At 72.9% G+C, this 56,537-nt stretch carries 51 protein-coding genes; 28 read left to right on the forward strand and 23 right to left on the reverse strand.

What is annotated here, in order from left to right:
* Positions 1-299 (forward strand): T-complex 10 C-terminal domain-containing protein (locus CCL05_RS26895; RefSeq protein ID WP_244204432.1); only part of this gene is annotated, 299 nt, incomplete at its 5' end.
* 55 nt (positions 300-354) lie between these two features.
* Here the strand turns inward: CCL05_RS26895 and CCL05_RS26900 are convergent.
* Genes CCL05_RS26900 through CCL05_RS26910 form a run of 3 tightly spaced genes read right to left on the reverse strand, consistent with a single transcriptional unit; the run spans position 355 to position 3,367 of the window.
* Positions 355-1,848, reverse strand: coding sequence for a tripartite tricarboxylate transporter permease (locus tag CCL05_RS26900; RefSeq protein ID WP_086563077.1), 1,494 nt, complete (start codon positions 1,846-1,848; stop codon positions 355-357).
* The gene (locus CCL05_RS26905) at positions 1,848-2,387 is read right to left on the reverse strand and encodes a tripartite tricarboxylate transporter TctB family protein (protein ID WP_086563078.1); all 540 of its coding nucleotides are present in this window, start codon (positions 2,385-2,387) and stop codon (positions 1,848-1,850) included. The genes CCL05_RS26900 and CCL05_RS26905 overlap by 1 nt, the downstream gene beginning before the upstream one ends.
* A complete protein-coding gene (locus CCL05_RS26910; RefSeq protein WP_167409623.1) occupies positions 2,384-3,367 on the reverse strand; it encodes a Bug family tripartite tricarboxylate transporter substrate binding protein in 984 nt (327 codons plus the stop codon). The genes CCL05_RS26905 and CCL05_RS26910 overlap by 4 nt, the downstream gene beginning before the upstream one ends.
* 372 nt (positions 3,368-3,739) lie before the next feature.
* On the opposite strand from CCL05_RS26910, the gene CCL05_RS26915 reads away from it, so the two are divergent.
* On the forward strand, positions 3,740-4,231 hold the full coding sequence (locus CCL05_RS26915; RefSeq protein ID WP_086563080.1) for a hemerythrin domain-containing protein: 492 nt from the start codon (positions 3,740-3,742) through the stop codon (positions 4,229-4,231).
* 72 nt (positions 4,232-4,303) lie between these two features.
* Here CCL05_RS26915 and CCL05_RS26920 read toward each other — a convergent pair whose 3' ends face one another.
* A complete protein-coding gene (locus CCL05_RS26920; RefSeq protein ID WP_086563081.1) occupies positions 4,304-5,848 on the reverse strand; it encodes an alpha/beta hydrolase in 1,545 nt (514 codons plus the stop codon).
* 352 nt (positions 5,849-6,200) lie between these two features.
* On the opposite strand from CCL05_RS26920, the gene CCL05_RS26925 reads away from it, so the two are divergent.
* The 7 genes from CCL05_RS26925 (at position 6,201) to CCL05_RS26955 (ending at position 12,731) form a co-directional block, all read left to right on the forward strand.
* Positions 6,201-7,316, forward strand: coding sequence for a Gfo/Idh/MocA family protein (locus CCL05_RS26925; protein ID WP_086563082.1), 1,116 nt, complete (start codon positions 6,201-6,203; stop codon positions 7,314-7,316).
* Entirely contained in the window at positions 7,313-8,239 is a 927-nt protein-coding gene (locus CCL05_RS26930) for a DUF6807 domain-containing protein (protein WP_086563083.1), read from the forward strand. The genes CCL05_RS26925 and CCL05_RS26930 overlap by 4 nt, the downstream gene beginning before the upstream one ends.
* Positions 8,233-8,994 (forward strand): cupin domain-containing protein, encoded by a 762-nt coding sequence (locus CCL05_RS26935; protein WP_086563084.1) that lies wholly within the window; start codon positions 8,233-8,235, stop codon positions 8,992-8,994. The genes CCL05_RS26930 and CCL05_RS26935 overlap by 7 nt, the downstream gene beginning before the upstream one ends.
* Before the next feature lie 62 nt (positions 8,995-9,056).
* Positions 9,057-10,340: an ABC transporter substrate-binding protein gene (locus tag CCL05_RS26940; RefSeq protein ID WP_086563085.1), complete on the forward strand. Its 1,284-nt coding sequence runs from the start codon at positions 9,057-9,059 to the stop codon at positions 10,338-10,340.
* A complete protein-coding gene (locus CCL05_RS26945) occupies positions 10,337-11,275 on the forward strand; it encodes a carbohydrate ABC transporter permease (protein ID WP_086563086.1) in 939 nt (312 codons plus the stop codon). The genes CCL05_RS26940 and CCL05_RS26945 overlap by 4 nt, the downstream gene beginning before the upstream one ends.
* On the forward strand, positions 11,272-12,132 hold the full coding sequence (locus CCL05_RS26950) for a carbohydrate ABC transporter permease (protein ID WP_086563087.1): 861 nt from the start codon (positions 11,272-11,274) through the stop codon (positions 12,130-12,132). Before CCL05_RS26945 ends, CCL05_RS26950 begins: the two co-directional genes overlap by 4 nt.
* Before the next feature lie 5 nt (positions 12,133-12,137).
* On the forward strand, positions 12,138-12,731 hold the full coding sequence (locus CCL05_RS26955; RefSeq protein ID WP_086563088.1) for a hypothetical protein: 594 nt from the start codon (positions 12,138-12,140) through the stop codon (positions 12,729-12,731).
* 561 nt (positions 12,732-13,292) lie between these two features.
* On the opposite strand, the gene CCL05_RS26960 is transcribed toward CCL05_RS26955, so the two are convergent.
* Positions 13,293-13,994 carry a phosphatase PAP2 family protein gene (locus CCL05_RS26960; RefSeq protein ID WP_086563089.1) on the reverse strand — a complete coding sequence of 234 codons (702 nt, stop codon included), beginning with the start codon at positions 13,992-13,994 and terminating at the stop codon, positions 13,293-13,295.
* A gap of 131 nt (positions 13,995-14,125) precedes the next feature.
* On the opposite strand from CCL05_RS26960, the gene CCL05_RS26965 reads away from it, so the two are divergent.
* Entirely contained in the window at positions 14,126-14,782 is a 657-nt protein-coding gene (locus CCL05_RS26965) for a class I SAM-dependent methyltransferase (protein ID WP_086563090.1), read from the forward strand.
* A 12-nt stretch (positions 14,783-14,794) separates the two neighbouring features.
* Here CCL05_RS26965 and CCL05_RS26970 read toward each other — a convergent pair whose 3' ends face one another.
* Both CCL05_RS26970 and CCL05_RS26975 read right to left on the reverse strand, forming a co-directional pair.
* Complete coding sequence (locus CCL05_RS26970; RefSeq protein ID WP_086563091.1) at positions 14,795-17,047, reverse strand: heavy metal translocating P-type ATPase; 2,253 nt, start codon at positions 17,045-17,047, stop codon at positions 14,795-14,797.
* Between the two features lie 3 nt (positions 17,048-17,050).
* Positions 17,051-17,263: a heavy-metal-associated domain-containing protein gene (locus CCL05_RS26975; protein WP_086563092.1), complete on the reverse strand. Its 213-nt coding sequence runs from the start codon at positions 17,261-17,263 to the stop codon at positions 17,051-17,053.
* Positions 17,264-17,458: 195 nt separating this feature from the next.
* Here CCL05_RS26975 and CCL05_RS26980 point away from each other — a divergent pair, with 195 nt between their 5' ends.
* Positions 17,459-18,418 (forward strand): hypothetical protein, encoded by a 960-nt coding sequence (locus tag CCL05_RS26980; protein ID WP_086563093.1) that lies wholly within the window; start codon positions 17,459-17,461, stop codon positions 18,416-18,418.
* Positions 18,419-18,454: 36 nt separating this feature from the next.
* On the opposite strand, the gene CCL05_RS26985 is transcribed toward CCL05_RS26980, so the two are convergent.
* Together CCL05_RS26985 and CCL05_RS26990 are read right to left on the reverse strand one after the other, a co-directional pair.
* Positions 18,455-22,447: an aKG-HExxH-type peptide beta-hydroxylase gene (locus CCL05_RS26985; protein ID WP_158102498.1), complete on the reverse strand. Its 3,993-nt coding sequence runs from the start codon at positions 22,445-22,447 to the stop codon at positions 18,455-18,457.
* A 133-nt stretch (positions 22,448-22,580) separates the two neighbouring features.
* A complete protein-coding gene (locus CCL05_RS26990; RefSeq protein ID WP_086563095.1) occupies positions 22,581-24,416 on the reverse strand; it encodes a glycoside hydrolase family 15 protein in 1,836 nt (611 codons plus the stop codon).
* A gap of 173 nt (positions 24,417-24,589) precedes the next feature.
* Between CCL05_RS26990 and CCL05_RS26995 the strand changes: the two genes are divergently transcribed.
* Both CCL05_RS26995 and CCL05_RS27000 read left to right on the forward strand, forming a co-directional pair.
* On the forward strand, positions 24,590-25,471 hold the full coding sequence (locus CCL05_RS26995; RefSeq protein ID WP_086563096.1) for an SIS domain-containing protein: 882 nt from the start codon (positions 24,590-24,592) through the stop codon (positions 25,469-25,471).
* 13 nt (positions 25,472-25,484) lie between these two features.
* Complete coding sequence (locus tag CCL05_RS27000) at positions 25,485-26,345, forward strand: class II fructose-bisphosphate aldolase (RefSeq protein ID WP_086563097.1); 861 nt, start codon at positions 25,485-25,487, stop codon at positions 26,343-26,345.
* Here CCL05_RS27000 and CCL05_RS27005 read toward each other — a convergent pair.
* Complete coding sequence (locus CCL05_RS27005; protein WP_086563098.1) at positions 26,335-27,468, reverse strand: methyltransferase; 1,134 nt, start codon at positions 27,466-27,468, stop codon at positions 26,335-26,337. The genes CCL05_RS27000 and CCL05_RS27005 overlap by 11 nt on opposite strands.
* Positions 27,469-27,536: 68 nt before the next feature.
* Between CCL05_RS27005 and CCL05_RS27010 the strand changes: the two genes are divergently transcribed.
* From CCL05_RS27010 to CCL05_RS27040, 7 genes are all read left to right on the forward strand, one after another.
* Positions 27,537-28,178 (forward strand): alpha-ketoglutarate-dependent dioxygenase AlkB family protein, encoded by a 642-nt coding sequence (locus CCL05_RS27010; protein ID WP_086563099.1) that lies wholly within the window; start codon positions 27,537-27,539, stop codon positions 28,176-28,178.
* A gap of 39 nt (positions 28,179-28,217) precedes the next feature.
* On the forward strand, positions 28,218-29,456 hold the full coding sequence (locus CCL05_RS27015; RefSeq protein WP_086563100.1) for an ROK family protein: 1,239 nt from the start codon (positions 28,218-28,220) through the stop codon (positions 29,454-29,456).
* A gap of 63 nt (positions 29,457-29,519) precedes the next feature.
* Complete coding sequence (locus tag CCL05_RS27020) at positions 29,520-30,104, forward strand: TetR/AcrR family transcriptional regulator (protein WP_086563121.1); 585 nt, start codon at positions 29,520-29,522, stop codon at positions 30,102-30,104.
* A 78-nt stretch (positions 30,105-30,182) separates the two neighbouring features.
* Positions 30,183-31,529, forward strand: coding sequence for an MFS transporter (locus CCL05_RS27025; RefSeq protein ID WP_086563101.1), 1,347 nt, complete (start codon positions 30,183-30,185; stop codon positions 31,527-31,529).
* A 25-nt stretch (positions 31,530-31,554) separates the two neighbouring features.
* Positions 31,555-32,313 carry an SDR family NAD(P)-dependent oxidoreductase gene (locus CCL05_RS27030; protein ID WP_086563102.1) on the forward strand — a complete coding sequence of 253 codons (759 nt, stop codon included), beginning with the start codon at positions 31,555-31,557 and terminating at the stop codon, positions 32,311-32,313.
* Positions 32,314-32,483: 170 nt separating this feature from the next.
* Positions 32,484-33,374: an NAD(P)-dependent oxidoreductase gene (locus tag CCL05_RS27035; protein WP_086563103.1), complete on the forward strand. Its 891-nt coding sequence runs from the start codon at positions 32,484-32,486 to the stop codon at positions 33,372-33,374.
* A gap of 18 nt (positions 33,375-33,392) precedes the next feature.
* Complete coding sequence (locus CCL05_RS27040; protein ID WP_086563104.1) at positions 33,393-33,815, forward strand: PPOX class F420-dependent oxidoreductase; 423 nt, start codon at positions 33,393-33,395, stop codon at positions 33,813-33,815.
* 18 nt (positions 33,816-33,833) lie between these two features.
* Here the strand turns inward: CCL05_RS27040 and CCL05_RS27045 are convergent, their stop codons facing one another.
* The 3 genes from CCL05_RS27045 to CCL05_RS27055 are packed head-to-tail and all read right to left on the reverse strand — an operon-like array spanning position 33,834 to position 35,907.
* On the reverse strand, positions 33,834-34,742 hold the full coding sequence (locus CCL05_RS27045) for a phosphotriesterase family protein (protein ID WP_086563122.1): 909 nt from the start codon (positions 34,740-34,742) through the stop codon (positions 33,834-33,836).
* Positions 34,739-35,317, reverse strand: a complete 579-nt coding sequence (locus tag CCL05_RS27050) for a DUF4865 family protein (protein WP_086563105.1) — start codon at positions 35,315-35,317, stop codon at positions 34,739-34,741. Before CCL05_RS27050 ends, CCL05_RS27045 begins: the two co-directional genes overlap by 4 nt.
* Positions 35,318-35,328: 11 nt before the next feature.
* A complete protein-coding gene (locus CCL05_RS27055) occupies positions 35,329-35,907 on the reverse strand; it encodes a TetR/AcrR family transcriptional regulator (protein ID WP_167409622.1) in 579 nt (192 codons plus the stop codon).
* Between the two features lie 172 nt (positions 35,908-36,079).
* Here CCL05_RS27055 and CCL05_RS27060 point away from each other — a divergent pair, with 172 nt between their 5' ends.
* From CCL05_RS27060 to CCL05_RS27070, 3 genes are read left to right on the forward strand one after another with little or no spacing between them, the layout of a single operon-like run.
* A complete protein-coding gene (locus CCL05_RS27060) occupies positions 36,080-36,361 on the forward strand; it encodes an SHOCT domain-containing protein (protein ID WP_086563107.1) in 282 nt (93 codons plus the stop codon).
* Positions 36,358-37,116 (forward strand): ABC transporter ATP-binding protein, encoded by a 759-nt coding sequence (locus tag CCL05_RS27065; protein WP_086563108.1) that lies wholly within the window; start codon positions 36,358-36,360, stop codon positions 37,114-37,116. The genes CCL05_RS27060 and CCL05_RS27065 overlap by 4 nt, the downstream gene beginning before the upstream one ends.
* Positions 37,113-39,674 carry an ABC transporter permease gene (locus CCL05_RS27070; RefSeq protein WP_086563109.1) on the forward strand — a complete coding sequence of 854 codons (2,562 nt, stop codon included), beginning with the start codon at positions 37,113-37,115 and terminating at the stop codon, positions 39,672-39,674. Before CCL05_RS27065 ends, CCL05_RS27070 begins: the two co-directional genes overlap by 4 nt.
* 50 nt (positions 39,675-39,724) lie before the next feature.
* Here CCL05_RS27070 and CCL05_RS27075 read toward each other — a convergent pair whose 3' ends face one another.
* Both CCL05_RS27075 and CCL05_RS27080 read right to left on the reverse strand, forming a co-directional pair.
* Entirely contained in the window at positions 39,725-40,267 is a 543-nt protein-coding gene (locus CCL05_RS27075; RefSeq protein WP_086563110.1) for an ATP-binding protein, read from the reverse strand.
* A gap of 183 nt (positions 40,268-40,450) precedes the next feature.
* The gene (locus tag CCL05_RS27080; RefSeq protein WP_086563123.1) at positions 40,451-40,774 is read right to left on the reverse strand and encodes a hypothetical protein; all 324 of its coding nucleotides are present in this window, start codon (positions 40,772-40,774) and stop codon (positions 40,451-40,453) included.
* A gap of 401 nt (positions 40,775-41,175) precedes the next feature.
* Here CCL05_RS27080 and cds1 point away from each other — a divergent pair, with 401 nt between their 5' ends.
* Positions 41,176-42,300 carry an L-cysteine desulfhydrase Cds1 gene (gene cds1, locus CCL05_RS27085; protein WP_086563111.1) on the forward strand — a complete coding sequence of 375 codons (1,125 nt, stop codon included), beginning with the start codon at positions 41,176-41,178 and terminating at the stop codon, positions 42,298-42,300.
* A 30-nt stretch (positions 42,301-42,330) separates the two neighbouring features.
* Here the strand turns inward: cds1 and CCL05_RS27090 are convergent, their stop codons facing one another.
* Complete coding sequence (locus CCL05_RS27090) at positions 42,331-42,798, reverse strand: SRPBCC family protein (protein WP_086563112.1); 468 nt, start codon at positions 42,796-42,798, stop codon at positions 42,331-42,333.
* A gap of 63 nt (positions 42,799-42,861) precedes the next feature.
* On the reverse strand, positions 42,862-43,695 hold the full coding sequence (locus CCL05_RS27095; RefSeq protein ID WP_086563113.1) for a DeoR/GlpR family DNA-binding transcription regulator: 834 nt from the start codon (positions 43,693-43,695) through the stop codon (positions 42,862-42,864).
* Positions 43,696-43,977: 282 nt separating this feature from the next.
* Between CCL05_RS27095 and CCL05_RS27100 the strand changes: the two genes are divergently transcribed.
* A complete protein-coding gene (locus CCL05_RS27100) occupies positions 43,978-46,395 on the forward strand; it encodes a hypothetical protein (RefSeq protein ID WP_086563114.1) in 2,418 nt (805 codons plus the stop codon).
* On the opposite strand, the gene CCL05_RS27105 is transcribed toward CCL05_RS27100, so the two are convergent.
* From CCL05_RS27105 to CCL05_RS27120, 4 genes are all read right to left on the reverse strand, one after another.
* On the reverse strand, positions 46,365-48,806 hold the full coding sequence (locus CCL05_RS27105) for a right-handed parallel beta-helix repeat-containing protein (RefSeq protein WP_086563115.1): 2,442 nt from the start codon (positions 48,804-48,806) through the stop codon (positions 46,365-46,367). The genes CCL05_RS27100 and CCL05_RS27105 overlap by 31 nt on opposite strands.
* A 228-nt stretch (positions 48,807-49,034) precedes the next feature.
* On the reverse strand, positions 49,035-49,640 hold the full coding sequence (locus tag CCL05_RS27110; protein WP_086563124.1) for an Rv1733c family protein: 606 nt from the start codon (positions 49,638-49,640) through the stop codon (positions 49,035-49,037).
* A gap of 109 nt (positions 49,641-49,749) precedes the next feature.
* Positions 49,750-50,643, reverse strand: coding sequence for an MOSC domain-containing protein (locus tag CCL05_RS27115; protein WP_244204433.1), 894 nt, complete (start codon positions 50,641-50,643; stop codon positions 49,750-49,752).
* Between the two features lie 45 nt (positions 50,644-50,688).
* Positions 50,689-51,120 carry a DUF6643 family protein gene (locus CCL05_RS27120; protein ID WP_086563116.1) on the reverse strand — a complete coding sequence of 144 codons (432 nt, stop codon included), beginning with the start codon at positions 51,118-51,120 and terminating at the stop codon, positions 50,689-50,691.
* A gap of 296 nt (positions 51,121-51,416) precedes the next feature.
* Here CCL05_RS27120 and CCL05_RS27125 point away from each other — a divergent pair, with 296 nt between their 5' ends.
* Positions 51,417-52,694: a TerD family protein gene (locus CCL05_RS27125; protein WP_086563117.1), complete on the forward strand. Its 1,278-nt coding sequence runs from the start codon at positions 51,417-51,419 to the stop codon at positions 52,692-52,694.
* Positions 52,695-52,722: 28 nt separating this feature from the next.
* Here the strand turns inward: CCL05_RS27125 and CCL05_RS27130 are convergent, their stop codons facing one another.
* Positions 52,723-53,916 carry a glycosyltransferase gene (locus CCL05_RS27130; RefSeq protein WP_086563118.1) on the reverse strand — a complete coding sequence of 398 codons (1,194 nt, stop codon included), beginning with the start codon at positions 53,914-53,916 and terminating at the stop codon, positions 52,723-52,725.
* Between the two features lie 39 nt (positions 53,917-53,955).
* Between CCL05_RS27130 and CCL05_RS27135 the strand changes: the two genes are divergently transcribed.
* Both CCL05_RS27135 and CCL05_RS27140 read left to right on the forward strand, forming a co-directional pair.
* A complete protein-coding gene (locus tag CCL05_RS27135) occupies positions 53,956-54,741 on the forward strand; it encodes a glutamate racemase (protein ID WP_086563119.1) in 786 nt (261 codons plus the stop codon).
* A 139-nt stretch (positions 54,742-54,880) separates the two neighbouring features.
* Positions 54,881-55,435, forward strand: a complete 555-nt coding sequence (locus CCL05_RS27140) for a hypothetical protein (RefSeq protein ID WP_086563120.1) — start codon at positions 54,881-54,883, stop codon at positions 55,433-55,435.
* Positions 55,436-55,447: 12 nt separating this feature from the next.
* Here CCL05_RS27140 and CCL05_RS27145 read toward each other — a convergent pair whose 3' ends face one another.
* The gene (locus CCL05_RS27145; RefSeq protein ID WP_086563125.1) at positions 55,448-56,410 is read right to left on the reverse strand and encodes an O-antigen ligase family protein; all 963 of its coding nucleotides are present in this window, start codon (positions 56,408-56,410) and stop codon (positions 55,448-55,450) included.
* Positions 56,411-56,537: the final 127 nt, after the last annotated feature.

The following is a 56,537-nucleotide window of genomic DNA, read 5'->3' on the forward strand; positions in this document are numbered from 1 at the left end:
TGCAGCCCGATGAGCGCGCTGACGGCCTGACCAGCGCGCTCATCGGGCTGCACGGCTGGGGCGAGGACGAGGGGGAGGTCGTAGCGGCGGTGGGCAGCAATGCGTACGGGCACCACTCGGCGACGCCGTTCCTGACGCTGCGCTCCCACCCCGGTGGCACGCGGCTGATGGTGACGCTGGTCGTGCTCACTGCCGACCCGGTGGTGAACGCGTCGGCCGAGGGGGCCGGGGCCCGGGTCGAGGCCGACGGGAGCGTGGAGATCCGATTCCCCGACGGCACGCGGGAGTTCGTCTCGTGATCACAGCCGTGGGGGCGCGGCCCGGTTGAGCCACGCCCCCACGGTCAGGCTTGCGTCAGGCCTCCACGCGCCTGCGCGTCACCGCCTTCCGCACCAGCGGCCAGGCCAGCAGCAGCACGATCACCGCGTACACCGTCACCGCGAACGGCGTGTTGAACAGCCCCGTCACGCTGCCGTCGCTGATCTGGAGCGCGCGCCGCAACTGCTGCTCGGCGTTCGGGCCGAGGATCACGCCGATGACGGCGGGCAGCACCGGCAGTCCGTAGCGGCGCATGCCGAAGCCGATCAGGCCGATGATCAGCAGGATCACCAGGTCGATCACCTCACCGCCGACCGCGTACGCGCCGACCGCCGCGAAGAACATGATCCCGGCGTACAGGTACGGGCGCGGAATGCGCAGCAGCTTCGCCCACACCGGCGCCAGCGGCAGGTTGAGCGCGAGCAGCAGCACCATGCCGACGAAGAGCGAGGCGATCAGGCCCCAGACCAGGTCGGGTTCGCGCTCGAAGAGCAGCGGGCCGGGCTGGATGCCGTACTGCTGGAAGGCGGCCAGCATCACGGCCGCGACCGCCGTGGTCGGCAGGCCCAGGGTCAGCATCGACACCAGCGTGCCCGCCGCCGAGGCCGACGCCGCCGACTCCGGCCCGGCCACGCCCTCGATCGCGCCCTTGCCCCACTCGTCCTTGTGCTTGGACAGGCGCTTCTCCGTCACGTACGACAGGAACGTCGGGATCTCCGCGCCACCGGCCGGGATCGCGCCGAACGGGAAGCCGATGAACGGGCCGCGCAGCCACGACTTCCAGGTCCGGTTCACATCGCCGCGCCCCAGCCACGGACGCCCCACCGGGATCGGCTCCGGCGGCCTGCGCCGCAGGTGCGCCGCCACCCACAGGGCCTCGCCGATCGCGAACAGACCGACCGCGACGATCACCACGTCGATGCCGTCGGCCAGTTGCAGCGAGCCGAAGGTCAGGCGCTGCTGGCCGGTCATCTGGTCCAGGCCCACCAGGCCCAGCGTGAGGCCGATGAGCAGGGAGGCGAGGCCCCGGATACGGGACGAGCCCAGCACCGACGTCACCGCGATGAACGCCAGCACCATGATGGCGAAGTAGTCCGGCGCGCCGATGTCCACGGCCAGTTCGGCGACCGTCGGGGCGAGCGCCACCAGCAGGATCGTGCCGATCAGGCCACCCGCGAAGTGCCCGACGGCGGCCGCCGCGAGGGCCTGCGCGCCGCGCCCGGACTTGGCCATGGGGTTGCCCTCCATGGCCGCCACCACCGCCGCGCTCTCGCCTGGCGTGTTGAGCAGGATGGAAGTGGTCGAGCCGCCGAACATCGCGCCGTAGTAGATACCGGCGAACATGATGAACGCGCCGATCGGGTCGAGCCCGTACGTCACCGGCAGCAGCAGCGCCACCGCCATGGCCGGGCCGATGCCGGGCAGCACGCCGATCGCCGTGCCGAGCAGCACACCGATCGCGGCCCAGAGCAGGTTGACCGGGGTGAGGGCCGTACCGAAGCCGTCCAGAAGGGAGTTGAAGGCATCCATCACAGCACTCCCATCAGCGGACCGCCGGGCAGGGGCACTCCGAGCAGGTTGTTGAAGACGACGTAGGTGACGAGGGACAGCCCGGCCGCGATGAGCGGATCGCGGTCGGTCCTGCGGCTGCCGAGCGCGAACGCCGCACCCCAGAACAGCAGCGCGCCCGCGACGGGGAAGCCGAGCGGCTCGATCAGGACGGCCGAGCCGAGGAAGACCCCGGCGAGCAGCAGCACCGTGCGCCCGTCGGCGGGCTCGGACAGGTCGATGTCCTCACCGCCCTCGGCCTGGCCCCGGCCGCCGCGCAGCACGTCCACGGCGAGCAGCGCGGCGATCACCAGCAGGCCGGCGCCGACCACGACCGGCACGGTCTTCGGGCCGACGGGTCCGCGCTGGGCGATGTCGACGTCCATGGTGAGCGCGTCGGTCAGGACGAGCACGCCCAGTACCAGCAGCAGCGCGCACACGCCGAGTTCGGAGTGCTCCCGCAGCCACGAGCGCCGCTCGCCCTGCTCCGCGGGGGGAATGTCGGTGGTCTGCGTCGTCACAGTCCCAGCTCCTTCAGCACCGAAACCACGCGCTTGTCCTCGGCGTCGAGGAACGCGCCGAACTCCTCACCGGTGAGGAAGGCGTCGTCCCAGCCGTTCTGCCGCAGGGACGTACGCCACTCGTCCGAGCCGTGCAGTTCCTCGATCAGCCGCACGAGCTTGCCGCGCTCCCCGTCGGTCAGCCCGGGCGGGGCGACGATGCCGCGCCAGTTGGTGAAGTTCACGTCGTACCCGGCCTCCTTCAGCGTGGGCGCGTCCAGCCCCTCGACGCGCTCGGGGCCGGTGACCGCGAGGAGACGCAGCTCGCCCGCCTTGATCTGGTCCTGGTACTCGCCGACACCGGACACCCCGAAAGCGACCTTGTTGCCGAGGATCGACGCGAGCAGCTCGCCGCCGCCGTCGAACGGGATGTAGTTGACCTGCTTCGGGGGAATCCCGGCGGCCCGTGCCATCAGCATCGGCGCGAGGTGGTCGGGCCCGCCGGGCGACGAGCCGCCGCCCACCGGGAGCTTGCCCGGGTTCTCCTTCCAGGCACTGACGAGATCGTCGATCGTCTTGTACGGGGAGTCCTTGGCGACCACGACGACGTCCTGCTCCTCGGTGAGCCGGGCGATGGGCGTGGTGTCGCCGAGCGTCTTCGGCGCGTCGTTGGAGCGGACGGCGCCCACGACCCCGAGGCCCATGGACATGGCGAGCTTGCCGTTGCCGTGCTCGCTCACGAGCCGGCTCAGGCCGACCGTGCCGCCGGCGCCGGGCAGGTTGAACACCTCGATGTTGTGGGTCAGTCCGGCGTCCTCGGCGTTCTTCGCGGCCGTACGGGCCGTGATGTCGTAGCCGCCGCCGGGCGTGTTGGGGACCATGAAACGCAGGCCCGGGATCTGTGTGCCGGTCTCGGAGCCGCTGCCGGTGGTCAGCAGCGGCGGTCCGACGAGCACGAGCACGGCGGCCCCGAGCAGGGCGAGGGGGGTGCGCAGGCGCACGAGTGCCACCACCTGTCGGTACGTCGTTGCGGGTAGGTAAGGGCCCTGTGGGGGAGGGTGACGTGGGCCACATGGTGCACCGGCGCCGACGGGCTGTCTCTCTTGCGGAACCAACGGAGGTTTTGGTCTTTGCGGTCACCGGAGCGACCCCGGCGACGCGAGTTCCCGGGGCCGCCCGGCACGCGGCCTGTGCTCCGGGGCCTTCGAGCCGGACGCGTCTCGCCGTGCTGCCCAGGAGGGCGACTTCAACTGTGTGTCCGCCCGTCGGCCGGGCGCCTGAGGGAGCGGAGGTTGATGTCCATTCGTACTCCGCAGCGCGGACAGCAGCGGCCGCAAGGGCCGGTTCTCTCGTATGAAAGGCGTTCCTGTTCCATGGCCGATACACAAGACGTCGTCGAGCTCATCCTCCGGGACCACCGGCGGATGGAGGACCTCTTCCGCCGGATGCGGAGCGTCGAAGCCGACCGGCCGGGCGCGCTGCGGGAATTCGCGGATCTGCTGATCGCGCACGCGCTGGCCGAGGAGGCCAGGGTCTACCCGGCGCTCAAGCGGTACAAGAACATCGACGACGAAGAGGTCGAGCACGGCGAGCACGAACACGACGAAGGCAACAAGGCCCTCCTGGAACTCCTCGAAGTGGAGGAGGTCGGCTCCGACGCGTGGGACGAGAAGCTCGAGGAGCTGGTGCAGGCCGTCACCCACCACGCCGACGAGGAGGAGCGCACCATCCTCAACGGCGCGCGCGAGAACGTGGCGATGGAACGGCGCGAGGAGCTGGGCCGGGCGTTCCGGCAGGAGCGTGAGCGGCAACTGAAGGCCGGCTGCGGGTCCGTCGGCAACGTGCGCAAGATCGTCGAGTCGTGAGCAGAGCGGGCCGGCCCCGCCCACGCACGGAGCCCGGACCGGCACCGGTCCGGGCTCCCGCGTGCGCCAGCCCTACGAGGGTGCCGGGCAGTCGAGGTCCCGTCCCGGCAGGCGCCCCGTGGCCAGGTACGCGTTGACCGTGTCGTCGACGCACGGTACGCCGTAGACGCCGTACACCGCGTGCTGGTCGGCGCCGGTCAGGGTGATCAGGCGCGAGGAGGGCCACCTGCCGCGGACCGCTCGGGCGCCGTCGTAGCCGGTGCGCGGATCCCCGGTGGCGTTGACCAGCAGGGCCGGCAGGTCGTCCCGGACCGTCGTCGGTCGCTCGCGCGGCCGGTCCCAGAAGGCGCACGGGTTGAGGTTGTTGGTCACGGGCGCGAAGAGCGGGTCCTGCGCGCGGGTGCGCTGGACGTCGCGCCAGTAGATCTCGGGGTCCCGCGGAGCGGCTCCGTCACCGCACACGATCGCCGTCTGCACACTGCCGTAGGGGGAGTCGGTGCCCGTGAGCACGAATGCGAGCACCCCTGCGAGCCACGGGGACGGCGTCACCGTCCGCCCCTCCGAGGCCCGGAGCATGTCCCGCATTCCCTGGGCGAAGTCCCCGTAGGCGGCGTCGTTGTCCTGCGAGAGGCCGTTGAGGGCGACGATCGGCATGACGTGCTCGTCCAGGCGGTGCTCGCCGAGCCGCAGCGGAGTGCGGGCGGCGGCGCGCCGGACGCGTTCCACGGTGGCCAGCACCTCGCTCCGCGTACGGCCCAGACCGTAGGTCGCGTCGCGGGCGGCCGCCCAGGAGGCCCAGCCCTTCAGGGCCTGGCGGTTGGCCCGCTCGACACCCAGCCACAGCCGGGCACCGTAGCGGTCCGGGTCGATCACACCGTCGAGGACGACCCGGTCGGTCCGGCCGGGGAACAGCGTGGCGTACACCTCGCCGAGGTAGCTGCCGTACGAGTAGCCCAGGTAGGAGATCCGCCGCTCGCCGAGCGCGGCCCGGACGACGTCCAGGTCGCGCGCGGTGTTGCGGGTGGTGGCGTGGGGCAGGACGTCACCCGCGTGGGTGCGGCAGCGCTCGGCGAGGTCCTTCGAGAACGCGGCCATGCGGTCGAAGCCGGCCCGGTCCTCACCCGCCCCGCGCCACGCCGAGCCGGTCGGCCAGTGGCAGTCCAGCGGCGTACTGCGGCCGACGAAGCGGGGATCCACGCCGACCACGTCGTACCGGGCGGCGACGTCCTTCATCGCCTTGCGCACCCACGGCGGATCGCCGAGGGTCTGCCCGCCGGGGCCGCCGCCGTTGAGCAGCAGCGGGCCGACGCGGCGGTCGGTGTCGGTGGCGCGGATCCGGGATATCGCGACGGTGATCGTACGGCCGCCGGGGTCCGAGTAGTCCAGCGGGACGGTCACGTCGGTGCAGCGGGCGCCCGCCTGCTCCAGTTCCTTGCCGGTCGTGTCGTCCGGTCCGACGACGCAGCTCTTCCAGGTGAGGCGCTGGTGGTGGTAGCGGGCGAGGGGGTCGGAGGCGGGACTCGCCCCGGCCGTGGCGGGCAGTGCGGTGAGGGCGAGGGCGGCGGCCGTCAGGGCCAGGGCGGCTCGTCTCGCGGTTCCCGGGCTGCGGGATAACACGTGGTGTCCCTTCTGTCGCGACGGTCCCCTCGTCGGGTGGTCGTGGACAAGCCGAGGAGGGGTGCTGTGCGACAGAACGGTAGGGGCGGGCCACGTGCTGATCACTCCGGCTGGCAGCCCGGTCGTGGTGGGGTCAACGCCACCGTCGAGACGGGGGCTACGCGGCTTTCCATGGTGGTGGCAACAACCCGGATCTCACCCCCGAGCTGGGAGAACGCTCGGGCAGACCTTGTGCAGGTCGCTGCAGGGGGGTTGTCCAGACATTCGCTCACGCCTAGGGTCGGCTTCCGGGTGCAAGCGCTTTCCAAGTGCTGTCCCAGCGTGTGTCCGCCGGCCGTCCGAGGAGCGCCGCATGTCCTTGTCCCCCGCCCGCCGCCGCGTGGCCGTCGTCGGCACCGGAGCGATCGTCAGCGGCAGTCATCTGCCCGCGCTGCGGGCCCACTCCGACCGGGTGGAACTGGTCGCCGCCGTCGACGTCGACCAGGAGCGCCTCGACGCCTTCCGCGAACTGGCCGGCGGCCGGGTCGCCGGGTACACCTCGGTGGAGGCGATGCTGGACGCCGTCCGTCCCGACCTGGTCCTCATCGGGACGCCGCCCGCCCTGCACCGCGACCAGACGGTGGCCTCGCTCAAGGCCGGTGCCTGGGTGCTGTGCGAGAAGCCGCTCACCCTCTCGCTCGCCGAGTACGACGAGATCGCCGCCGCCGAGGAGGCCTCCGGGGCGTACGCGGCGGTCGTCTTCCAGCACCGCTACGGATCCGGCGCGGTCCACGCCCGCGAGCTGATCACCGGCGGCGAGCTGGGCGCCCCGCTGGTCGCGCACTGCCAGACCACGTGGCACCGGGACGCCGCGTACTACGCGGTGCCGTGGCGCGGGAAGTGGGCCAGCGAAGGTGGCGGGCCGACCATGGGCCACGGCATCCACCAGTACGACCTCATGCTCCACCTGCTCGGCGAGTGGGAGGAGATCCGCGCCATGGCCGCGCGGCTCGTCCACGACACGGAGAGCGAGGACGTCTCCACCGCGCTGGTGCGGTTCAGGAGCGGCGCCCTCGCCACCGTCGTCAACAGCGTGCTCTCCCCGGACGAGGTGAGCCGTATCCGCATCGACTGCGCGGACGCCACGGTCGAACTCACCCACCTGTACGGCCACACCAACGACAGCTGGGTCTACACCCCGGCCCCGCACGTCGCCTCCGACCGCGCCATCGCCTGGCGGACCCCCTCGAGCGACGTGCCCAGTTCGCACACCGCCCAGCTGGGTGCGCTCCTCGACGCCTACGACGACGGCACCCGGCCACCGGGCAGCGGCCAGGACGCCCGCGCCACCCTGGAGTTCGCCGCCGCCCTGTACAAGGCGGCGTTCACCGGCCGCTCCGTACACGCGGGAGAGATCGGCCCCGGCGACCCCTTCTACGAGGCCATGCACGGCGAGTACCCCGACTGGGCCCCCAAGGAGCGCGCATGAGCATCCGAGTCACCCACACCCACGGCGAGGACATCGCCGTCACGGCGGCGAACGGCACGGAGATCCTCCGCTACGTCTACCGCCCGGACCCCAACCCCTTCGAGTCCCGCAAGCCGTACGCCCACCCGGTGCGCACCCTGTCCGGCCGCACGGTCACCGGCTACCGCCCGAACGACCACCGCTGGCACAAGGGCCTGCAGATGACCGCGAGCCATCTGTCCGGCCAGAACTTCTGGGGCGGCAACTGCTACGTCCACGGCCAGGGCTATCTGCCCCTGCCCGAGCGCGTCGGCTCCATGCGGCACGACGGCTTCCCGGAGTTCACGGTCGAGGACGACCGCCTCGCCTTCACCGAAGAGCTCACCTGGGTCGAGAACGGCGGCGAGGAATGGGCGCGCGAGGTGCGGGGGCTGACCGTCCACTCGGTGGACGAGGAGGCCGGCGCCTGGGCCCTGGACTGGTCGATCCGCCTCACCAACGTCCGTTCCGAGCCCCTGGCCTTCGGTTCCCCGACCACCGCGGGCCGTGAGATGGCCGGCTACACCGGACTCCAGTGGCGCGGCCCGCGCGACTTCACCGGCGGCACGGTCTTCGCCCCGGACACCGACGCCGACGCCGGCAAGCTGATGGGCACCCAGGGCCCCTGGCTCGCCTTCACCACCGAGCACGACGACGTCGACGGCCACTCCACCCTCGTGTTCGCGCACGCGCCCGAGAACCTCGACGAGACGTCCGCGATCCACGAGTCCCACTGGTTCGTCCGCTCCGAACCCTTCCCGACAGTCGCCTTCTCCTGGGCGTTCTTCGAGGAGTTCGAACTCCCGCCGGGCGAGTCCTTCGCCTACCGCTACCGGCTCGTCGTCGCCGACGGCGCCTGGGACCGCGACCGGGTCGGCACCCACCTGGAGGGCCTGCCGTGGTGAACGACGCCAAGCCCGCCCTGCCGCACCCGCTGCCCGGCGCGATCGGCCTGTCCCATCTGAGCGCCTACGACTGGGAGGCCGCCGACGGCGTCTGCGGCGGCAGTCCGCACCTGCACCTGGTGTGCACCGAGGCGTACGTCGTCACCGGCGGCCGGGGAGCGGTCCAGACGCTCAGCCCCGACGGCTACCGGGACATCCCCCTCGAAGCCGGCTCCATCGCCTGGTTCACACCGGGCACCGTGCACCGCATGGTGCAGGGCGGCGATCTGCGCATCACCGTGCTGATGCAGAACAGCGGCCTGCCCGAGGCCGGGGACGCCGTGTTCACCTTCCCGCCCGACGTGCTCGCCGACCCGGAGAAGTACGCCGCCGCGGCGACCCTGCCGCCCGGCACCGGGCCGGAGACGGCGGCGGCAGCCCAGCGCCGCCGGGACCTCGCCGTGGAGGGCTACCTCGCCCTGCGCGAGGCGCTCGTCGCCGGTGACAACGGCCCGTACCAGGAGTTCCAGCGGGCTGCCGCCCGGATCGTGCGCGACAAGGTGCCCACCTGGCGCGCCCTGTGGCGCGCGGGCGCCCTGGCCACCGCCGAACGCACCGGCGCCCAGCTCGACGCCCTGGCCGACGGTGAACCCGCCTACCTCGACGAAGCCACCGCGTACGAGGCCGCGCCCACCCGGCTGGGCGGCTTCGGCATGTGCGGCCGGCGGGACGAGTACAACCTGCCCGGGACGACGCTGCCGTACCGGAGCGAGTAACGCAGCAGGGGGGGTGAGGGGGGCCGACAGAAAGTCCGAGGAAAGGAAGAGGTGACCTCGGCATGCCGCGACACAGGACAAAGGGGTTCTGCGCGTCGGCCGCCGCACTGGCACTGTGTGCCGTGCTGGCGGGCTGCGGAGGATCCGGTGAATCGGCCGGCGGCGGCAAGATCGTGCTGCGCTACACGTGGTGGGGCAACCCCGACCGCGCGGAACGCACCGAGCAGGCCGTCGCGCTGTTCGAGAAACAGCATCCGAACGTCGACGTGACGACGTCGTTCTCCGGCTACGACGCCTACAAACAGAAGCTCGCCACCCAGGCCGCCGGCGGTGACGCGCCGGACGTGATGCAACTGGACTACCGCCAGATCGACCAGTACGCCTCCGGCGGTGTCCTGCTCGACCTGGCGAAGCAGAAAGCCGTCCTGCGCACCTCCGAGATCGACCAGGGCCTGCTCGCCACCGGCCGCGTGGACGACGTCCAGTACGCGATCCCGCAGGGCCGCGGCACCGAGACCGTCGCCTACGACGTCGGGACCTGGAAGAAGTCGGGCGTGCCCCTCCCCGGCAAGAGCTGGACCTGGAGCCAGTGGGCCGACACCATGCGCGCCCTGGCGAAGAAGACCGGCAAGCCCGGGGCGACCGACCCCGGCCAGAGCGAGGACGCCTTCGAGGTCTGGCTGCGCGGGCAGGGCAAGGCCCTCTACACCGAGGACGGCCGGCTCGGCTTCACCGCCGACGACCTCACCCGCTGGTGGACCTTCACCGACAAGCTGCGCCGCGAGGGCGCCGTCTCGCCGGCCGAGCAGACCACCCAGCTCGACGGCTCCGTCGAGAACACCCCGCTGGGGCGCGGCACCTCCGTCACCGACGCCAACTGGGACGCCCCGGCCAGCGGCTTCCTCGCCCTCGTCAAGGGCGGCGTCGCCCTCGCCCCCATGCCGTCCGCCGAGGACGGCACCCCCGGCCAGTACTTCAAGCCGTCCATGTTCGTCGGAGTCTCCGCGAACACCGCCCATCCGAAGGAGGCCGCGCAGCTCGTCGACTTCCTGGTCAACGACCGGCAGGCCGCGAAGATCCTCGGCGCGAGCCGCGGCATCCCCGTCAACGAGACCGTCCGAGACGAGATCGGCCCGCAGCTCAAGGACTTCGACAAGACCATCGCCGACTTCCAGGCCTCCCTGGAGGGCAAGCTCAAGGACCCGCCCCAGGCACCGCCCTCGGGTGACAACGCCCTCCAGAGCACCTTCCAGCGCGACTACGACCAGGTGTCCTACGCGCGCATGTCGCCCCGCGAGGCGGCCGAGAACTACGTCACCGAGGCGAAGGCGGAGCTGAGGTCATGACCACCACCGCGATCCCCACGGAGACAGACCGCGTCCCCGCCACCGCCCCGAAGCGCCGCCCCAAGCGCGAACGCGAGGGCGCCGCCTGGGTGTTCCTCTCGCCCTGGGTCCTCGGCGCGACCGTCCTGACGCTGCTGCCGATGGCCGTGTCGCTGTACCTCTCGTTCACCGACTACGACCTGTTCAACCCGCCGCAGTGGGTGGGCCTGCGCAACTACGTGCAGATGTTCACGGAGGACCCGCGCTACTGGCGCTCGGTCGTGACGACGGTGACGTACGTCGTCATCGCCGTGCCCCTGCAGTTGGCCCTCGCCCTGGTCGTCGCGCTCGCCCTGAAGGGCATGAAACGCGGCAAGGCCTTCTACCGCTCCGCCTTCTACGCGCCCTCCCTGCTCGGCGCGTCGATGTCCATCGCCCTGGTCTGGCGGGCCGTCTTCAACGACGGCGGCACGGTGGACAATCTGCTCGGCACCGGCGGCTGGGTCAACAAGCCCGGCTGGTCGCTGCTCGCCGTGGCCCTGCTGACGGTGTGGCAGTTCGGCGCGCCGATGGTCATCTTCCTCGCCGGTCTCCAGCAGATACCCGCCGAGCTGTACGAGGCGGCGGCGGTCGACGGGGCCGGGAATTGGCGGCAGTTCGTGTCCGTCACCGTGCCGATGCTGTCCCCGGTGCTCTTCTTCAACCTGGTCCTCCAGACCATCCAGGCCTTCCAGGTGTTCACGCCCGCCTTCGCGGTCAGCGCGGGCAAGGGCGGACCGGCCGACTCGACCCTCGTCTACACCATGTACCTCTACGACCGCGGCTTCGTCGCCTCCCACATGGGCTACGCCTCCGCCATGGCCTGGGTGCTGCTCCTCGTGATCGGAGTGGTCACGGCGGTGCTGTTCCGCACCTCGCGCTCCTGGGTCTTCTACGCCTCCGAGGGGGACCGATGACCTCGACCGCCGTTTCCCACAAGCCCGTCCGCTGGGGGCGTCTCGCCGTCCACCTGGGCTGCCTGGCCGCGCTGCTGGTCATGCTGTACCCGCTGGCGTGGCTGCTGGCCACCTCGCTCAAGCCCGCCGACGAGGTCATCGCGAGCCTGAACCTGCTGCCCAGCCACCTGGAGTGGTCGAACTACTCCACCGCCATGGAGGGCGTCAACGAGGTCTCCATCTGGCGGCTGCTCGGCAACTCCCTGCTGATCGCGGGCGGCGCGGTCCTCGGCAACGTCATCAGCTGCTCGCTCGCCGCCTACGCCTTCGCACGTCTCAGGTTCCGGCTGCGCGGGCCGCTGTTCGCCTTCATGATCGCCACGATCATGCTGCCGCACCACGCGGTGCTGATCCCGCAGTACATCATCTTCAACCAGCTGGGTCTGGTGAACACCTACTGGCCGCTGATCCTGCCGAAGTTCCTCGCCACCGAGGCGTTCTTCGTCTTCCTCATCGTGCAGTTCATGCGCGGACTGCCGCGCGAACTGGAGGAGGCGGCCCGGATCGACGGCTGCGGGCCCTTCCGCAGCTTCTTCCAGGTCGTGCTGCCGCTCACCCGGCCGGCCCTGATCACCACCGCCATCTTCACCTTCATCTGGACCTGGAACGACTTCTTCACCCAGCTCATCTACCTGTTCGACCCGGACAAGTTCACGCTGACCCTCGCGCTGCGCTCCTTCGTGGACGCCTCCAGCACCTCCGCGTTCGGCCCGATGTTCGCGATGTCGGTGATCGCGCTGCTGCCGATCGTGCTGTTCTTCCTCGCCTTCCAGCGGTTCCTGGTGGAAGGCATGGCCAGCTCCGGACTGAAGGGGTGAGCGGGATGCGGACACGTGAGGCCGGCGAGGTGTTCGGCCCGCGCATGACGCTGTTCGCGGACGTGCTGAGCGTCGGCCTCGCCACGTCCGTGGCCTGCCTGCCGCTGGTGACCGCACCGGCCGCGCTCTCGACCGCGTGCGCCGTACTGCGCGGCGCCGGACAGGACCGGCCCGTCACGGCCGGGCGGTACCTGGCCCTGCTGCGGCAACGGCTGCGGCCCGGTGACCTGCTGGCGGGGGCCGTCTCCCTGGCGGGGCTGCTGCTGCTCGCGGCCGACCTGGCGCTGGCCGGGGCCGGGCTGCCCGGGGCGCCGCTGTTCGCGGTGGCCGCCGCCACCATCGGCGCCTGCGCGGCGGTCGTCGGCCTGCGGGCCTGCGCCCGCCCCGAGTCGCTCACCGACTGGCCTGCGGCGGTGCGCGGGGCCGCCCGGGACGCCGCGGCGGACGCGGGCGGCAGCGGACTGGTCCTGCTCGCCGTGGCGACGGCCGCGCTGTGCGCCTGGATGCTGCTGCCCCTGGCCTTCCTGGCCCCGGGGCCGCTGGCCTTGGCACTCACCGCCGTCGACGTACGCCGGTCGGCTGCTGTGCTCCTGGAATAGCCAGAAGCCGAGGGGCCGATGAAGGGGCCGCGGCTTCACTGCCGTACGGCGGCGCCGATGCTGATTCGTGGCCAGGAGCGGGCCGCCGTGAGGAGCGCCTGCGTCTGCCTCCGGCGGAGGGGCCGCCGGGTCCGCCGGGGCGCTGGCGATGCCGTTGTGCGGGCCCGCGGCCTCACCGCCGTACGGCAGTGGCGATGTCGGTCCGTGGCCAGGAGCGGGCCGTCGTGAGGAGTGCCTGCGTCTGCTTTGGACGGAGGGCCGCCGCTAGGGCCGTTGCGGCGCTGGCGATGCCGTTGCACGGGCCCGTGGCTTGACCGCCGTGCGGCAGTGGCGATGATGGTCCGTGGCCAGGAGCGGACCGCGGTGAGCGGTGCCTGCGTCTGCTCTGGACGGAGTGGTTGCGGTGCTCGCGATGCCGTTGCGCGGGCCCGCGGCCTCACCGCCGTGCGGCGGCGCCGATGCTGATCCGTGGCCAGGAGCGGGCCGCGGTGAGCGGTGCCTGCGTCTGCTCTGGACGGAGTGGTTGCGGTGCTCGCGTTGCCGTTGCGCGGGCCCGCGGCCTCACCGCCGTGCGGCGGCGCCGATGCTGATCCGTGGCCAGGAGCGGGCCGCCGTGAGGAGCGCCTGCGTCCGCTCCGACGGGGTCGCCGCTGCCGCCGCCAGGGCCGCCGCGGCGCTCGCGATGCCGAGGACCGCGCCCGCGGCCACGTCGCCCGGGTAGTGCACGCCCGTGTGGATACGGGAGTAGCCGACCGCGCTCGCCAGCGCCCCGAGCGGCACCGCGGCGGGCGGCAGGACCACGCCGACGGCGGTGGCGAACGCGACCGCCGACGCCGTGTGCCCGGACGGGAACGAGGCCGACGTCGGCATCGGAACATGCCGGTCCACCGTCACCCGGGCCGCCTCCCGGTCCGGCCGGGCCCGGCGCACCAGGCGCTTGCCGAGCAGATTGGCGGAGGCCGAGGCAACGGCGATCGCTCCGACGCCGGCGAGCGCGGCCCTCCTCGGCCGCTTCCCGCCCAGCGCCAGGGCCGCGGCGATGGCGAACGAGATCTTGGAGTGGTCGGCCGCGTGCGACAGATGGCGCAGCGTCCGGTCGAGCGTGGGCGTGGGAGTGGCGGCCACCGCCGCGTACAGCGCGCCGTCCACGGCCCTGAGATCGCCCATGACGGCGCCCAGGAGCCGGCGGGGCCCGCCCGAGGGCTTCCCGTCCGGCGGGAGCGGACGAAGGGCGTCCTCGTCTGTGGTCGTCGGATCGGTCATGTGCTTCTCCCCGCAGTGGCCTTCCCCAGCAAGGTACCGGCTCACGCCCGTCGCACGCTCGGCGCCCCGGCGAGCCGGTACCTCCCGAGTGCCCACGCAGGGCGACTGAACCCGTCTGCTGAACTGTGGGCATGATGCCCCTGCCACGCCGGGTCCTGCGCGCACTCGACCGTTTCCACGCCGCCCGTCCCTGGGATCACAACGCCCACTTCCACCGCTGGATCCTGCGGCAGCTCCCCGGGCGGGTCGGGAGCGCCCTGGACGTGGGGTGCGGCAGCGGCGAGCTCGCCCGGCTGCTGGCCGGCCGGGCCGAGCGGGTGCACGGGGTCGACGCCGACCCGGCGATCATCGCCCGGGCGCGGGAGCTGACTCCCACGGCGGTCCCGGTCACGTACACGGTGGCCGACGCGCCGGCCGGGCTGCCCGCCGGTCCGTACGACGTCATCACCTGCGTCGCCGTGCTCCACCACCTGCCGTTCACCGAGGCCCTGGAGGCTTTCCGCGACCGCCTGGCCCGCGGCGGCACCCTGGTGATCGTCGGTGTCGCCCGGGAGCTGACGCCCGTCGACCACCTGCTCTCGCTCGCGTCCATCCCGCTCAACATCGTCATGGCCCTGCTCAGGAACCGGGGCCGCCCGGTGCCCCTCCCCGTCTCCATGACGGCCCGCACGCGTCCGGCGGACCGGACCTTCCCGGAGATCGTCCGCGAGGCCCGGTCCGTCCTGCCCGGCGTCCGGTCGCGCCGCCGCCTGTTCTGGCGGCACACACTGGTGTGGCACCGCCGCTGACCCGCCACCGTCTCAGCCGGCGGCCCGGAACGTGCGCAGCCGCAGCGAGTTGCCCACCACGAAGACCGAGGAGAAGGCCATGGCCGCCCCGGCGATCATCGGCGTGAGCAGACCGGCCGCGGCCAGCGGCAGGGCCGCCACGTTGTAGGCGAACGCCCAGAACAGGTTGGAGCGGATGGTGCCGAGGGTGCGGCGGGCGAGCCGGATGGCGTCCGCGGCGGCCCGCAGATCGCCCCGCACGAGGGTCAGGTCGCCGGCCTCGATCGCTGCGTCCGTGCCGGTGCCCATGGCCAGACCGAGATCGGCCTGGGCGAGGGCCGCCGCGTCGTTGACACCGTCGCCGACCATCGCGACCGAACGGCCCTCGGCCTGGAGTCGCTTGACGACCTCGACCTTGTCCTGCGGGAGCACCTCGGCGACGACGTGCTCCGGCGCGATGCCGACCTCGCGGGCGACGGACCGGGCCACTGCCTCGTTGTCCCCGGTCAGCAGGATCGGGGTCAGTCCGAGGGCGCGCAGCCGCCGGATCGCCTCGGGGCTGGTCTCCTTCACCGCGTCGGCGACCTCCAGTACCGCGCGTGCCTCGCCGTCCCAGGCGACCGCGATGGCGGTGCGCCCGGCGTCCTCGGCCGCCGCCCGGGCCCGGGCCAGCCCCTCCGGCAGCTCCATCGCCCAGTCGGCGAGCAACCGCTCCCGGCCGACGAGCACGGCATGCCCCTCGACGACACCCTGGACGCCGAGCCCGGGCACGTTGGCGAAGTCCTCCGGCGTGGGCAGCGCGCCCAGCTTCGCCAGCGCACCGTCGGCGACGGCCCGGGCGATCGGGTGCTCGGAGGAGTGCTCCAGCGCCCCGGCCAGCCGCAGCACCTCGGCCTCGTCGGTGCCGTCGGCGGTGTGCACGGCCAGCAGCGTCATCCGGCCGGTGGTGACGGTGCCGGTCTTGTCGAGGACGACGGTGTCGACCCGGCGCGTGGACTCCAGCACCTCCGGGCCCTTGATGAGGATGCCGAGCTGGGCACCCCGCCCGGTGCCCACCATCAGCGCCGTCGGCGTGGCCAGACCCAGGGCGCACGGGCAGGCGATGACGAGGACGGCGACCGCGGCGGTGAACGCGGCCGTCAGCCCGGCTCCGTTGCCGAGCCAGAAGCCCAGCGTGCCCAGTGCCAGAGCGATCACCACCGGCACGAACACGGCGGAGATCCGGTCCGCGAGCCGCTGCGCGGCGGCCTTGCCGTTCTGCGCGTCCTCCACCAGCCGGGCCATCCGGGCCAGCTGGGTGTCGGCGCCGACCCGCGTGGCGCGCACCACGAGCCGCCCGCCGACGTTGATCGTGGCGCCGGTGACCGCATCGCCCGAGCCCACCTCCACCGGCACGGACTCGCCGGTGAGCATCGAGGCGTCCACGGCGGAGGAGCCCTCGACCACCGTCCCGTCGGTCGCGATCTTCTCGCCGGGCCGGACCAGGAAACGGTCCCCGACCCGCAACTCGCCCACCGGCACGGTCTGTTCGCGGCCACCGTCGCGCAGCACGGTGACGTCCTTCGCGCCCAGCTCCAGCAGCGCGCGCAGTGCCGCGCCCGCCTTGCGCTTCGCGCGGGCCTCGAAGTACCGCCCGGCCAGGATGAAGGCGGTCACCCCAGCGGCGGCCTCCAGGTAGATGTTCCCGGCGCCGTCCGTGCGCCCGATGGTCAGCTCGAAGGGGTGCGTCATGCCCGGCGTGCCCGCGGTGCCGAAGAACAGTGCCCACAGCGACCACAGGAACGCGGCCGAGGTGCCCACCGAGATCAGCGTGTCCATGGTGGCGGCGCCGTGCCGCGCGTTGGTGAACGCCGCCTTGTGGAAGGGCCACGCCGCGTACGTCACCACGGGCGCCGCCAGCGTGAGCGACAGCCACTGCCAGTACTCGAACTGCAGGGCCGGGATCATGGCCATGGCCACGACGGGCACCGCCAGCACCACGGACGTGACCAACCGCTGCCGCAGCGGCCGCAGTTCGTCGGGCTCCTCGGCCGGCTCCTCCCGCCCGGCGGGCGGAGCGGGCTCCTGGGCGGTGTACCCGGTCGCCTCGACGGTGGCGATCAGGTCGCCGACGGAGACGTCACCGCTGTAGCTGACCTTCGCCTTCTCCGTCGCGTAGTTGACGGTGGCGGTGACCCCGTCCATGCGGTTGAGCTTCTTCTCGATGCGCGCCGCGCAGGAGGCGCAGGTCATGCCGCCGATGGCGAGTTCCACTTCGGCGCCGGTACCGGTCGTGTCGATGGTCATGGCTCACACCCGCCCGGTCAGCTCGTAGCCGGCCTCGTCGACGGTCTCGGCGATCAGGGCGTCGTCGGGCTCGGCGGCACTGGTGACGGTGACGTGCCCGGCGTCGAGATCGACCTCGACGGCGCTGACGCCGTCCAGCTCGCCGATGGCCTTGGTCAGCGTGGCCTTGCAGTGGCCGCAGGACATTCCGGAGACGGCGTAGGTGGTGGCGGTCATGGCGTGCCTCCTGGGTACGGTCGCGATGCTCGAATACGGGGCGGGGGTATCTCCCCGCCGGATTCCTGTATACCCCCTAGGGGTATAAGATGCAAGCGTGAGCATCGCTTGACTTGATACCCCCTAGGGGTATGGTGAAGTGCATGAAGGCCCCGCACAGGAGCGGGAGGCCCGGTTCTGAAGGAGATGCAGGCCATGAACACCGGACTGAAGATCACGACCTTCGCCGCCGTCCTGGCAGCGACCTTCGGCACGGCCTACGGCGTCGGCCAGGGCATCGACCCCGTCGTCGCCGACAGCCCGCCGGGGCACAAGGACGAGCACACCCGTCCCGCACCCCCGCCCGAGCAGCCCGGCGGCCACGCCGGGCACGACACGCCCCCGGCCGGCGGGCTGCAGATCTCCGAGGACGGCTACACCCTCGACCTTCAGACCCGGAGCGTCACCGCCGGGCAGCGGGCCGACCTGCGCTTCACGGTCCGGGACGGCAGTGGCCGCGCCGTCACCGCCTATCAGCGCGAGCACGACAAGGAACTCCACCTCATCGTGGCCTCACGCGACCTGGTGACCTACCGCCATCTGCACCCCACCCGCGCCGCCGACGGCACCTGGAGCACCCCCGTCGACCTGCCCCGCGCGGGCGGCTACCGCGTCTTCGCCGACTTCACCCCGGCCAGGAAGGACGCCCGGAACCTCACCCTCGGCGCGGACCTCGCCGCCTCAGGCCCGTACCGGCCGAAGGAACTGCCCGCACCGGCCGCCACGGCCAGGACCGACGGCTACGAAGTCAAGCTGTCCGGCGCCCTGCGGCCCGGCACGGCAGGCGAACTGAAGCTGAAGGTCTCCCGCGCCGGCCGGCCCGTCACCGACCTCCAGCCCTACCTCGGCGCGTACGGCCACCTCGTCGCCCTGCGCTCCGGCGACCTCGCCTACCTCCACGTCCACCCGAACGGCGAACCCGGCGACGGAAAGACCAGGCCCGGCCCCGGCATCTCCTTCACGGCCACGGCCCCCAGCGCCGGTTCCTACCGCCTGTTCCTCGACTTCAAGCACGACGGAAAGGTCCACACGGCGGCGTTCACCGTCAGGACCGGGGGAGCGGCGGCCGGATCCGGTACCCCCGAGGGGCATACGGAGGACGGCCACGGGCACTGAGCACCGAGGCTGCGGGCGGTGAGCCGTCCTCGCAGGTCAAGGCCGGCCGTGGCGGAGGTCCCACCGGGCCCGGTGGGCGAGGGCGGCCGCCCGGGCCGCCTCGGCCACGTCGGCGGGTACGACCGGCTCTGTCCGCCACGCGGCGGCGCTGTCCGCCATCGCCGCTACGAATTGCCGGCCCGTGTCCGTCAGCCGAGGCGAGGACGTCACCACCGTGAAGGCCTCCCAGACCTGGATGCGCCAGTAGGCCAGCTCGAACTGCGCGCGCCGCAGTTCGTCGCCGGTCGCCCGAAGGCAGCGCCCATGCCAGAATTCGGCCACCCCGAAGAAGGCGAACACCCCCTGGAACAGGCCTTCGAAGGGCCGCGGATCATCCCGCCAGGGCGCGTAGAACAGCTCTTCCTCACTGCCCTGCTCACTGTGCAGCGACTCCATGTCGAGGAGGGCGTGGAGCTTGATGTGCCGGACCTCGTGCACCAGTGTCAGGGCGAGGTGCAGCGCGTCCTCCGACTCGGCGAGGACGATCCCGCCGTAGGCATCGCTCGACGTCAGCGAAGTCGGCGCGCCGCCGGGCTCCGGGGCCTGCGGCGTGAGGGTGGTGAGAGCGGCTGCAAGCGCCCCGGCGTCCACGCCGTCCGTACCGTCCAGCAGGGCCCATGCCTCACCGAGCAGTTCCTGCCAGCGGTCCACCTGCTCGGGGGTGAGCGGGCAGGGCGCCGTGCCGGGGCCGACACCGCGGTAAGGGTCGACGTCGTCGAGGCAGACCAGGCGGATTTCGCCGGCGGCACGGGACTTGATACGGCGCATCGGGTGCCAGCCGGGAGACTCGACCTCCAGCCAAGAGGGAAGCCGCACCTCCTTGCCTGCGGCCCGGACGTATGTCAGGCCGTTCTCCGTCAGCACGTGCGCCTCCGTCGTACGCCGGTCGATTCCGAGGTCGGCGAAACCGAGGGTCGGCAGGACGGCCAGGCCCTCGTGCAAGGGAATCCGGAGGGCGAGGGGCAACCCGGCGTTGATGCCGGCCGTGGCCGCGAGCGCCCGCAGATAACCGGGATCGGCCTGTGAGGAGTCGTCCTCCAGGGCACGCAGCGTACGGCTCATCCACCGGCCCGTGGCGGGATGCAGGAGCAGTCCGTCCATGAAGACCGGGTCGGCTTGGTCGGCCTTCGCGAACAGCGCCCGCGCCTGCCGGACCCACGGGTGACCGTCCCGCTCGGTGTACCAGGCAAGGATGCTCGTCAGTGCCAGGACACGGATGTCCAGCTGATGGGCGCGCAGGCTTTCGACGTCGCTGCTGGTCTCCCGCCCGGCGGCCAGGGCACGCAGCACGGCCGGCGAACATCTCCTGGCGTTCGCGGGCAGGGCGGTGGGGTTGTCCTGGAAGCGGGACTGCGAGCGGTAGGAAAGTACGGGTGGGGACGGCGGGTCCGGGGCGTAGGCGTAGCCGCCGTCCGAGTATCCGCCGCCGCCGGATCCCTCACCGGCTTTGCTCTGCCGTGGTCGGGCGAACCTCTTGAGGATTCGACGGACCTCGGGGGCCGGTTCGTCGCTGTCGGCGGCGAGCGCCTGGTGCAGGGACATCCTTGTGTGGTCCTCCTCGTTCGCGCCGTTCAGGACAAGAGCGAGGTTGCGTCGGCTGGTGCGCACATCGGGGTGTTCCTCGCCCAGGAGCCGGACGTTGGCGTGGAGCACCGCACGGAAGTGCTCCGCCGCCTCGGCCGGGCGGCCCAGCAGATGCAACGTGGTGGCGAGTTCGTGCCGACTCGCGACCGCGTCGGGGTGGCCTTCGCCGAAACGCTCCTTGTTGACGTTCCAGATCTCGGCGAACTCGGCCCGGGCCTCGGTGAGCCGGCCCTTGTCCCGCATGACGCGTGCCAGTTCGTGGCGGGCGATGAGTGTGTCGGGGTGGGCGGCACCCATCAGGTTCACCGAGTCCTCCACCACCTCAGCTCCGACGCGTTCGGCCTCGTCGAGCTCCCCGGCATCGCGCAACACCCGGGTGAGGCCGGTGCCGACGGCGAGTGTCAGCGGATCGCGGTGCCCGAACAGCTCTCGCCCCGCTCGCCGGATCTCCCGCAGTTCGTCGGCGGACTCCCTGAGCAGCCCACGCATGCGCAGGACCGTGGCGATGTCGTACCTGGTACGCAGGGCTTTGCGGGAGTTCGGCCCCGGGTCGCGCAGACGGATCTCGAGGACGGCGCGCAGATCCTTCTCCGCCACCTCCGGTTGTCCCAGTGCACACAGCACCCGTGCCCGTCCGCCACGGGCGGACTGGAGAAAGGGGTGGTCGTACGGCAGCGTCCGTTCGCACGCCTCAGCCGTCGCCGTGTACACGGCCAGGGACTCACGGAACCGTGCGTCGTCACGCAGAGCCAGAGCAAGGCTCAGACGGCTTTCGAGCGTCGCCGGATGGTCGGGCCCCAGACGGCTCTCCCGCACAGCGACGACCGTGCTGAGCTCGGTGACGGCCAGGGAGTACAGGCCGAGGAAGTTGCGGCTCTGCGCGGCACGCAAGGCCGGTTCGGTGGCGGCGACGGTGACGTCGTCCGGCACGGAGCCGACCAGTTCCAGCAGCTGCAGCGGGGCGGTGCAGTGCGGGGCGAAATGGCGCCATCGGCGCCAGTGGGTGGGGTTGTCCGGTTCGAGCGGGCTCACGGCGCGCTCCAGCAGGGCCGTGACGAGGCCGAGGAGTGTCCCGGTGTGGGTGGCGAAGTCGGCGTGTGCGCGGTTGCTGGCGCGGACCAGCGGGTGGATGTCGAGCTTCCGGCGGATGTCGGCGTCGGACGGTGCGCCGCTGCCGGGTTCCGGGCTCACGCGCTGCGGCCTGACCAGCCGCAGACCGGAGAGGCCCCTCAACGCGGCGTGGATCCGTTCGTCGGTCGGAGCGGGGAACAGGTCGCAGGTGGCGAGCAACTCCGGGTCGAGCAGTTGCCGGTGGGGAATCGGTGCCGGCCCTAACGCCGACAGTAAGCGCAACAGCGGCCGGGCGAGATCGTTGCCCTGGTCGTGGAGGAGATCGAGCGAGATCTCCCAGGTCGTCAGGATGGCCCGGCGGGCCCGTTCCGCCTCCCCGAGCGAGGAGTCCGGGTCGGCGGCCATCTCCGCGATCCGTCCGTCGAAGTCACGGCGGTACTCCGCGAACGTCTCGGGCGTTCCGGGCACGGGCCCTGGCTCCTCGGCTGCCAGCGCGAGGTAGGAGCCGGCGAGGTCCAGGGCCAGGGGCAGGCCGCCGAGGTGCCGGGCCAGCTCCTTCGCCTCCCGCTCATCGCCCGCGTCGTCCGGTGCCAGGTCGAGCAGGATGCGAGCCCCGTCGTCGATGTCGAGCACGTCCACCGGAAGGACCTGTATCCAGGGCGCCCATCGCTCCCGACGCGATTCGCGGCTCGTGACGAGTACCGTCCCGTGCGGTGTGCCGGGCGGCCGCAGCCAGCCGACGCCACGGGCCAGGGGCTGTGACGGGGCGCGGAGGAAGGACGGATCGTCGACGTTGTCGAGAACGAGGAGCCAGGGTTCGGTGAGCGCGTTGAGCCGCCTCCACAGCACATCGGCGGCGTGGGCGCGGAAGAACTCTGCGCTGTCGGCCCCGGCGTCGAACGCGACGGCGTGCAGAGCGCCCCAGAGGCTCTCACGGTCGGCGGCGGAGACCCACCACACGTGGCCCGCCCGGGGAGAGAGCCGGTGTGCGACCTCCAGAGCCACCGTGGTCTTTCCGCAGCCGCCGAGCCCGGTCAGCACATGGACGCGGGGGTGGTCCGAGCCGTCACCCGCATCGCGTCCCATGCCCCGGGTCAGCGCCGCCACCAGGTCGTCCCGCCCGCGCAGCCGGTCCGCGGCGACCCGTCGCTGGGGAACGGCGAGCGGGACCGAGGTGAGGTCCACATACGAAGGGAACGCCGCCGCGGCCGACCGCTCGTGATACGCGGCCTGCGCGAACGCCTCCTTCGGCAGCACCACCGCCCGCTCGATGTTCTCGACGTGGACCCCGGTCGCCCCGTCACCGGTGACGATCTGACCGGCGTCCCGGCCCACGGCGGCCGACCGTTCTCCGGGCGATGACGTGGTCGGCGGATCAGTCCTCCTCACCATTCCCCGAGTATTTCCCGTGCCTTCCCTTCGCACAGCCCGAACCCGGAAAAACACCGCGCATGCGCGCAGCCGAGGGTCAGCCGAGCGCCCGGTCCAGATTGAAGGCCGCGCTGATCAGCGCGAGATGCGTGAACGCCTGCGGGAAGTTGCCCTGCTGTTCCCCGGTGTGGCTGATCTCCTCGGCGTACAGGCCGAGATGGTTGGCGTACGTGAGCATCTTCTCGAAGGCGAGACGCGCCTCTTCGATGCGGCCCGCGTGCACCATGGCCTCGACGTACCAGAACGAGCAGATGGAGAACGTGCCCTCGTCGCCGCGCAGCCCGTCGGGGCTGGACTGCGGGTCGTAGCGGTAGACCAGCGAGTCGGAGACCAGTTCCTCGGTGAGCGCGTCGAGCGTCGACAGCCACTTCGGATCGGTCGGGGCGATGAACTTCGTCAGCGGCATCATCAGCACGGCCGCGTCCAGCACGTCGCCGTCCTCGTGCTGGACGAAGGCCCGGCGCGTCTCGGACCAGCCCCGGCGCATGATCCGCCGGTAGATCGTGTCGCGGCACTCCCGCCAGTGGAGCAGGTCGGCGGGCAGTCCGCGCCGGATGGCCATCCGGATGGCCCGCTCGATCGCCACCCAGCACATCAGCCGCGAGTACAGGAAGTTCTTGCGCCCGCCCCGCGTCTCCCAGATCCCCTCGTCGGGCTGGTCCCAGTTCTCGCACACCCAGTCCACCAGCGCGCACACGTCGTCCCACTGGTCGCTGGAGATGGGCTTGGCCCACTTGTCGTAGAGGTAGATGGAGTCGATCAGCGCGCCGTAGATGTCGAGCTGGAGCTGGTCGGCCGCGGCGTTGCCGACCCGTACCGGTGCGGAACCCTCGTGGCCCTCCAGATGGCCGAGGGTCGTCTCGGGCAGCTCGGTGCGCCCGTCGATGCCGTACATGATCTGCAGGGGACCGGAGCCCCTGCAGTCGCCGGGGCTGATGTGCCGGGTCAGGAAGTCCATGAACTTCTCGGCCTCGCCGGTAAAGCCCAGCCGCAGCAGGGCGTAGACGCAGAAGGCCGCGTCGCGCACCCACACGTACCGGTAGTCCCAGTTGCGTTCGCCGCCGAGCCGCTCGGGCAGACTCGTGGTCGGCGCGGCCACGATCGCCCCGGTCGGCGCGTACGTGAGCAGCTTCAGCGTCAGCGCCGAGCGGTGCACCATCTCCCGCCAGCGGCCCTTGTACCGGGACGCCGCCAGCCAGCGCCGCCAGTACGCCACCGTCGCCTCGAACTGCTCCTCCGCCTCCGTGCGCGCACACCGGCGGGGCGCCACGTCGCCGCCCAGCTTGTCCAGCGCGAACACCGCCGACTCGCCCTCGGAGAGCTTGAAGTCCCCGCGGATGTCCGGCCCGTCCGTCTCCAGCGGCACCGTCGCGGTCAGCCCGAGCGCCATCCCCTCGGACTCGAACACCGCCGTGTCACCGGTCAACCGGACGGTGTGCGGCCGGGTGCCGTAGTCGAACCGGGGGGCGACGCGGGTACGGAACGGGATCGAGCCGCGTACGCACACCACCCGGCGGATCAGCCGGTGCCGCTCGGCCTCGGCCGACTCACCGTCGAGCGGCATGAAGTCCTGCACCTCGCCGACGCCGTCCTCGGTGAAGAACCGGGTGATCAGGACGTTGGTGTCGGGGAAGTAGAACTGCTTGGTCCGCGCCGGCACCGCCGCCGCCAGTTCGAAGCAGCCGCCGCGCTCCGCGTCCAGGATCGAGGCGAACACACTCGGCGCGTCGAAGGCCGGGCAGCAGTACCAGTCGATCGTGCCGTCGGTCCCCACCAGGGCCACACTGCGCAGGTCGCCGATCAGCCCGTGCTCGGCGATCGGCAGATACCGCCGGCCGCCCGGCACGTCGTGGTCGTGCGCTGGTCCGCCCATGACCGCCTCCCTGGCGGGTACACGCCTCAGCCCCAGCCTAGGACGTAAGGGCGGGGAACGAAGGTCACACCGGGCGCAGGCACCGCTGACCCACACCCGATCCGGCCCTGATGCTTGATACTGCTCGAAAGCTGGCGATATCTTGCAGGAACAATCAGATCGGAAGGTGCGGCATGACGCATGTCGAGGACGAGCTCACCAGCCAGCCCGCGTGCTGGACACGCGCCGCGGCACAGGCGGCCGACCACGCGGAGATGCTGCCGGTGCCGGGGGAGCGGGTCGCGATCGTCGGCTGCGGCACCTCGTACTTCATGGCGCAGGCGGCCGCGGCCCTGCGCGAGGGCGCGGGCCAGGGCGAGACCGACGCGTTCGCCGCCTCGGAGTTCCCGTACGGCCGCGCCTACGACCGGATCGTCGCCCTCACCCGCTCCGGCAGCACGACCGAGATCCTCGATCTGCTCGGCAGGCTGCGGGGCCGCACCCGCACCACCGCCATCACGGCCGACCCGAACACGCCCGTGCGGACGGCGGCCGACCGGCTCGCCGTCCTCGACTTCGCGGACGAACGCTCCGTCGTGCAGACCCGGTTCGCCACCACGGCCCTCACCCTCCTGCGCGCCCACTTCGGCCTGCACCCCGACACCGCCGTCACCGACGCGCGCACCGCCCTGACGGAGCCCCTGCCCGAAGGCCTGGTCGACTGCGCCCAGTTCACCTTCCTGGGGTGCGGCTGGACCGTCGGTCTGGCCAACGAGGCCGGGCTGAAGATGCGCGAGGCGTCGCTGTCCTGGTCGGAGGCCTACCCGGCGATGGAGTACCGGCACGGGCCCATCAGCGTCACCACGAGCGGCACCGCGACCTGGATGTTCGGCGAGGCACCCGCCGGGCTGGCCGAACAGGTGCGCTCCACCGGCGGGTTGTGGATCGAGGGCCGGCTCGACCCCCTGGCCGAACTCGTCCGGGCCCAGCGCCTCGCGGTCGCCGTCGCAGCAGCCCGCGGCCTCGACCCGGACCGGCCCCGCCACCTCACCCGCTCGGTGATCCTCGCCCCCTGACCCTGGAGGCACCGTGCCCCTCACCACCACCGGCGAGCTCATCACCCGCGCCGCCGCGGCCCGTTCGGCCGTCGCCTCCTTCAACGTCATCACCCTGGAACACGTCGAGGCCGTCATCGCGGGCGCCGAGTCCGTGCCCGCTCCCGTCGTGCTCCAGGTCAGTGAGAACGCGGTCAAGTTCCACGGCGGCCGGCTGTTCCCCCTCGCCCGCGCGGCCGTCGCAGCGGCGGAACGGGCGGCCGTACCCGTCGCGTTGCACCTCGACCACGTGCAGAGCGAGACCCTGCTGCACCAGGCCGCGAAGGCCGGCTTCAGCTCCGTGATGTACGACGCGGCCCGGCTGCCCTACGCGGAGAACCTCGCCGCGACCCGGGCGGCCGCCGACTGGGCCCACGCGCAAGGGCTCTGGATCGAGGCCGAGCTGGGGCAGATCGGGGGCAAGAACGGCAGACCCCCGCTGGACGCGCACGCCCCGGGCGCGCGCACCGACCCCGACGAGGCCCGGGCCTTCGTCGCCGACTCGGGCGTGGACGCCCTGGCCGTCGCCATCGGCAGCGCCCACGCCATGACGACCCGCACCGCCACCCTCGACCACGCCCTCCTCGGGCAACTGTCGGCCGCGCTGGACGTCCCGCTCGTCCTCCATGGCTCTTCCGGCGTCCCGGACGGCGAACTCACGGCGGCGGTCGCGGGCGGCATCTCCAAGGTCAACATCGGCACGGCCCTGAACATCGCCCTGACCGGCGCGATCCGGCAGTTCCTCGCCGACCGCCCCGATACGGTCGACCCGCGCGGCTACCTGACGGTCGCCCGGGAGGCCATGACCCGGACGGTGGCGAGGGCCCTCCAGACGCTGGGCGCGGCTACCGCTTGACGGCCTTCAGCACCACGAACTTCGGGTCGCTCGCCACCAGCCTGCTGTTGCCGAACAGCTTCCGCAGCTTGACGTGGTAGCCCAGATGCCGGTTGCCGATCACCCACAGCTCGCCGCCCGGCCGCAGCGCACGCCGCGCCCCGGTGAACATCCGCCAGGCCGTGGCGTCCGTCGTCGCCTGGTGGGAGTGGAACGGCGGGTTGTTCAGGACCAGGTCGACACTGCCGGACGGCACACCCGCCAGCCCGTCCCCGACCCGGAACTCGGCGTGCCCCGGCACCCCGTTCGCCTTGTACGTCGCCTCCGCCGAGGCCACGGCCTGGAACGACTCGTCCACGAACAGCACCTCGGCCGCCGGATCGGCCAGCGCCACCGCCGTCCCGACCACACCGTTGCCGCACCCCAGGTCCACCACCCGCCGGCCGCCCCCGCCGCTCGGCAGATGCTCCAGGAAGAACCGGGTGCCGATGTCGAGCCGCTCGGCGCAGAAGACACCCGCGTGGTTCACGACGGTGCGCCCCGAGACCGCTCCGATGCCGTCCGGGAGCGTGTAGGCGTACGGCCACGGACTGGCGGGCGGCTCCAGCGCGGGATCCGGCGTGCAGAAGATCAGCCGGGCCTTCTTCTCGGCGAGCGAGGTGCGGGTCGGGCCGAGGATCCGCTCGAACAGCCGCAGCGTCGAGGTGTGGATCTCCTTCACCATGCCCGTGCCCACGACGACCGTCCCCGCGTGCACCGCCGGCGCCAGCCGCAGCAACTGGTCCTCCAGCAGCGCGAGGCTCTTCGGCACCCGCACGAGGAGAACGTCGATACGGCCGGGCGGCGGATCCTGCGTGGTGAGCAGCCGGACCGCGCCGGGCTCGACATCGCGGCGCGCGAGATTGGCCCGGGTCGCCTCCTGGGTCAGGTGGGAATCCGTGATCTGCGCCGGCCGGTGCTCCGCCAGCGCCGTGACCAGGGCACCCCAGCGGTCCCCGACGACCACGACCGTGCCCGACAGCGGGACCCCCTCCTGCGCCAGATACCTCAGCAGGTACTCGTCGGAGGCGTCCCAGGCACGCAGCCTGTCGCGCGGGTCCTCGGGGAAACGGGTCAGCGCGAGCTCGCCCCAGGGCGTCGTCATACGGTCGTTCATCGTGCGTCCAGGCTAGCCGAGCCGCAGCTCAGCCCAGGTCGGGGAGGATGGGATGCATGGACGGCGAACTGTTCCCCCGAGCCCGTACGCAGGTGGCGCCGGGCGCGGTGCACATGCCGGACTGGCTGGACGCCGAACGTCAGCGGGAGCTGCTGGAGGCCTGCCGCACCTGGGCACGCCCACCGGCCGGGCTGCGCACGGTCCGCACCCCCGGCGGCGGCACCATGACCGCCCGGCAGGTCTGTCTCGGCCGGCACTGGTACCCGTACGGCTACGCCGACACGGTCGTCGACGGCGACGGCGCCCCGGTGAAACCGTTCCCCGCGTGGCTGGGCGACCTGGGCCGCCGGGCGGTCCGCGACACCCTCGGCGGACCGGCTCCGGCCTACGACATCGCCCTGATCAACTTCTACGACGCCGACGCCCGGATGGGCATGCACCGCGACAGCGACGAGAAGTCCGACGCGCCGGTGGTGTCGCTGAGCCTCGGCGACACCTGCCTGTTCCGCTTCGGCAACACCGAGACCCGCACCCGGCCCTGGACCGACGTCGAGCTGCGCAGCGGCGACCTGTTCGTCTTCGGCGGGCCGTCCCGGCTCGCCTACCACGGAGTCCCCCGGGTACACGGAGGCACGGCACCGCCCGGTCTCGGCCTGACCGGACGACTCAACATCACGCTCCGGGTCAGCGGCCTCTAGGGCGCCCCCGGCTCTGCGGATCATGGGAGACTCGCCCTCATGAGCGGGAAGGCTGACCCCCGGCCGGCGGGGGATGGGAGCACCTCGAGGACACGGCTGGACCGGGGGCGCGCAGCCCTCGGACCCGCGCTGGAGCTCGTGCACACCGGTCGCGCGCCGACCCGGGCCGTGCTCACCGCCGAACTCGGGGTGACACGGGCGACGGCCGGAGCGGTCGCCGCCGAACTGGAGGCGCTCGGGCTGATCCGGGTCGACGCCCGGCCCGGCGCGGCAGCGGGCTCGCAGGGCCGGCCCTCGCACAAGCTGGCCGTCGCCGAGGACGGGCCCGTCGCGCTCGCCGCGCAGGTGCACGCCGACGGGTTCCGGGCCGCGCTGGTCGGGCTGGGCGGCCGGATCGTCGCCACCGCGCCGGGCTGCGAGGTCGTCGACGCCGACCCGGCGAAGGTGCTCGCCTCCGTCGTCACGGCGGGCGCCGAGCTGCTGCGGGAGACCGGGCGCCGGTGCGTGGGCGCGGGACTCGCCGTACCGTCCGCGGTCGCCGAGCCCGAGGGCCTGGCGCTCAACCCGCTGCACCTGGCCTGGCCCGCGGGCTCGCCCGTCCGGGACATCTTCGCCGAGCAGGTGCGCGCGGCCGGTCTCGACGGACCCGCGTTCGCCGCGAACGACGTCAACCTCGCCGCGCTCGCCGAGCACCGGCACGGCGCCGGACGCGGCGCCCGCGACCTGCTGTGCGTGGCCACCGGCCACCGGGGCGTCGGCGGCGCGCTCGTCCTCGACGGCCGCCTGCACCGGGGCAGTTCGGGCCTCGCGCTGGAGGTCGGCCACCTCACCGTGCACCCCGAGGGCCGCCCCTGCCACTGCGGCAGCCGCGGCTGCCTGGACGTGGAGACCGACCCGCTGGCCTTCCTCACGGCGGCGGGCCGCGAACCCGGCCCCGAGGTGTCCCTGCTCCAGCAGTCCATCGACCTCGTCCGCCACCACTACGACGACCCCGGCGTGCGCACCGCCACCGAGACCCTCATCGACCGGCTCGGCCTCGGACTCGCCGGACTCGTCAACATCCTCAACCCGGACCGCATCATCCTCGGCGGCCTGCACCGCACCCTCCTCGACGCCGACCCCGACCGCCTCCGCGCCGTCGTCGCCGACCGCAGCCTGTGGGGCCAGAGCGGCGGCGTCCCCATCCTGCCGTGCACCCTCGACCACAACAGCCTGGTCGGCGCCGCGGAACTGGCGTGGCAGCCGGTACTGGACGATCCGCTCGGGGCGCTCGCCTAGGCGGACTGGCCCACCCTCGCGATTATTTGACTGATCGTTCTGAATACGCCTATGGTCGTCGGTGTGGCCAGGACCAAGGAATTCGATCCGGACGCCGCACTGCAGTCGGCCCTCGAGCTGTTCTGGCGGTGCGGCTACGAAGCGACGTCGATGAGCGACCTCGTCGAGCATCTCGGCATCGGTCGCGCCAGCATCTACGCGACCTTCGGCAGTAAGCACGAGCTGTACCTGAAGGCCTTGGACCGGTACGCCGAGATGCGCGACCCGCTTCTCCTGGCCGAGCTGTCCCAGCCGGGCCCCGCACTGCCCGCGGTGCGGGCGGTGGTGCGCCGCTTCGCCGCTGAGGCCGCATCCCCGGAAGGCCGGCTGAACGGCTGCTTCGTCACCAATACCGCAGCCGAGTTGGCCCCGCACGACCCCGCGGCGGCCCGTCGGGTCGAGATCAGCTGGGAGCACGTCGAGACCCCACTTCACTCCGCGCTCGTACGCGCCCAGGCTCAGGGTGAGCTGCCCGAGGGCCGTGATCCGCGCGCGCTGGCTCGCATGCTGTTCGTCCTGCTGCAGGGCCTGCGCGTCGTCGGCAAGGCGTCGAACGACCCCGCCCGGGTGCGGGACGCGGCCGAGCAGGCGCTGGCCCTGCTGGACTGAACAGCACCCGCCGCAGCACCGGGCTTCCTTCGGCGTGCCCAAATACTGAACCAATCGGTCAAAAATCAGGGGGGGACCATGACCGCCACGGACGCTGCCCGCGCTGCCGCCGTACGGCAGCGGTGCGCCTTCCTCCTCCTCGGCAGCGTCCAGACCACGCTGATCTTCACGCTTGCCTCGATCGCCGTACCCCTGCCCGCCATCGGGCGCGAATTCGGCCTGCAGCGCGCCGACTTGATCCTGCTCAGCGCCGCCTACGGATTGACCTTTGCCGGACTGCTGCTCTTCGGCGGACGCCTCGCCGACCGCTACGGCGGGCGGCGCGCCCTCACCGCGGGCCTTGTCCTCTTCGCCGCCGCTCTGGCCGTCGCCCCGCTGGCCCCCGGCATCGGGACTCTGCTCGCCGCGCGTTTCGCGCAGGGCGCGGGGGCGGCTCTGATCGCGCCCGCCGCCATGGCCGTACTGCGCGCCGCCTTGCCCTCCTCGGCCGCATACGGCAGGGCGATGGCCACCTGGGGCGGGCTTTCGGTACTCGGCGCGACCGCGGGCAACCTGCTCTCCGGCGTCATCTCGGCGCTGTCGTCCTGGCGTTGTACCTTCGCCGTACCGCTCGTGGTGGCCCTCGCAGCCCTCGCCCTAGCGCCCCGGTTACTGCCGGGCACCACGCCGAGCCTGGGCAGGACTCTCGACCTGCCGGGTGCTCTTCTCGCCACCACCGGGATCACCCTCGCCAGTTACGGGCTCGTCGTCACCGACACCCACCCCTGGTCGTCGGCCGGCGTACTCGTGCCGCTGCTCGCCGGGGCCGCGCTGCTGGTCGGGTTCAGGTATGCCGAGCGCCGCGCCCCCGACCCACTGCTGCCGCCCCGCTTCCTGCTCGACCGGCGGCGAGGCCTCGCCCTCGCCGCCGTCGCACTGAGCGCCTGCGCAACCTCGATGACCTTCGTGGTCCTCTCGCTCCACCTCCAGCAGGTGCGCGATTGGTCACCGCTGCAGACCTCGGCGGCGTTCGTACCGTTCGCTGTTGCGCTGATCGTCTCCGGCCGTGCGGCAGGACATCTCATCGGCCGGTACGGGGCCCGAACCGTCACAGCCGCCGGACTCGCCATCGCCGCGGCCGGGCTCGCTCTCCTCGCGCTCACCGGTACCGACACGAACATCCCGTACGGGTATGGACTGTTGCCGGGCCTCGTGCCGCTGCCGGCCGGCACGGCGGTCGCCTTCGCAGGAGCCGCCGTACTCACCACGGAAGGGGTGCCGCAGCACCAGACCGGGCTCGCGGGCGGCGTGCTGAACACAGCGATGGAATCCGGTCCGACGGTCCTGTTCGCGATCCTGCTCACGCTCGGCGGCGATGCCGCCTCCCTGGCCTCGACCGGGGTTGCTCTCGCCGCCGTCGCCCTCCTGATCCACCGCACCAAGTAACCCATCGCTCAAGGGAGTCATCGAAATGAACCGCTTCACCGGCAAGACCGTCCTCGTCACCGGCGCGGGTTCCGGCCTCGGCCGCGCGATGGCGCTCGCATTCGCCGCCGAGGGCGCATCCGTGGTCGTCGCGGGACGCACCCCGGCTTCCCTGGAGGAGACGGCCGGTCTCATCGAGGCCGTCGGCGGCGCGGTCACCGCCGTCACCGCCGATGTCACCGACTCCGACCAGCTCCACAACCTCGTGTGCGAGAGCGTCACCCGCTTCGGCGGGCTGGACATCGCGGTCAACAACGCCGGGATACTCCGCGGCACCGTGCCCGTCGGAGAGGTGAGCGAGGAGGACTGGGACGCGGTGCTGCGGACCAATGTCACCGGGGTCTGGCTGGCCATGAAGCACGAGATCGCGCACATGAAGGAGAACGGCGGTGGGACCATCGTCAACATCTCCTCCAACCTGGGAGCACACCGGCGCATCCCCAACGCCGCCGCGTACATCGCGTCGAAGGCGGCGGTCTCCGCGCTGACCCGTGCCGCCGCACTCGACCACATCCACCAGGGCATCCGCATCAACGCGGTCAGCCCCGGTGCCTCGGCCGCTCCCATGTCGCTGCGGCCCGGCGAGACCGAGGCCGACCGTGCCCGGCGCATGAAGACGGAGAACCCGCTCGGCAGGGTCGCGGAGGCCGAAGAAGTGGCGGCCGCGGTGCTCTATCTCGCCTCGCCCGCGGCCGGTGCGGTGGTCGGCGCCGACCTGGTGATCGACAGTGGGGCCTCGGCCTGACGGTCCGTGGCCTTCGACGACACCCTTCCGGACCCGAATCCGGTGCCCGACGGACATCAGGCACGGCTCGACGGGCGTGTCCGCGCCGCTTCCGGGAAGGCTGGCGCGTGAGCGGGCAGGCTGGATCGCAGGCGGCTCGCCCGCACCGTACGTACGAGGAAGTTGACGTCATGACCGACAAGCTCACCGTGAGCGTCCTGGGCACCGGCATCATGGGCGCCGCGATGGCCCGCAACCTGGCGCGCGCCGGGTACACCGTGCACGCCTGGAACCGCACCCGTGCCAAGGCCGAGCCGCTGGCCGCCGAGGGCGTGCACATCGCCGACACCCCCGCGCAGGCGGTCCGGGACACCGACGTCGTCCTGACCATGCTCTACGACGGCCCCGCCGCCCTGGACGCGATGCGGGAGGCCGCCCCGGCCCTGCGCCCGGGTGCCGCCTGGGTGCAGTCCACGACCGCCGGTGTCGAGGCCATCGGCGGCCTCGCCGCCTTCGCCCGCGAGCACGGCCTGGTCTTCTACGACGCGCCCGTGCTGGGCACCCGCCAGCCCGCCGAGGCCGGGCAGCTCACCGTGCTCGCCGCCGGCCCCGTCGAGGGCAGGGACGCGGTGACGCCCGTGTTCGACGCCGTCGGCGCCCGCACCGTGTGGGCCGGCGAGGACGGGGCGGCCGGCGGCGCCACCCGGCTGAAGCTGGTCGCCAACAGCTGGGTCCTCGCCGTGACGGCAGCCGCCGGTGAGGCCCTGGCACTGGCGAAGGCCCTCGACGTCGACCCGCGCGGTTTCCTCGACCTCATCGCCGGCGGCCCGCTCGACATGGGCTATCTGCACGCCAAGTCCGGCATGGTCCTCGAAGACCGGCTCACCCCGCCCCAGTTCGCGGTGACCACCGCCGCCAAGGACGCCCGCCTCATCGTCGAGGCCGGTGCGGACCACGGCGTCCGCCTGGACGTGGCCGAAGCCGCCGCCGCCCGCATGGAGCGTGCCGCCGCCCAGGGCCACGGCGACGAGGACATGGTCGCCGCCTACTTCGCCAGTTTCGACGACAACCCGTCCGCCTGATCACCCGGGAGGTTCCCCATGTCCAAGCCGCCGCTGCCGCCCGAGGCCGAAGCTCTGCTGAGCCGGCCCAACCCGTGCGTCATGGCCACGCTGCGCTCCGACGGCACACCGGTCTCCACCGCCACCTGGTACGCGTGGAAGGACGGCCGGGTGCTGATCAACCTCGACGCGGGCCGGGTCCGCCTGAAGCATCTGCGCCGCGACCCGCGCGTGACGCTCACCGTCCTCGCCGACGACAACTGGTACACCCACATCACCCTCATCGGCCGCGTCACCGAGATGTACGACGACGAGGACCTGGCCGACATCGACCTGCTCTCCCGGCACTACGGGGGCAAGCCCTACCCGAACCGCGTCCGGCCCCGGGTCAGCGCCTGGATCGAGGTCGACCGCTGGCACGGATGGGGTGAGATGAAGGACAACGACCAGGCCGCGGGCTGAGACCGGCGGGCCACGCCGTCAGCGCCACTCCACCGCGAACGCCCGGCCCGGGTTCTGAGTGAGGACGCGCTCCACCAGGTCCTCGCCCACCGCCCGGACGAGCCGCGGGCGCACCCGGCGCAGCAGATACGGCATCCCGGGGCCGCCGCCCACCGAGCGGGCGGCGGCCGTCGTGGTGTCCGCGCCCAGCAGCAGCCGGTCGCCGAACCCGGCGTCGGCGAGGGCCCGTACGGCGTCCGGCATCCGCCAGTCCGTGGCGTGGTGGGCGTGCGACGGGCCGTCGAAGGCCAGATAGCAGCCGGACTCCGCGGCCTGCCGGTGCAGCACCAGGTCGGGGGAGCGGTTCAGGTGCCCGAGCACCACGCGCTGCGGCGGCACCCCCAACGGGCCGCACAGCAGGTCCAGTACGTCCAGCGCACCGGTGCCCAGCTCCAGATGTACGGCGATGGTCACGCCCGTGGCGTGATGCGCCTCGGCCGCCGCCGTCATCGTCCAGCGGGCGTGCGCGTCCAGGGCGTGGAAACCGCCCGCGACCTTGACGAGCCCCGCCCGGACCCCCGACGTGCCGATGCCCTCGGTGAGTTCGGAGACGAAGAGGTCGGCGAGCCGGCCGCGCAGCCCCTTCAGCGTGTCCTCGTCGTAGTGGACGGCCTGGTGCAGCCCGGTCGCCGCGACCACGTGCACCCCGGTCTCCCGGGACAGCGGCGGCAGATCGGCGGCCCGCCGCCCGAGCCCGTACGGCGTCCACTGCACCACGGCACCGCCGCCCTGTTCCCGGAACGCGGCCAGCTCCGCGCGCGCCGCCGCCACGCTGCGCAGCTCCTGGCCGGGCAGCCGGGGACTGCCGAAGAACAGGTGGTCGTGGGCGTCGCACACGCCCAGGTCCCCGGGCGGCACGTCGCCCAGCACCGTGCGGACCGCGCTCACCACCGGCGCCCCCGGGGCAGCCGGTCCCGGCCCGGTGCCGACAGGTGCAGCACCTCGAACACGTCGCCCTCGGCCTTCGGGGTGTCGTGTTCCCAGAGGGAGAAGTGCACCAGCTCCCAGCGGCTCGTGTCGACGGCCGCCGCGGCGAGCAGGGCCCCGTCCTGCGCCGCCAGCCGCCGGACCTCCCGCACGGCGTCCTCCGCCGCCTCGGCCAACAGGCCCGTGGCGGGGACGGGTTGGCGGCGCCGTACCGCGAACCGCGCGTGCGCCCCGGCCCCTTCCTCGTACGCGAGTCCCGTCCACTGCCGTACGGACGGCCGCCCGAAGTCGTCGCTGAGCCCCTGGAACCCGCCGCCCCAGAGGAAGGCGTTCATGCCGTCGACGGTGTTCCACAGATAGAAGGGCGCGTACTGGTTGACCGGCGAGCCGCGCAGACCGCGCTCGCGCGCCAGATAGGCCTTGAAGCCGAGCCCGTCCCAGTCGTCGAGCAGATGCCCCAGGCGGGCGACCCGGTCGCGGACGACGCCCATGTCGTAATCGGCGGGCAGGGTGAGCTCGTACTGCATGGCGTGCATTCAGGCCCTCCTCAGGCGGGACGGGGTGCCAGCAGGGACAGCAGCCCCCGCACCCCCGCGTCGAACGCGGCGGGGGAGCCGGAGGCGCGGGCCAGGACGTAACCGCCCTGGACGGTCGCGACGACCGCCGCGGCGATCTCCCCGCCGTCCAGCGAGGGCACGAACTGGCCCTGCTCCTTGCCCTCTTCGACGATCCCGGCGATCCGCTCCCGGATCCAGTCGAGCGTCTCGTCGACCGGGGCGCGCAGCTCGGCGCTGGCGATCACGTCCGGGTCCATGGCCAGCCGGCCGACCGGGCAGCCACGCAGCACGTCCCGCTCGCGCCGCAGATATGCCGCGATGCGCTCGTACGGCGTTCCCGGGCCGTCGAGTACTCCCGCGGCGGTAGCCCGCATCTCCTCGGCGGTCCGCCGGATCGCGGCCAGCGCGAGGTCGGGCTTGCCCTTGAAGTGGTGGTACATGCTGCCCTGCCCGGCGCCCGCGCGCTCCAGGATCGCCTTGGGGCTCGTTCCCACGTAGCCGCGCTCCCACAGCAGCTCGCGCGTGGACTCGATCAGCCGTTCCGAGGTGCTCATGACCGCACTGTACATACCAGTAGGTACAGAAGTCGAGGGCCGGGGGAGCAGCCCGGCAACGCCCGTCTACTCCTCGCGAGGTACGCGCACTGCCGCTGGCCGTACGACGACCTGGGACCCCCCACGGGGCGACGCTCGGAAGCGACACACAGGACATCGCAGCAACGCGTCCGAGGAGTTGAACGACATGCAGACCCTGGCGAACTTCGGTGACGGCGGCCCCGGCCCCTGGATCCTGCTCTTCCCGGTGATCTGGGCCCTGGTCATCGGCGGCGGCATCGCGCTGCTGCGCCGCACGGTGTGGCGCGGCCGCCGCGGCGGCACCTGGCGGCAGCCCCCGGCCGGGAACGACTCGCCCATCACCGTGCTCGGACACCGCTTCGCCTCCGGCGAGATCGACGAGGACGAGTACTGGCGCCGGCTGTCCGTGCTGAACGAGGAGTTCGGCCGCAAGGGAGGTGCGGCATGACCACGACGACCGCCACGACGGCCACGCGGCCCGCCGCCCGGGTCGTCGACGCGGTGAAGGTGTACGGCGGTGGCGACACCGCCGTACGCGCCCTCGACGGCGTGACCGTGAGCTTCCCGGCCGGCCGCTTCACCGCGATCATGGGGCCCTCGGGCTCCGGCAAGTCCACCCTGATGCACTGCGCGGCCGGTCTGGACACGCTCACCTCGGGCACCGCCCGCATCGGCGACACCGACCTGGGCGGCCTCGACGACCGCCGCCTCACGCTCCTGCGCCGCGACCGCGTGGGCTTCGTGTTCCAGGCGTACAACCTGGTGCCGACCCTCACCGTCGCGGAGAACATCAGGCTGCCCCTGGACCTGGCGGGCGGCCGGGGCGACCAGGAATGGATCGACGCGCTGATCGACGTCGTCGGACTGCGCGACCGGCTCCACCACCGGCCCGCCGAACTCTCCGGCGGACAGCAGCAACGCGTGGCCGTGGCCCGGGCGTTCGCCGGCCGGCCGGACGTCGTCTTCGCCGACGAGCCGACCGGCAACCTCGACTCGCGCTCCGGCGAGGAGGTGCTGGGCCTGCTCGGCCGCGCCGTACGCCGGACGCGGCGCACGGTCGTCATGGTGACCCACGACCCCGTGGCCGCCGCGCACGCCGACGAGGTCGTCTTCCTCGCTGACGGACGCCTGGTCGACCGCATGGAGTCCCCGACCGCCGACCGGGTCCTGGACCGGATGAAGGCTTTCGAGGTGCCCTCATGAACGCCGCCGTCCGCCTGAGTGTGTCCTCCCTGCGCGCCCACCGGCGGCGCTTCGCCGGTACGTTCCTCGCCGTGTTCCTGGGCGTGGCGTTCCTGGCCGGGACGCTCGTCATGGGCGACACGCTGCGCGCCGGTTTCGACTCGATGTTCGGCAAGGCGGCCGGCGGCACCGACGCCGTGGTCCGCAGCGCCGACGCCATCACCACGCCCGGAGAGAGCCAGGGCGTACGGCAGCCGGTCGCCACCGGCCTGGTCAGGACCGTCGAGAAGGTCCCGGGCGTCGCTGCCGCGGCGCCGAACATCCAGGGCGCCGGGCAGCTCGTGGGCGCGAACGGCGATCCGATCGGCGGCCAGGGCCCGCCCACCCTCGCCGGCAACTGGATCACCGACCCGCAGCTCAACCCGTACCGGCTCGCCGAGGGGCGCGCACCGCGGAAGTCCGGCGAGGTCGTCGTCAACCGCGGTACCGCCGAGAAGGGCGGCCTGAAGATCGGCGACACGACCACCCTGCGCACCCCCGACCCGGTCCGGGTGACCATCGTCGGCCTCGCCACCTTCGCCGGTGAGGACGGCATGGCACAGGTGACCTTCACCGGGATGACCGCGGCCGACGCGGAGAAGTACCTCACGGCCCGGCCCGGCGAGGCGGCGAGCATCCAGGTGCGGGCCGGCCCCGGCGTGAGCCAGCGGGAGCTCGTCGACCGGCTGAGCCCCGCCCTGCCCCAGGGCGTCGAGGCGATCACCGGCCAGGAGTCGGCCGAGGAGAACAACGAGATGATCTCCAGCCAGTTCCTGGACATCTTCACGCTGTTCCTGCTGGTGTTCTCCGGCGTCGCCCTGCTGGTGGCGACCTTCTCCATCCACAACACCTTCGCCATCGTCGTCGCCCAACGCACCCGCGAGAACGCCCTGTTGCGGGCGCTGGGCGCCTCCCGCCGCCAGGTCACCGCGACCACCCTGGTGGAGGCCACCGCCGTGGCCGTGACCGCGTCCCTGGCCGGCCTGGCGGGCGGCATCGGCATCGCGGCCGGGCTCCAGGCACTGTTCCCGGCCATCGGCTTCCCGTTCCCCGAGGGCGACCTGGTGGTCAAGGGCCTGTCCCTGGCGCTGCCGCTGGCCGTCGGCATCGTGGTCTGCCTGGGTTCCGCCCTGCTGCCCGCCGTACGCGCCGGCCGCACCGCACCGCTGGCCGCCCTGCGCGAGACGGCCGTCGACACCTCCGGCGCGTCCCGGCTGCGGGCGGTCACCGGCACGGGCCTGATCGCGCTGGCCCTCGCCCTCACCCTGGCCGGTGTCCTCGTGTCGCCGTCCGTCTGGCTGGCGGGTTCCGGCGCCGCGCTGGCCCTGGTCGCGTTCGTGGTGCTCGGCCCGGTCGCCTCCACAACCGCCGTCCGGATCCTCGGCAGCCCGCTCACTCGGCTGCGCGGTGTCACCGGCGCGCTGGCCCGGCAGGGCGCCCTGCGCAGCCCGAAGCGCACCGCGGCCACCGCCAGTGCCCTGATGATCGGCGTGGCCGTCGTGTCGCTGTTCACGGTGTTCGGCGCCTCGCTGAAGGCCACCATGGACCAGACCGTGTCCCGGTCCTTCGCGGGCGACGTCGCCGTCAGCGCCCCGTCCTTCGGCGCGGGCGGCAGCGGCCTGAGCCCGAGGCTGGCCGGCGCGGTCCAGGAGCTGCCCGAGGTGAACACGGCGGTCGGACTCGGCCGCGGTGTCGCCGAGGTCGACGGCGAGGGCCGGGCCCTCACGGTCACCGACCCGGCCGCCCTGGAACGCACCTTCGACCTCGGCAGGGTAGACGGCTCCCTGCGCGGCCTCGGCACCGACGGCCTCGCCATCACCGAGAAGGAAGCCGCCAGGCAGCACCTCACCACCGGTGAGAAGGCACAGCTCACCTTCACCGACGGAAGGAAGGAGACGTTCACCGTCCGCGCGGTCTACGGGCAGTCCGAACTCGCCGGCGACTACGTCATCACCCGCGCCGCCTGGGCCCCGCACCGCACCCAGGACTCCGACACCCTCGTCGCCGTCACGTTCAAGGACGGCGTGAGCCCCGACGCGGGCAAGACGGCGGTGGAGAAGACCGCCGCCCGGTACGGCAACCCGGAGGTCCAGACCCGCGACGAGTACGCGCAGTCCTCGGCCGGTGGCATCGACATGATGCTCACCCTGGTCTACGCCCTGCTCGCCCTCGCGGTGGTCATCGCGCTCCTCGGCATCGCCAACACCCTGACCCTGGCGATCCACGAACGCACCCGCGAACTGGGCCTGCTGCGGGCCGTCGGCCAGACCCGCTCCCAGCTGCGGGCCATGGTCCGCTGGGAGTCGGTCCTGGTCGCCGCCTTCGGCACGGCCGGCGGGCTCAGCCTCGGCGCCTTCCTCGGCTGGGTCCTCGTCAGGGCCTCGGACGGCAGCAGCGACAGCGACTTCGCCTTCGCCGTGCCGCCCGCGCAGCTCGCGGTCGTGGCCCTCGTGGGTCTCGCGGCCGGCGCCCTCGCGGGGCTGCGCCCGGCCCGGCGCGCGGCACGCCTGGACGTCCTGCGGGCCATCGCCACCGAGTGACCCCGGGGGCCGCCCGCGCGACCCCCGGGCGAACGGTGGTCACCGCCCGGTCAACCGGCAACGGCGGACCGGGCGGGAGCATGTTCGGGCCGCAGCCCGTCGGCGGCGAGCCCCACCTCCGCGAACCTGCGCGCGGGTTTCTCCTGGACGACGTGCCGCGCCCGGCGCGACGGCGCCGCCACCGCGGGGGAGGTCGTCGGAAGGGTGAACCACACGACCTTGCCGGACTCGCCGTCCGGCCGGACGCCCCAGCTCTCGCTCATGGCGGCCACCATCGCGAGCCCGCGCCCGCAGGTCGCCAGCGGCGCGATGTCCTGAGGGTCGTCCACCACGGGCATCCGCGGGTCGTGGTCGCGCACCGAGACCGTGAGCCGGTCGAGCAGCAGCTCTATCTCGACCGTGCACGTCTTGTCGGGCTGGGCATGCCGGTGGACGTTGGACAGCAGCTCCGTCACCCCGAGCGAGGCCCGGTCGATCAGAGCGTCCAGATGCCAGTAGCGCAACTGCGCAGAGACGATTCTGCGGACCTGGCCGATCCGCGACGGCAGGGCTTGGAGCTCCACCGTGCAGTGCCTGCTTGGATAGCTGATCACGGCTGCGACTCCCCGACGTGAGGTCCGGAAGAACACGGAGTTCGGATCCAGCAGGGCGCCTTGGTGACGCTGTCGCCCGCTGTCGTGGCCGGCGGGCTGGTTCGCAGCGTTATCGCCGGTAAACCCAGAGTGACGTGAGACCAGAGTGACGCAGGGGGTGGGGGACCGCAACTCGCGGACATCTCAGCCGCCGCGCCCCGCCGCCCGGCGCACGGCCTCGATGAAGCGCCGCGCCGCCGGCGGGCCGGGTTCGCCCGGAGCGGGGTCGTGATCGCCCAGGGTGAGCAGGTACCGGTTGCCGTTGAGATCCGCCGTGGCCCGGTCATCGGGGCCGAACCAGGGCTTGGAAGCGCGCACCGCCTGCACCGGCGCGCTGTCGATCTCACTGCCGTAACTGGTCAGCAGCTCGAGCCGGCCGTCGCTGATCCGGACCTGGCCGGCCCGGGTGAGCGAACGCAGCCGCTTCCCGATCCGCACGCCCGTGGCCCTGAACTCCGGCTCCGCCATGCCACCCGCCCCCTTGTGCGCGTCGGTGCACCGGCCCGCCCGCTGCGCGGTACCCGGCACAGGCTCGTGTCCTGATCCAGTGTGCCCCGTCCGGAGGCCTGCTCCGGTGGTGCGTCGTACCCCTTGCCGGTACCCCGTCCGGAGATCCGGTCCCGCGGTGAAGTCTGCCCCCGCCCGGCGTCGAGCACCAGTACAGCAGACCCTCTCTCCAGGGGGCGCCCGGAGCACACACGCAAGTGCGCCCCCTGGACCGCGCGCCCCCTTGCACCGGCTCTGCCCCAGGGGGCGCTTTGGGGGGCTCAAAGGTGCGTTTATGCAGGTGAGAAGCGTGCGCCAGGTGCTTATGATCGGGGTGTCGGCCGCGCGACGCGTCGTCGGCGCGCAGCGTTAGGAGCCCCCTCGTGAGCACCCCCCGGCAGACCCGGACCGGCGTCACCCTCGACGTCGACCACAGCGACACCGCCTACCGCGCATGGCTGAAAGAAGCCGTCCGCAGAGTCCAGGCCGACGCCAACCGCTCGGCCGACACGCATCTCCTCCACTTCCCCCTGCCCGAGGGGTGGGGCGTCGACCTGTACCTGAAGGACGAGTCCACCCACCCCACCGGCAGCCTCAAACACCGGCTCGCCCGCTCCCTCTTCCTCTACGGCCTCTGCAATGGCTGGATCCGGCCGGACCGCCCGGTGATCGAGGCCTCCAGCGGCTCGACGGCCGTCTCCGAGGCGTACTTCGCGAAGCTCATCGGCGTGCCCTTCATCGCCGTCATGCCGCGCACGACGAGCCCCGAGAAGATCCGCCTCATCGAGTTCCACGCCGGGCAGTGCCACTTCGTGGACGACCCCCGCACGATGTACGAGGAGTCCGCCCGACTCGCGGCCGAGACCGGCGGCCACTACATGGACCAGTTCACCTACGCCGAACGGGCCACGGACTGGCGCGGCAACAACAACATCGCCGAGTCCATCTTCCGGCAGCTGCGCCGGGAGCGGTTCCCCGAGCCGGCGTGGATCGTCGCCACGGCGGGCACCGGCGGCACCTCGGCGACCCTCGCGCGCTACGTGCACTACATGCAGTACGACACCCGCGTCTGCGTGGCCGACCCCGAGAACTCGTGCTTCTTCGAGGGCTGGACCACCGGCGATCCGGACGTCACCTGCGACTGCGGCTCCCGCATCGAGGGCATCGGCCGGCCCCGTATGGAACCGAGCTTCGTGCCCGGCGCGATCGACCGGATGATGAAGGTGCCCGACGCGGCCAGTGTCGCCGCGGTACGGGCACTGGAGCGCGCCATCGGCCGCAAGGCGGGCGGCTCGACCGGCACGGGCCTGTGGAGCGCGCTGAAGATCGTCGCGGAGATGGTGGCCGAGGGGCGGCAGGGGAGTGTCGTGACGCTGCTGTGCGACCCGGGGGACCGGTATCTCGACAAGTACTACTCGGACGCCTGGGTGGCCGCGCAGGGACTGGACATCGGGCCGTACACGGCCGCGATCGACTCGCTGCTGGAGACGGGCGTCTGGCCGGACTGAGACGACACGCCGGGCCCGTGGCGCGAGGCGCTACGCCGTCAGCCTCCGGTCCAGCGCCGTGACGGCGTCCCGGAAGGCCTTGACCTGAGCCGCCCGTACCGGCTTCATGGCGAGCCGGTACGCCGCCGTCCCGTCGGTCGCGAACGTCCACCGCACCCGGGTGCCGGTACCGGCCGGGGCGAGCCGCCACTCCTCGGCGATCGCGCGCATCCCGGGCACGCTGGAGACGTCGACGCGATAGGCGTACACCTCGGGTGCCTCCGCCGCGATGATCGACTCCCGGAACCGGAGGCCACCCACGAGCCGGATGTCGCGCCCCTTCCCGCCGTCGACCGGGCGGGCGGCCGTCACCTGGGGAAACCACTCGACCCAGCCGGGCACGTCCTCCAGTGCCCGGTAGACCGCCTCCACCGGAGCGGAGATCACCAGCTCGGAGACGTGCCGTACGGGCGCGATCGCGATGAAGTCGAGCCCGACGGGGCGCAGACGGTGAGCCATGGACGAAGCCCTCCTGCAGGGGAGCGGGCGATGACCGGCAGCGTCACCCTAGCTGGCGGCCCGTCAGATGTCTGCCCCGTCCTCCTCGGGCTCCCCGGCCACCACCAGCCGTCGCAGATGCTCCACGACCACACCGCGCGCCTCGTCCGGCAGGCCGGCGTCCGTCACGAGCGTGTCGATCCGCTCCAGCGAGGCGAACGAACTCAGGCCCACCTTGCCCCACTTGGTGTGGTCGGCGACCACCACGACCCGCCGGGCCGACTGCACGAGCCGCCGGTTCGTCTCCGCCTCCGCGAGGTTCGGCGTCGACAGGCCGGCCTCGACCGATATGCCGTGCACCCCGAGGAACAGCAGGTCGAAGTGGAGCGCCGCGATCGCCTGGTCGGCCACCGGCCCCACCAGCGAGTCGGACGGGGTGCGCACCCCGCCGGTCAGCACGACCGTCGCCGCGCCCTGCCGTGGACCCGAGGTGCGCTGCGCCGCGTGGAAGACGTCGGCCACCCGCACCGAGTTGGTCACCACCGTCAGGTCCGGCACGTCCAGCAACTGCTGCGCCAGCGCGAATGTCGTCGTGCCGCCGGACAGGGCGATCGCCGCGCCCGGCGCGACCAGCTTGGCCGCGGCCCGCGCGATGTCCTCCTTGGCGGTCAGCTCCAGCCCCGACTTGGCCTCGAAGCCCGGTTCGTGCGTACTCGCCTCGACCACCGGGACCGCGCCGCCGTGCACCTTCTCCAGCACGCCCTGACGGGCGAGCGCGTCGAGGTCGCGGCGGACCGTCATGTCCGACACGCCGAGCTTGCGCGTCAGCTCGTTGACCCGGACCCCGCCCCGGCGGCGGACCTCGTCGAGGATCAGGGATCGCCGCTGCTCCGCGAGGAGGTTCTGATTCTCGCTCACGTACGCTCCGGTCCTTTCGCCTCAATGCCGTCCGTCAGGCCCAGCACACCTGCCCCAACCAGGACATTCTCCCCCGGCTCCGGTGCGCGGACGCCTCATCCTCGCATGTCGCGATGCCGGCGGCGCCACCGACCACTCGCCGCGCGTATGTCACCGGTCGCTCTCCGCAGGGTCACGGATCGGGGAGATTCCGTGACAGCAGGTGTGCGGCGCCGCGGAAGTGGAGATCCTTGTGCCCGCACGGACAGAGCCGACGGCGTGTCACGGGGGATGTGCGAATCAGTGGAGCGTGCGCAGGAACAGGCCTCGACCGGCGGGCCGGACCAGCCCGCCCGGCGGCCCGGTGAGACCGGGACCGCTCTGGAACTCCTGGTCCACGGCGTGGGCGGCACCACGCCGCAGGAGATGCTCGACGATCCGCGCACGGTGCGGATCACCGGCGACGGCATCGCGGCCGTCTTCCGGCGCGCCGACGACGTCGACGCGGAGACCAGCCCGGACGACCGCCGCCGCGACGGACCGGTGCCCGAGGCCTACGTCTGGTGCAACCTCACCTCGGGCAACGGCACCCGCGCCCTGTGGCTGTTGCTGCTGCCGTTCATGGTCGTCAACCTCGCCCACTGGATGCGCCCCCACGCCCGGGGCCGCCGCCGCACCGTGCGCCTGTACGGCCTCCTGGTGCGGCTCGCGGGGCTCACCCTGACGGTGCTGCTGGTCGCGGCGGCCTGCGAGGTCGCCCTCGACCTGGCGGCCTGGCAGTGCGCGGGCACACGCGCGTGCGCCGACCGGCACTCCTGGCTGGGCTTCCTCTCGCCCACCGTCTCGGACGGCGGCTGGTGGAGCAGCCCCGGCCGCAGACTCGCCCTGGCGTCCTTCGTCCCGACCGCCCTGACCGGTCTGCTGTGGTACCTGTCCCGGCGCACCTGGAGCGACTACGAGTCCCAGCAGCCGCCGGCCCGCGACCCCGAACCCGACGAGGCCGGCGACGGCCCGACCGCGCTGGGCCGGCCCGGCTTCTGGTACGGACGCCGGCTGGTGGCCCGGCTGCGCGCCGCGCACACCGCCGCCGGACTGCTCACGGTCGCCGCCGCGGTCGCCGGCACCGCCGCCCGCCACGACCGCGAGCCCGGCGGCCCCGCCACACTGAACACCCTGGGCCTGCTCCTGGAGGCGGCCCTGGCGGCCTGCGCCGTCGCCGTGGTCTGGGTGGTGTGCCGCCGGGGCCGCAGCGAAAGACGCCTCGACCGGGAACTCGACGAGCGCTTCGTACGACGCCTGCCGCTCGCCGCCCTCGTCCTGCTCGCCCTCGCCCTGCTGTACGCGGGCTGGGAACGCCCCGGCTGGGAGTCGGCCGGCCGGCTGCCGGGCGACGCCGCCTTCGGCGGTCTCGCCCTGGCCCAGGGCCTGCTCGTGATCGTCCTCGCCGGCGTCGCTCACGCGCTGCACCGCACCGAGCCCGACCGGCGTGCCGTCCTGAAGGGCCTCGGCGGACCGGCCGTCGCGATGCTGGCCTGCGCCCTGGGCGGCGTGATGTCCGGCGGCGTGTCGCAGCGGGTGTCCGACTGGCTGGACGGCACCGGGACGTCGATCGACGGCCCGCCGGTCCTGCTGACCTGGCAGGCGTCCGTGATCCCGCCCCTGATCGTGGTGCTGCTGGTGCTCTTCGGCTGGCTGGCCCACCGCGCCTGGCAGCTCGCCCGCGCCGAACGCGAGGCGGTGGCCCGCGACTACCCGGACGAGGCCCAGGACCGTGCCCGCACCCGCCGTATCGCCTACACCCGCGCGATGGCCTCGCTCACCGACCGGGGACCCCGCGTCGTCGCCGTCACCTCCGGTGTCACCCTGCTGCTGGGCGCAGCAGCCCTCGTGGGCGCCCTGGCCACCGACGAGACGCCGGGCGAGGCGGCGCAGGGCACCTACCCCCTCGTCCACGGCGCCGCCGAGACCGCCGAGGCCCTCGGCTCCTGGCTGATCGGCCTCGGCTTCATCCTGTTCGTCACCTGGGGCAGGCGCGCCTACAAGGACGCCGCGGCACGCCGCACCATCGGCATCCTGTGGGACGTCGGCACCTTCTGGCCGCGCGCCGCCCACCCCTTCGCCCCGCCCTGCTACGCCGAACGCGCGGTGCCCGACCTGACCTGGCGGATCGCGACCTGGACCCGTGTCACCGGTGGACGGCTGGTCATCTCCGGGCACTCGCAGGGCAGCGTCCTCGCCGCCGCCGCGGCCTGGCAACTCGCGCCGTCCACCCGCAGACGCGTCGCGCTGCTGACGTACGGCTCCCCGCTGGAGCGGCTCTACGGCCGCTGGTTCCCGGCGCACTTCGGTCCCGCCGCGCTCAGCTCCCTGCACCGGGAGGTCGACTGCTGGCGCAACCTGTACCGGCTCACCGACCCCATCGGGGGCCCGGTGCGCCTGCCCGGCAACCACGACCTCGGGGTCGACCACGTGCCGCTGATGGACCCCCTCTCCTACGGCCGTACCGACCTGCATCCGCTGCCGGCGCCGATCCTCGGCCACTCCGACTACCAGGCGGACCCGGCGTTCGCCGAGGAGCGCCGCACACTGCTGGCCCGGCTGCGGCCCGGCCTGCCGGCACCCCGCCACACGGCCGAGCAGCCCTGCCCGGGCCCGGAGGCGGAGCCGGGCGCGGAGGCCGGCCCCGGTCCTCAGAGCAGCTCGGGCAGGTCCTCCGCGTAGAGCAGGGTCAGGTCGTCCGTGCTGGGCTCGGGGAGCTGGGCGACCCGGCTCGCGTGGCGCTCCACCATCGCCTCGAAGGTCTGCCGGGCGGTACGGCCGTTGCCGAACGCCGGGCCCTTCGGGATCTCCGCGAAGTACGTCCGCAGGGCCTGCGCCGCGCCCTCCGCCAGCCGGTACTCGTGCTCATCGGCCTGCTGCTCCACGATCCGCAGCAGGTCCTCGGGGCCGTAGTCGCTGAAGGTGATGGTCCGTGAGAACCGGGACGCCACCCCGGGGTTGACCGACAGGAAGCGCTCCATCTCCGCCGTGTAGCCCGCGACGATCACCACGACCGCGTCCCGGTGGTCCTCCATCAGCTTCACCAGCGTGTCGATGGCCTCCTTGCCGAAGTCGCGGCCCGCGTCCTCGGGGGAGAGCGCGTACGCCTCGTCGATGAACAGCACACCGCCGCGCGCCTTCTCGAAGGCCTCCTGCGTGCGGATCGCGGTCGAGCCGATGTGCTCGCCCACCAGGTCGACCCGGGACACCTCGACCAGGTGGCCCTTCTCCAGCACACCGAGCGACGCGAGGATCTCGCCGTACAGCCGGGCGACCGTCGTCTTGCCCGTGCCGGGGGAGCCGGTGAAGACCAGGTGCCGCTTGACCGACGCCGCCTTCAGGCCCGCCTGCTGCCGGCGCCGGCCCACCTCGATCATGTCGGTGAGGGCGCGCACCTCGCGCTTGACGCTCTCCAGGCCGACCAGCGCGTCCAGTTCACCGAGGACGTCCTTGGAGCTGCGGGCCGGCTGCTCGGGTTCCGCGGCCGGGGCCGCGGCCGGGGGCTCCGGTTCGGTGCGCTGCCCCGGCACCGCGCCCAGCAGGCCGGGGGAGTGGCTCACCGTCTGCACGGCCGTCTCCCGCGCCGCCGGTGCCCGCAGCCCCGCGCTCTCGTCGCTGGTGCAGTCCTCGACCAGCGGGCCCGCCCCGGACGACGCGTCCGCGCCGCTGTCCGCGAACTCGTAACCGCCGCGCGCGCACCGCTCCGTGCGGCACTTCCGCAAGCTCGTACGGCTGCCGTCGATCACATGGAAGCCGTAGCCGCCGCTGCCCGTCACCCGGCAGTTGTGGAAGCTGCCGCGGCCGCCGGCCGAGACGTACACCCCCGCCTCCGCGGGTGAGTCGACCGTGCAGCGCTCCACCGTGGGATCGGCGCCCTTGGTGACGATGACGCCGGTCTGGGTGCCGTCCAGCGTGCAGTTGCTGAGGGTGCCGCCGCTGCCGTGGTCGCGGAACCAGGCGCCTGTGGCCGCGTCCCGGATCCGGCAGTCGTCGAGCTGCGCGGTCGCCCCGTCGCTCACCGACACGGCCGTGTTGCGCACCTGCGACAGGTCGCTGTCGACGACGTCCGCGCGCGAGCCGCGGTCGAGGACGAACAGGGCGTCCGGCACGTCGTGCACCCGGCACGAGTCGAGCACCGCGGTGGCGCCGTCGCTCACCCACACCGCGGGGTAGTCGCCCGTGCTGTCGAAGATCTCGCACTGGTTGGCGTCCACGCGCGTGCCCGGGTCCCACACCGACAGGCCGTTGCGCCCGAACTGCCGCACCGTGGTGCGCGTCAGCGTGAGGACGGAGCGGGACCGCAGGTCGACCGCGTTCTCCGGGATGTCGTGGATACGGCAGTCGGCGAGCGTCAGCACCGCGTCCGTGTCGAGCGTGACACCGTCGGCCGTCGTGCGGTGCACATCGCAGTCCGTGAGGTGCGCGGTGGCCCGGCCGGTGATCTGCACACCGCTGCCCCGGACCTCGTAGATCTCGCAGCCCACCGCCTCCAGGGCGGAGTTCTCCCCGGTCGCCGAGAGGCCCGAGCCCGAGGTGTGGTGCACCCGGCAGCGCTCCAGACGGGGGTGGGCGCCGCCGCGCACCGCCACGCCCGCCTGGCCGGCCGCGACGACCTCGCACTCCTCGAACACCCCGCCCGCACCGTCGAGCACGGCGATGCCGATGCCCGCCGGATTGTCGACGGCGCAGCGCCGGACCGTGGGCCGGGCGCTGCCGCGCACCTCGATCCCGGCCGCCGACCGCGTGACCACCCGGACGTTGCTCAGCTCCGGTGTGCCCTCCTCCACCAGCACCGCTGGGGCCGCCGCGTCCTGGCCTTCCACGTGCAGGTCCTGGACCACCGCCGAGGCGCGCACGGTCAGCGGCACGCCGTCCACGGGCGCGATCCGCACCGAGCCGGGGGAGCCCTCGGGGCCGCGCAGGGTCACCGCGCGCTGCACGACGAGGTTCTCCCGGTAGGTGCCGGGGGCGACCGTGAGGACATCTCCGTCGGCCGCGGCCTCCAGGGCGGCGGCGAGCGATGCGTACTCACCCGTGCGGCGCCGCCACCGCGACGTGCCGGTGTGCGTCACCTGGACCGTGCCCTGTGCCATGGTGTAGCTGTGCCCCCACCTCGGTCGTACTGATGGCTCGTTCGCCTTCGGGGCGCTCCCGCCGGTGCCGGGACCGCGACCGTGCCGGGCCCCTGGGGCCTGCGCGCGCACGCGGCATCGAGACCGGCGCGCCCCTCCTGCTCGCTCGCGCGCGGGTTGTGCCGAACGGTTCGGCCGGACCACCGTAGCGTGCGCGCGGGTGGTGGGTTGACCAGAGCCGGAAGGCTGTCAGCTGCCGGTGCCCGTCCTGCCCCAGTCCGGGCCCGCCTTGTCCCATGCCTGGTCCCAACGGGCGTACCTGCGGCGGACCATGCGCCAGACGATCAGCCGTCTGCCGCCCTCTATGAGACCGCCGGCCGCGAGGGCCGCGCCGAAGCCGGCGAGGACCGCGTGCGTCGACGCCGTCGCGGAGTCGAGGGGGCGGGCCACCATCCGGCCCTGCCGGTCGGTCCATATCCGGAACTCGTCGTCCGGCTGCGGGTCCTTGAGGCTCGCCAGCGCCGAGCCGTGACGCGCGGTGCCGTCCGGTGCCGTCCAGTCGGCGAGGACGCGGGTGCGCAGATCCCGGCCCGTGGACGTCTCCGGGTCGGCGTCCAGCGGGGAGCGGTCGAGCTCGCGGACCACTGTGGCCGTCACCAGATGCCGCGCTCGGTGCTGCTCGCGGACGGAGCGCTGAAGGGCGTCCTGCGCGGCGCCCCCGACGAGGGAACCGGCCAGCGGGGCGACGAGGAGGATCAGCACCAGAGCGGCCAGCGCCAGCCAGGCCTCGGCCAGATCGGTGGCGCGGCACAGCGGATTGCGCCGCCAGCGCCAGAGTCCACTGATCGCTCGCACTGCCTGCACCCCCTTCCCGCTCCGTGATAACCCCCGGCGGAGCCCTCCACGTGCCAACCCGGCGAAGAGAGAGGGAAATCACCTCTCACCGGCGACTCTCATGAACTTCTCACACAAGGCCAACGCCCGGGCGCCCGGGGCGGTTCCCGCCCCGGGCGCGGACCTCCGGCCGGATCTGTTCGAGGATTCTCACCGGGTCACCGACCCGGATCGTGCCGCCGGACAGGGGCACCAGGTTCTGCCCGAAGACCAGCTTGCCGCCGAGCCGCCGGTGCCGCCCCAGGCTGTACAGGGGCTCCCGGCCGCGCTCGCCGGTGCCCTGGTCGGTGGTGGTCACCACGCACCGGCCGCAGGTCTTGGCGACGCGGAAGGACACCTCTCCGATGGCGAGACGCGACCAGTTGTCCTCGGCCCAGGCGTCGGTGCCCGCCACGACCACGCTCGGCCGGAAACGGTTCATGGGCAGCGGGCCCTCCTCGGCGTGGTCACCCTGCGCGATCAGGGCGTTGAGGGCGGCGAGGGAGGCCGTGGTGGTGAGCAGCAGCGGAAAGCCGTCGGCGAAGGAGACGGTCTCGCCGGGACGCGCGTACTCCGGGTCGACGGGCCGGCGCGTGGCCGGGTCGTCCATGTACGCGAGGCGCACGCCGATGCCGAGATAGGCGCTGCACCAGGCGTGCGCGGCCTCGTCCTCGGCGGGAACCGCGTCGACCTTGTCGCGGAAGAGCTCCGCCGGCACCGTGCCCGACGGCCGGGGAACGGGCACCGTCAGGGGCTCCATGCCGGGTGCGGACAGCCGGACGCCGCCGTCCGGCTGAAGCTCGGCGGCGGCCAGTGCGAGGCGGGGCTGCTGGCGTTGCGTGACGACCTTGCCCCCGTCGTCGATCAGCACCCAGCGCCGGTCTCCGGCGAGCCCCCAGGGCTCCACGACGGCCTCCCGGGGCGCGAGGCCCCGGACCGCCTTGACCGGGTGGACGTGGATCGAGTGCAGGTGTGCGTTCCCCATGGGGCCATCGTGCCAGCCGGCACCGACAGCCCCCGGGCGGGCGGCTCAGTAACCGCGGTACTGCTGGTTGTTGTACGGGTCCTGATAGGGCGCCTGGGCGGGCCGGGGAGCCGCGGGGCGCATCGCCTCGTAGCCCGCGCCGGGTACCGCCGGGCGCGGCTGCTGCGACTGGGGGCCGGGGTAGCCGCGCGGTGCGGTGGCCTGCTGCGGGATGTACGCCGCGGGCGCCTGCTGGAGCGGTGCGGGCTGTGGCGCCTGCGGATAGCCGTAGGCGGGCTGGGCCGGGGCCGCCGGAAGAGCGGGCAGCGCCGAGGGGAGGGCGGGCAGGTTGCCGCCGGGCGTGTCGTACTGCGCGGGGACCCGGATCGGGGCGATCTGCGGGGTGCCCCGCTCGGCGACGAGCTTGTCGTAGATCGGGGTGTCCGGGAAGGAGGCGGAGTAGTAGCCGCCGCCATAGGTGGAGCGGGGGGAGGTCATGGCACATAAGTTAAGCCCACGATGTGCTGGTTGGGGAGACCGATAAGAGGGTTGTTTTCCGTGTCCGCAGTGACCCGGTATCCCCAATGCGAGCGAACTCGGCAAAAAGGGGCACCGGACAGGGTTCTGATCGTGTAAAGGCCGAGTTCCGGGCGGGTTACCAGGGGTTGGCCACCGGTCTTCCGGTGGCGGTGCATGGGAGTTCGCCGCGGGGAGGAATAGGTTGTGCGGACGGAACTCGACGGACGGCCGGGATGTGCCTGGCGCGGCGACACGCAATGGGGGCGGACATGCAAATGCTGAAAGGTTCAAATACTCCGGTGCCCACCTCGGCGCTGCGCGTGGAATTGGGCTGGCGGGCCGGCCCGGGGGTGCCCGACGCCGACGCCTCCGCTTTGCTGCTGGTAAGCGGCAAGGTCCGCTCGGACGCGGACTTCGTCTTCTACAACCAGCCCGCGCACTCCTCCGGCGCGATCCGGCACGAGGGCAAGCGGAACACCGACGGCCGGGTGACCGACACGCTCCTCGTCGACCTCACGCGCGTGGAGCCCGCGATCGAGACGGTCGTCCTCGCCGCCTCCGCCGACGGCGGCGCCTTCGGCCAGGTCCCGGGGCTGTACATCGAGGTCCAGGACACCATGCGGGGAACGCCGGTCGCCCGCTTCGACAACCCGGGCGCCACCACCGAAACCGCTTTCGTGCTCGGCGAGTTCTACCGCCGCCAGGGCGCCTGGAAGTTCCGCGCCGTCGGCCAGGGCTACAGCAGCGGACTCGAAGGACTGGCCACGGACTACGGCATCACGGTGGACGAACCGCAGCAGGCGGCCCCGACTCCGGTCGCGGCTCCCGCGCCGCCCGTGGCCGCCCCCTCGGCGTACACGAGGCCGGTGGCCCCGCCCCCGCCGGCCGCACCTCCGGCGGCACCGCCCGAGCCCGTCCGCCTCACCAAGGTGACGCTCACCAAGGCGGCCCCCTCGGTGTCGCTCACCAAGCAGGGCGGCACCTCGGGCGCCCTGCTCGTGAACCTCAACTGGCAGGTGCGCAAGCAGTTCTCGGGGTGGAGCAGCAAGTTCGGCCGCCCGGCCGCGATGCACTCCGACCTCGACCTGGACCTGTGCGCGCTGTACGAACTCACCGACGGCAGCAAGGGCGTCGTACAGGCCCTCGGCAACGCTTTCGGGGCGCTGCACCAGCCTCCGTACATCCACCTCGACGGCGACGACCGCACCGGCGCCGTGTCGACCGGTGAGAACCTCACCGTCAACCTCGACCACAAGAACGCCTTCCGGCGCATCCTCGTCTTCGTCACCATCTACGAAGGCGCCCGTTCGTTCGCCGACCTGAACGCCACCGTCACCCTCCAGCCGCAGCACGGCGCCCCCGTGGAGTTCTTCCTCGACGAGTGCACCGTCCCCTCGCCCGTGTGCGCGCTCGCCCTCATCACCAACACGGGCACCGACCTCGTCGTACAGCGCGAGGCGCGCTACCTCGTCCCCGAGCGAGGGGTGAGCCCGCAGCGGACCGTCGACTACGCCTACGGGTGGGGCATGAACTGGACCCCCGGCAGGAAGTGACTCCCCCCGGCGGCCGTGAGCGCGGCCGTCAGCCCTCCTCGGGCACGGCGTCGGGACGGGCGTAGGTGCGGCCCTTCCAGGCGGCGCCGCGTCCCCGGTAGTGCTGCACCGCCGAGTCGGCCGTCATGAGGAGATAGAGGAACGCGGTGAACGGCAGCAGGGGAGCGAGCCACAGCGGCTGCCGGTAGTAGCGGAGCATCGGGACGTACGTCCCCGTCATCACGAGCCAGGCCGACGCTCCCGCGACCGCTGCCGCCGCGTTCCCCGTCACCAGGCCGGCGGCGACCGCCACGGGCGGCACCAGATACACCAGGGCCAGCCCGGCGACGGTCCCGGCCAGCAGCAGGGGGTTGTGCCGCAGCTGGGCGTACGCGCTGCGCGACACCATCCGCCACAGGTCCCCCAGCCGCGGATACGGCCGGACACTGTCCACCCGGTCGGCCAGCCCCAGCCAGACACGGCCGCCGCCGCCCTTCACCGCCCGCGCGAGGGCCACGTCGTCGATCACGGCGTGCCGGATCGCGTCCGGGATCCGCGCCCGTGCGGCGGCCTCCGCCCGCAGCAGGACGCAGCCACCGGCCGCGGCCGCCGTCCGGGTCCCCTTTCTGCCGATCCGGCGGAAGGGGTAGAGCTGCGCGAAGAAATAGACGAAGGCCGGCACGACGAGCCGCTCCCAGGTGCTCTCCACCCGCAGCCGGGCCATCTGCGAGACGACGTCGAACCCGCCCGTACGGGCCGCCGCCACCAGTTCCCGCAGGCTGTCCGGCGCGTGCGCGATGTCGGCGTCCGTCAGCAGCAGGTACTCGGGGTCACGCGCGCGGGCCAGGCCGATGCCGTGCCGCACCGCCCACAGCTTGCCGGTCCAGCCGGCGGGCGGCTCGCCCGGCGAGCCCACCGTCAGCGGCAGCCCGCCATGCCGGCGCGCCAGATCACGCGCCAGGTCACCGGTGCCGTCCGTACTGCCGTCGTCGACGAGGAAGATCTCCGCGCGCCCCGGATAGTCCTGCCCGAGCAGCGACGGCAGCGCGTCGGGCAGCACCGCCGCCTCGTCGCGGGCCGGGACGACGACGCACACGGACGGCCACGCGTCCGGTTCCCGGCGCGGCGGCAGTCGCACATCCGTGCGCCAGAAGAAGCCCTGACAGAGCAGCAGCCACAGCCAGGCGAGAAGTGATCCAGCGGCAGTCCACACAACGGCGCTCACGCGCGCAGTCTGCCCCACCGGAACGGCCCGGCACCGCTCATCGTCTATCGTGATCGGGTGAAGATCGCGCTCATGGACTCCGGAATCGGTCTGCTGGCGGCCACCGCCGCGGTTCGGCGGCTGCGCCCCGACGCCGATCTCGTACTCTCCCTGGACCCCGACGGCATGCCGTGGGGCCCGCGGACCCCGGAAGACCTGACCGAGCGCGCCCTGGCCGTCGCCGAGGCCGCCGCCGCGCGCCGCCCCGACGCCCTGATCGTCGGCTGCAACACCGCGACCGTGCACGCGCTCACCGCCCTGCGCGCCCGCCTCGAACCGGGTCTTCCGGTGATCGGCACCGTCCCGGCGATCAAGCCGGCCGCGGCCGGCGGCGGACACCTCGCCATCTGGGCGACCCCGGCCACCACCGGCAGCACGTACCAGCGGAACCTGATCCGGGACTTCGCCGGCGGCGTCCCCGTCACCGAGGTGCCCTGCTGGGGTCTCGCCGAGGCCGTCGAACGCGCGGACGAGGCGGCGATCGACGCCGCCGTGTCCGCGGCCGCCGCCCTGACTCCGGACGAGGTGACCACCGTCGTCCTGGGCTGCACGCACTACGAACTGGTCGCCGAGCGCATCCGGGCCGCCGTCCAGCGCCCCGGCCGGCCGCCCCTCGTGCTGCACGGCTCCGCGGGCGCCGTGGCCGCGCAGGCCCTGCGCCGGCTCGGCGAGCAGCCCGCGACGGGCGCCACGCCGCACGGCAGCCTGACCGTCCTGCTGAGCGGACGCGAGGGTGCGTTGCCCGCACCCGCCCTGGCCTACGCCGAAGGACGGCTGTTGCAGGCGGTCACGCCGGCTCGCTGACCGGAACCGTCACCCGGCGTCGTCGGCGGGCCGCATCACCCGTGCCGTCGCCGTACTGGATCCGCCCTGCCGCCCGGCCGGCTTAGTAACGCTCCGCCACGAGGTACCAGCGGAGCGAAACCTGAGTAACCTCATAGGCATGAGGGACCACCGCCACGGCGAGAAAGCTCCCCACGCGCACACCGACGTCTGGACCGGCAGGGCCACCAACCGCGTCCAGTGGCTGCTGGCGCTCATCGGCGCCGCCTGCATGGCACTGGGCATCGAACTGGCCGTCGACTCGGCCTGGACGTCCGGCATCGCCCCCTTGGCCATGGCCGTCGTCGGCTGCATCGCCGCCGGGCTGCTGGTCCTGTTCGGAACGCTCGCCTTCGTGCACGTCGCCCTCCGGGTCGACCAGGAGCACCTCGAGGTGCGCTGCGGCCACATCGGAGTGCCCCGCCGCCGTATCCCGCTCTCCCAGGTGGCGGGCGCCACGTACATCTCGCACGTCACTCCCCGCCACTGGGGTGGCTGGGGCTATCGATGGCGGCCGGAGATGGGCACCGCGGTGGTCGTGCGACGGGGTGAGGGCGTCGTGCTGGAGCTGTGGGACGGACACACCTTCACGATCACCGTGGACGACGCGGAGGCGGCCGTACAGGTGATCAAGGCGCGGCTGGGGCGGACCAAGCCGGGCGCCCCCGCACACTGAGCGGACGTCCGGTCACCACGCCGGAGTCCGTCCGGCGCCCCGGGGACGCGCGTCCGGTGTGCGGCTCGACGGTTCGTCGGTGAGCGGCCGGGCCGTGGCCATGCCCGCCAGCAGGCCCGCACCGACCGACACCGCGGTGAAGCTGAGCGCGTTGCCGATCGCGGCGATGACCGCGAGCGCCGTCAGGGCCGCGCCCGCGGTGAGCGCCACCGGGGTCGGGCGCGGGCTGCGCCACAGCGCGTACAGCACCCAGCCGAACGCCGCCGCCAGCAGGGCCACACCCACGATCCCCTGTTCGGCCGCCTGCTGCAGGGGTGCCGAGTGGGGCTTGCCGTCGGACAGCAGTGACTGCGCGGACGTCTGGCTCAGCTCCCCGAAGCGCCCGGGGCCGACGCCCAGGGCGGCGTCGTCGCGCAGCAGCTGCCATGCGTCCTGCCAGAGCCGGACGCGGTGCGGTGTCAGCCGCTCGTCGAGGGCGGCCGCGTGCCCGCCCGGTACGGCCCGCGCCGCGACCGCCCACGTCAGCCCGGTCACCAGGACGGCGACCGCGCCCAGGACGGCGAGGCCCGCGCCGCGGTGACGGGTGCGGCCGGCGGCCAGCGAACACAACAGCACCGCGACGGAGGCGACGCATCCGGTGGCCGAGCCGAGCACGGCCGCCAGCACCGCGGCACCGGCGGCCGGCACCCGCAGGGCGAACCGCACCGCCGGAAGACGAGCGGCCCAGGCCGCGCAGCACGCGGCACCGGCCGACAGCGTCAGCACGGCGGCCGTCGCCCCCGCATGCCCCAGAGGTGTGGTGATCTGCGGGCCAGGCGCGAGGTGCGGCACGGCCACGGTCAGCCCGATACCGGCCAGGGCCCCGGCGCAGGGCGCGCCGACCGGCAGAACCGCCCCGCCGATCCGCCCGGCGGCGTACCCGGCCGCCACGGCCAGCACCGCGAGCAGCACACCCTCGGGCCGGCCGTCGTGCATCGCCGCCGTGACCAGCGACCAGCCGGCACAGGCCCCCAGCACCACGACGCCGGCGGCGTCCACCACGATGCGTCTCTCACCGTCCGCGTCCTGACCGGACACGGACGTCAGCCCACTGGAACCCACC

The sequence above is a fragment of the Streptomyces africanus genome (assembly GCF_002150735.1).
In the GTDB taxonomy this organism is placed as follows: domain Bacteria; phylum Actinomycetota; class Actinomycetes; order Streptomycetales; family Streptomycetaceae; genus Streptomyces; species Streptomyces africanus.

What these genes read in the sequence shown, in the direction of transcription:
- CCL05_RS26915 (WP_086563080.1), top strand. Translation starts at nt 3,740, where the DNA reads ATGGCCGATACACAAGACGTCGTCGAGCTCATCCTCCGGGACCACCGG.
- CCL05_RS26950 (WP_086563087.1), top strand. Translation starts at nt 11,272, where the DNA reads ATGACCTCGACCGCCGTTTCCCACAAGCCCGTCCGCTGGGGGCGTCTC.
- CCL05_RS26955 (WP_086563088.1), top strand. Translation starts at nt 12,138, where the DNA reads ATGCGGACACGTGAGGCCGGCGAGGTGTTCGGCCCGCGCATGACGCTG.
- CCL05_RS27005 (WP_086563098.1), bottom strand. Translation starts at nt 27,468, where the DNA reads ATGACGACGCCCTGGGGCGAGCTCGCGCTGACCCGTTTCCCCGAGGAC.
- CCL05_RS27055 (WP_167409622.1), bottom strand. Translation starts at nt 35,907, where the DNA reads ATGTACAGTGCGGTCATGAGCACCTCGGAACGGCTGATCGAGTCCACG.
- CCL05_RS26970 (WP_086563091.1), bottom strand. Translation starts at nt 17,047, where the DNA reads ATGACCATCGACACGACCGGTACCGGCGCCGAAGTGGAACTCGCCATC.
- CCL05_RS26945 (WP_086563086.1), top strand. Translation starts at nt 10,337, where the DNA reads ATGACCACCACCGCGATCCCCACGGAGACAGACCGCGTCCCCGCCACC.
- CCL05_RS26925 (WP_086563082.1), top strand. Translation starts at nt 6,201, where the DNA reads ATGTCCTTGTCCCCCGCCCGCCGCCGCGTGGCCGTCGTCGGCACCGGA.
- CCL05_RS26900 (WP_086563077.1), bottom strand. Translation starts at nt 1,848, where the DNA reads ATGGATGCCTTCAACTCCCTTCTGGACGGCTTCGGTACGGCCCTCACC.
- CCL05_RS27080 (WP_086563123.1), bottom strand. Translation starts at nt 40,774, where the DNA reads ATGGCGGAGCCGGAGTTCAGGGCCACGGGCGTGCGGATCGGGAAGCGG.
- CCL05_RS27065 (WP_086563108.1), top strand. Translation starts at nt 36,358, where the DNA reads ATGACCACGACGACCGCCACGACGGCCACGCGGCCCGCCGCCCGGGTC.
- CCL05_RS26975 (WP_086563092.1), bottom strand. Translation starts at nt 17,263, where the DNA reads ATGACCGCCACCACCTACGCCGTCTCCGGAATGTCCTGCGGCCACTGC.
- CCL05_RS27015 (WP_086563100.1), top strand. Translation starts at nt 28,218, where the DNA reads ATGAGCGGGAAGGCTGACCCCCGGCCGGCGGGGGATGGGAGCACCTCG.
- CCL05_RS27105 (WP_086563115.1), bottom strand. Translation starts at nt 48,806, where the DNA reads ATGGCACAGGGCACGGTCCAGGTGACGCACACCGGCACGTCGCGGTGG.
- CCL05_RS27035 (WP_086563103.1), top strand. Translation starts at nt 32,484, where the DNA reads ATGACCGACAAGCTCACCGTGAGCGTCCTGGGCACCGGCATCATGGGC.
- CCL05_RS27070 (WP_086563109.1), top strand. Translation starts at nt 37,113, where the DNA reads ATGAACGCCGCCGTCCGCCTGAGTGTGTCCTCCCTGCGCGCCCACCGG.
- CCL05_RS26980 (WP_086563093.1), top strand. Translation starts at nt 17,459, where the DNA reads ATGAACACCGGACTGAAGATCACGACCTTCGCCGCCGTCCTGGCAGCG.
- CCL05_RS26965 (WP_086563090.1), top strand. Translation starts at nt 14,126, where the DNA reads ATGATGCCCCTGCCACGCCGGGTCCTGCGCGCACTCGACCGTTTCCAC.
- CCL05_RS26960 (WP_086563089.1), bottom strand. Translation starts at nt 13,994, where the DNA reads ATGACCGATCCGACGACCACAGACGAGGACGCCCTTCGTCCGCTCCCG.
- CCL05_RS26930 (WP_086563083.1), top strand. Translation starts at nt 7,313, where the DNA reads ATGAGCATCCGAGTCACCCACACCCACGGCGAGGACATCGCCGTCACG.
- CCL05_RS27025 (WP_086563101.1), top strand. Translation starts at nt 30,183, where the DNA reads ATGACCGCCACGGACGCTGCCCGCGCTGCCGCCGTACGGCAGCGGTGC.
- CCL05_RS27030 (WP_086563102.1), top strand. Translation starts at nt 31,555, where the DNA reads ATGAACCGCTTCACCGGCAAGACCGTCCTCGTCACCGGCGCGGGTTCC.
- CCL05_RS27090 (WP_086563112.1), bottom strand. Translation starts at nt 42,798, where the DNA reads ATGGCTCACCGTCTGCGCCCCGTCGGGCTCGACTTCATCGCGATCGCG.
- CCL05_RS27010 (WP_086563099.1), top strand. Translation starts at nt 27,537, where the DNA reads ATGGACGGCGAACTGTTCCCCCGAGCCCGTACGCAGGTGGCGCCGGGC.
- CCL05_RS27050 (WP_086563105.1), bottom strand. Translation starts at nt 35,317, where the DNA reads ATGCACGCCATGCAGTACGAGCTCACCCTGCCCGCCGATTACGACATG.
- CCL05_RS27145 (WP_086563125.1), bottom strand. Translation starts at nt 56,410, where the DNA reads ATGCACGACGGCCGGCCCGAGGGTGTGCTGCTCGCGGTGCTGGCCGTG.
- CCL05_RS27040 (WP_086563104.1), top strand. Translation starts at nt 33,393, where the DNA reads ATGTCCAAGCCGCCGCTGCCGCCCGAGGCCGAAGCTCTGCTGAGCCGG.
- CCL05_RS27125 (WP_086563117.1), top strand. Translation starts at nt 51,417, where the DNA reads ATGCTGAAAGGTTCAAATACTCCGGTGCCCACCTCGGCGCTGCGCGTG.
- CCL05_RS27060 (WP_086563107.1), top strand. Translation starts at nt 36,080, where the DNA reads ATGCAGACCCTGGCGAACTTCGGTGACGGCGGCCCCGGCCCCTGGATC.
- CCL05_RS26940 (WP_086563085.1), top strand. Translation starts at nt 9,057, where the DNA reads ATGCCGCGACACAGGACAAAGGGGTTCTGCGCGTCGGCCGCCGCACTG.
- CCL05_RS26995 (WP_086563096.1), top strand. Translation starts at nt 24,590, where the DNA reads ATGACGCATGTCGAGGACGAGCTCACCAGCCAGCCCGCGTGCTGGACA.
- CCL05_RS27120 (WP_086563116.1), bottom strand. Translation starts at nt 51,120, where the DNA reads ATGACCTCCCCCCGCTCCACCTATGGCGGCGGCTACTACTCCGCCTCC.
- CCL05_RS26990 (WP_086563095.1), bottom strand. Translation starts at nt 24,416, where the DNA reads ATGGGCGGACCAGCGCACGACCACGACGTGCCGGGCGGCCGGCGGTAT.
- CCL05_RS27115 (WP_244204433.1), bottom strand. Translation starts at nt 50,643, where the DNA reads ATGGGGAACGCACACCTGCACTCGATCCACGTCCACCCGGTCAAGGCG.
- CCL05_RS27140 (WP_086563120.1), top strand. Translation starts at nt 54,881, where the DNA reads ATGAGGGACCACCGCCACGGCGAGAAAGCTCCCCACGCGCACACCGAC.